70 protein-coding genes and 1 tRNA gene (1 of these 71 running past the window's edge) are annotated in these 55,928 nt (G+C 39.9%); 62 read left to right on the top strand and 9 right to left on the bottom strand.

What is annotated here, in order from left to right:
- The 4 genes from QM847_RS07155 to QM847_RS07140 all read right to left on the bottom strand — a co-directional run.
- Nucleotides 1–848: the 5' portion of an FtsK/SpoIIIE domain-containing protein gene (locus QM847_RS07155; RefSeq protein ID WP_000813488.1), read on the bottom strand. 538 nt of this gene lie to the left of the window's left edge; the window shows 848 of its 1,386 coding nt (coding positions 1–848); the start codon lies at nt 846–848; its stop codon lies off the left edge, out of view.
- Nucleotides 849–876: 28 nt separating this feature from the next.
- Nucleotides 877–1,263, bottom strand: coding sequence for a YdcP family protein (locus QM847_RS07150; RefSeq protein WP_000985015.1), 387 nt, complete (start codon nt 1,261–1,263; stop codon nt 877–879).
- A 15-nt stretch (nt 1,264–1,278) separates the two neighbouring features.
- Nucleotides 1,279–1,593, bottom strand: coding sequence for a YdcP family protein (locus QM847_RS07145; RefSeq protein WP_000420682.1), 315 nt, complete (start codon nt 1,591–1,593; stop codon nt 1,279–1,281).
- 369 nt (nt 1,594–1,962) lie between these two features.
- Nucleotides 1,963–3,129 carry a CynX/NimT family MFS transporter gene (locus QM847_RS07140; protein ID WP_414354741.1) on the bottom strand — a complete coding sequence of 389 codons (1,167 nt, stop codon included), beginning with the start codon at nt 3,127–3,129 and terminating at the stop codon, nt 1,963–1,965.
- Between the two features lie 218 nt (nt 3,130–3,347).
- On the opposite strand from QM847_RS07140, the gene QM847_RS07135 reads away from it, so the two are divergent.
- From QM847_RS07135 to QM847_RS07125, 3 genes are all read left to right on the top strand, one after another.
- On the top strand, nt 3,348–4,178 hold the full coding sequence (locus tag QM847_RS07135) for a glycosyltransferase (protein WP_414354739.1): 831 nt from the start codon (nt 3,348–3,350) through the stop codon (nt 4,176–4,178).
- 77 nt (nt 4,179–4,255) lie between these two features.
- Nucleotides 4,256–6,106 carry a polysaccharide biosynthesis protein gene (locus tag QM847_RS07130; protein WP_414354737.1) on the top strand — a complete coding sequence of 617 codons (1,851 nt, stop codon included), beginning with the start codon at nt 4,256–4,258 and terminating at the stop codon, nt 6,104–6,106.
- 152 nt (nt 6,107–6,258) lie between these two features.
- Nucleotides 6,259–6,699, top strand: a complete 441-nt coding sequence (locus tag QM847_RS07125) for a DUF805 domain-containing protein (protein ID WP_414354735.1) — start codon at nt 6,259–6,261, stop codon at nt 6,697–6,699.
- 98 nt (nt 6,700–6,797) lie between these two features.
- Here the strand turns inward: QM847_RS07125 and QM847_RS07120 are convergent, their stop codons facing one another.
- From QM847_RS07120 to sdaAB, 3 genes are read right to left on the bottom strand one after another with little or no spacing between them, the layout of a single operon-like run.
- Nucleotides 6,798–7,439 carry an HAD hydrolase-like protein gene (locus tag QM847_RS07120; protein ID WP_269797839.1) on the bottom strand — a complete coding sequence of 214 codons (642 nt, stop codon included), beginning with the start codon at nt 7,437–7,439 and terminating at the stop codon, nt 6,798–6,800.
- A gap of 23 nt (nt 7,440–7,462) precedes the next feature.
- Nucleotides 7,463–8,335: an L-serine ammonia-lyase, iron-sulfur-dependent, subunit alpha gene (gene sdaAA / locus QM847_RS07115; RefSeq protein WP_269797838.1), complete on the bottom strand. Its 873-nt coding sequence runs from the start codon at nt 8,333–8,335 to the stop codon at nt 7,463–7,465.
- A gap of 8 nt (nt 8,336–8,343) precedes the next feature.
- Nucleotides 8,344–9,015, bottom strand: coding sequence for an L-serine ammonia-lyase, iron-sulfur-dependent subunit beta (gene sdaAB, locus QM847_RS07110; protein ID WP_269797837.1), 672 nt, complete (start codon nt 9,013–9,015; stop codon nt 8,344–8,346).
- A gap of 242 nt (nt 9,016–9,257) precedes the next feature.
- Between sdaAB and QM847_RS07105 the strand changes: the two genes are divergently transcribed.
- Entirely contained in the window at nt 9,258–9,908 is a 651-nt protein-coding gene (locus QM847_RS07105) for a LysM peptidoglycan-binding domain-containing protein (RefSeq protein ID WP_414354732.1), read from the top strand.
- Nucleotides 9,909–10,070: 162 nt separating this feature from the next.
- On the opposite strand, the gene QM847_RS07100 is transcribed toward QM847_RS07105, so the two are convergent.
- Nucleotides 10,071–10,829 carry a hypothetical protein gene (locus QM847_RS07100; RefSeq protein ID WP_269797835.1) on the bottom strand — a complete coding sequence of 253 codons (759 nt, stop codon included), beginning with the start codon at nt 10,827–10,829 and terminating at the stop codon, nt 10,071–10,073.
- Nucleotides 10,830–11,133: 304 nt separating this feature from the next.
- On the opposite strand from QM847_RS07100, the gene mnmA reads away from it, so the two are divergent.
- From mnmA to gap, 55 genes are all read left to right on the top strand, one after another.
- Entirely contained in the window at nt 11,134–12,255 is a 1,122-nt protein-coding gene (mnmA, locus tag QM847_RS07095; RefSeq protein WP_269797834.1) for a tRNA 2-thiouridine(34) synthase MnmA, read from the top strand.
- 140 nt (nt 12,256–12,395) lie between these two features.
- A complete protein-coding gene (locus QM847_RS07090) occupies nt 12,396–12,851 on the top strand; it encodes an NUDIX hydrolase (RefSeq protein WP_269797833.1) in 456 nt (151 codons plus the stop codon).
- A gap of 8 nt (nt 12,852–12,859) precedes the next feature.
- Nucleotides 12,860–13,291: an NUDIX hydrolase gene (locus QM847_RS07085; RefSeq protein WP_269797832.1), complete on the top strand. Its 432-nt coding sequence runs from the start codon at nt 12,860–12,862 to the stop codon at nt 13,289–13,291.
- Nucleotides 13,281–15,197, top strand: coding sequence for a tRNA uridine-5-carboxymethylaminomethyl(34) synthesis enzyme MnmG (gene mnmG, locus QM847_RS07080; RefSeq protein WP_269797831.1), 1,917 nt, complete (start codon nt 13,281–13,283; stop codon nt 15,195–15,197). Before QM847_RS07085 ends, mnmG begins: the two co-directional genes overlap by 11 nt.
- An 87-nt stretch (nt 15,198–15,284) precedes the next feature.
- Complete coding sequence (locus tag QM847_RS07075) at nt 15,285–15,419, top strand: hypothetical protein (RefSeq protein ID WP_269797830.1); 135 nt, start codon at nt 15,285–15,287, stop codon at nt 15,417–15,419.
- Nucleotides 15,420–15,463: 44 nt separating this feature from the next.
- Entirely contained in the window at nt 15,464–17,017 is a 1,554-nt protein-coding gene (locus tag QM847_RS07070) for a damage-inducible protein CinA (RefSeq protein WP_269797829.1), read from the top strand.
- A 119-nt stretch (nt 17,018–17,136) separates the two neighbouring features.
- Nucleotides 17,137–19,344, top strand: a complete 2,208-nt coding sequence (gene nrdD, locus QM847_RS07065) for an anaerobic ribonucleoside-triphosphate reductase (protein ID WP_269797828.1) — start codon at nt 17,137–17,139, stop codon at nt 19,342–19,344.
- 11 nt (nt 19,345–19,355) lie between these two features.
- The gene (locus QM847_RS07060) at nt 19,356–19,496 is read left to right on the top strand and encodes a hypothetical protein (protein WP_000521611.1); all 141 of its coding nucleotides are present in this window, start codon (nt 19,356–19,358) and stop codon (nt 19,494–19,496) included.
- Nucleotides 19,497–19,533: 37 nt separating this feature from the next.
- A complete protein-coding gene (locus QM847_RS07055; RefSeq protein ID WP_269797827.1) occupies nt 19,534–20,034 on the top strand; it encodes a GNAT family N-acetyltransferase in 501 nt (166 codons plus the stop codon).
- Between the two features lie 5 nt (nt 20,035–20,039).
- On the top strand, nt 20,040–20,636 hold the full coding sequence (gene nrdG, locus QM847_RS07050) for an anaerobic ribonucleoside-triphosphate reductase activating protein (RefSeq protein ID WP_269797826.1): 597 nt from the start codon (nt 20,040–20,042) through the stop codon (nt 20,634–20,636).
- Nucleotides 20,633–21,265, top strand: coding sequence for a uridine kinase (locus QM847_RS07045; RefSeq protein ID WP_269797825.1), 633 nt, complete (start codon nt 20,633–20,635; stop codon nt 21,263–21,265). Before nrdG ends, QM847_RS07045 begins: the two co-directional genes overlap by 4 nt.
- A 265-nt stretch (nt 21,266–21,530) precedes the next feature.
- Nucleotides 21,531–21,839, top strand: a complete 309-nt coding sequence (gene rpsJ / locus QM847_RS07040; protein WP_003009585.1) for a 30S ribosomal protein S10 — start codon at nt 21,531–21,533, stop codon at nt 21,837–21,839.
- 83 nt (nt 21,840–21,922) lie between these two features.
- The gene (gene rplC / locus QM847_RS07035; RefSeq protein ID WP_004251088.1) at nt 21,923–22,549 is read left to right on the top strand and encodes a 50S ribosomal protein L3; all 627 of its coding nucleotides are present in this window, start codon (nt 21,923–21,925) and stop codon (nt 22,547–22,549) included.
- A 24-nt stretch (nt 22,550–22,573) separates the two neighbouring features.
- A complete protein-coding gene (rplD, locus tag QM847_RS07030) occupies nt 22,574–23,197 on the top strand; it encodes a 50S ribosomal protein L4 (RefSeq protein WP_000024549.1) in 624 nt (207 codons plus the stop codon).
- Nucleotides 23,197–23,493, top strand: a complete 297-nt coding sequence (locus tag QM847_RS07025; protein ID WP_269798442.1) for a 50S ribosomal protein L23 — start codon at nt 23,197–23,199, stop codon at nt 23,491–23,493. Before rplD ends, QM847_RS07025 begins: the two co-directional genes overlap by 1 nt.
- A 17-nt stretch (nt 23,494–23,510) precedes the next feature.
- Entirely contained in the window at nt 23,511–24,344 is an 834-nt protein-coding gene (gene rplB, locus QM847_RS07020; RefSeq protein WP_075228994.1) for a 50S ribosomal protein L2, read from the top strand.
- A 102-nt stretch (nt 24,345–24,446) separates the two neighbouring features.
- Complete coding sequence (rpsS, locus tag QM847_RS07015; protein WP_000533766.1) at nt 24,447–24,728, top strand: 30S ribosomal protein S19; 282 nt, start codon at nt 24,447–24,449, stop codon at nt 24,726–24,728.
- 11 nt (nt 24,729–24,739) lie between these two features.
- The gene (gene rplV / locus QM847_RS07010; protein ID WP_000818137.1) at nt 24,740–25,084 is read left to right on the top strand and encodes a 50S ribosomal protein L22; all 345 of its coding nucleotides are present in this window, start codon (nt 24,740–24,742) and stop codon (nt 25,082–25,084) included.
- Between the two features lie 12 nt (nt 25,085–25,096).
- Nucleotides 25,097–25,750, top strand: coding sequence for a 30S ribosomal protein S3 (gene rpsC / locus QM847_RS07005; protein ID WP_000529936.1), 654 nt, complete (start codon nt 25,097–25,099; stop codon nt 25,748–25,750).
- A gap of 3 nt (nt 25,751–25,753) precedes the next feature.
- Nucleotides 25,754–26,167: a 50S ribosomal protein L16 gene (gene rplP / locus QM847_RS07000; RefSeq protein WP_000960948.1), complete on the top strand. Its 414-nt coding sequence runs from the start codon at nt 25,754–25,756 to the stop codon at nt 26,165–26,167.
- Nucleotides 26,168–26,176: 9 nt separating this feature from the next.
- Nucleotides 26,177–26,383 (top strand): 50S ribosomal protein L29, encoded by a 207-nt coding sequence (gene rpmC / locus QM847_RS06995; RefSeq protein WP_000772918.1) that lies wholly within the window; start codon nt 26,177–26,179, stop codon nt 26,381–26,383.
- A 23-nt stretch (nt 26,384–26,406) separates the two neighbouring features.
- On the top strand, nt 26,407–26,667 hold the full coding sequence (gene rpsQ / locus QM847_RS06990; RefSeq protein ID WP_000440801.1) for a 30S ribosomal protein S17: 261 nt from the start codon (nt 26,407–26,409) through the stop codon (nt 26,665–26,667).
- 25 nt (nt 26,668–26,692) lie between these two features.
- Nucleotides 26,693–27,061, top strand: a complete 369-nt coding sequence (rplN, locus tag QM847_RS06985; protein ID WP_000616548.1) for a 50S ribosomal protein L14 — start codon at nt 26,693–26,695, stop codon at nt 27,059–27,061.
- A gap of 80 nt (nt 27,062–27,141) precedes the next feature.
- Entirely contained in the window at nt 27,142–27,447 is a 306-nt protein-coding gene (gene rplX / locus QM847_RS06980) for a 50S ribosomal protein L24 (protein ID WP_414354729.1), read from the top strand.
- A 23-nt stretch (nt 27,448–27,470) separates the two neighbouring features.
- Nucleotides 27,471–28,013: a 50S ribosomal protein L5 gene (rplE, locus tag QM847_RS06975; protein ID WP_000013542.1), complete on the top strand. Its 543-nt coding sequence runs from the start codon at nt 27,471–27,473 to the stop codon at nt 28,011–28,013.
- Nucleotides 28,014–28,030: 17 nt separating this feature from the next.
- Nucleotides 28,031–28,216 carry a type Z 30S ribosomal protein S14 gene (locus QM847_RS06970; RefSeq protein WP_001085699.1) on the top strand — a complete coding sequence of 62 codons (186 nt, stop codon included), beginning with the start codon at nt 28,031–28,033 and terminating at the stop codon, nt 28,214–28,216.
- Nucleotides 28,217–28,500: 284 nt separating this feature from the next.
- On the top strand, nt 28,501–28,899 hold the full coding sequence (gene rpsH, locus QM847_RS06965; RefSeq protein ID WP_000245504.1) for a 30S ribosomal protein S8: 399 nt from the start codon (nt 28,501–28,503) through the stop codon (nt 28,897–28,899).
- 300 nt (nt 28,900–29,199) lie between these two features.
- On the top strand, nt 29,200–29,736 hold the full coding sequence (gene rplF, locus QM847_RS06960; protein ID WP_075565061.1) for a 50S ribosomal protein L6: 537 nt from the start codon (nt 29,200–29,202) through the stop codon (nt 29,734–29,736).
- A gap of 83 nt (nt 29,737–29,819) precedes the next feature.
- A complete protein-coding gene (rplR, locus tag QM847_RS06955; RefSeq protein ID WP_004251098.1) occupies nt 29,820–30,176 on the top strand; it encodes a 50S ribosomal protein L18 in 357 nt (118 codons plus the stop codon).
- Between the two features lie 17 nt (nt 30,177–30,193).
- Complete coding sequence (gene rpsE, locus QM847_RS06950) at nt 30,194–30,688, top strand: 30S ribosomal protein S5 (protein WP_000874196.1); 495 nt, start codon at nt 30,194–30,196, stop codon at nt 30,686–30,688.
- 13 nt (nt 30,689–30,701) lie between these two features.
- Nucleotides 30,702–30,884: a 50S ribosomal protein L30 gene (rpmD, locus tag QM847_RS06945; protein WP_000057241.1), complete on the top strand. Its 183-nt coding sequence runs from the start codon at nt 30,702–30,704 to the stop codon at nt 30,882–30,884.
- 145 nt (nt 30,885–31,029) lie between these two features.
- Nucleotides 31,030–31,470: a 50S ribosomal protein L15 gene (gene rplO, locus QM847_RS06940; protein WP_250307901.1), complete on the top strand. Its 441-nt coding sequence runs from the start codon at nt 31,030–31,032 to the stop codon at nt 31,468–31,470.
- Nucleotides 31,471–31,482: 12 nt separating this feature from the next.
- On the top strand, nt 31,483–32,793 hold the full coding sequence (secY, locus tag QM847_RS06935; RefSeq protein ID WP_250307902.1) for a preprotein translocase subunit SecY: 1,311 nt from the start codon (nt 31,483–31,485) through the stop codon (nt 32,791–32,793).
- A 156-nt stretch (nt 32,794–32,949) separates the two neighbouring features.
- Nucleotides 32,950–33,588, top strand: a complete 639-nt coding sequence (locus QM847_RS06930; protein ID WP_269798350.1) for an adenylate kinase — start codon at nt 32,950–32,952, stop codon at nt 33,586–33,588.
- Between the two features lie 117 nt (nt 33,589–33,705).
- Nucleotides 33,706–33,924 (top strand): translation initiation factor IF-1, encoded by a 219-nt coding sequence (gene infA, locus QM847_RS06925; RefSeq protein ID WP_001029883.1) that lies wholly within the window; start codon nt 33,706–33,708, stop codon nt 33,922–33,924.
- Nucleotides 33,925–33,948: 24 nt separating this feature from the next.
- Nucleotides 33,949–34,065, top strand: coding sequence for a 50S ribosomal protein L36 (gene rpmJ / locus QM847_RS06920; protein ID WP_001808836.1), 117 nt, complete (start codon nt 33,949–33,951; stop codon nt 34,063–34,065).
- 17 nt (nt 34,066–34,082) lie between these two features.
- Nucleotides 34,083–34,448, top strand: a complete 366-nt coding sequence (gene rpsM, locus QM847_RS06915) for a 30S ribosomal protein S13 (RefSeq protein WP_004251117.1) — start codon at nt 34,083–34,085, stop codon at nt 34,446–34,448.
- Nucleotides 34,449–34,465: 17 nt separating this feature from the next.
- Complete coding sequence (rpsK, locus tag QM847_RS06910; RefSeq protein WP_001118386.1) at nt 34,466–34,849, top strand: 30S ribosomal protein S11; 384 nt, start codon at nt 34,466–34,468, stop codon at nt 34,847–34,849.
- Nucleotides 34,850–34,892: 43 nt separating this feature from the next.
- A complete protein-coding gene (locus QM847_RS06905; RefSeq protein WP_269798351.1) occupies nt 34,893–35,828 on the top strand; it encodes a DNA-directed RNA polymerase subunit alpha in 936 nt (311 codons plus the stop codon).
- Between the two features lie 11 nt (nt 35,829–35,839).
- Entirely contained in the window at nt 35,840–36,226 is a 387-nt protein-coding gene (rplQ, locus tag QM847_RS06900; RefSeq protein WP_261076466.1) for a 50S ribosomal protein L17, read from the top strand.
- A 262-nt stretch (nt 36,227–36,488) separates the two neighbouring features.
- Nucleotides 36,489–36,755, top strand: coding sequence for an ACT domain-containing protein (locus tag QM847_RS06895; protein ID WP_269798352.1), 267 nt, complete (start codon nt 36,489–36,491; stop codon nt 36,753–36,755).
- 9 nt (nt 36,756–36,764) lie between these two features.
- Entirely contained in the window at nt 36,765–38,102 is a 1,338-nt protein-coding gene (locus QM847_RS06890; RefSeq protein WP_414354725.1) for a PFL family protein, read from the top strand.
- A 305-nt stretch (nt 38,103–38,407) separates the two neighbouring features.
- Nucleotides 38,408–38,779 carry a ribonuclease P protein component gene (gene rnpA, locus QM847_RS06885; RefSeq protein ID WP_269798368.1) on the top strand — a complete coding sequence of 124 codons (372 nt, stop codon included), beginning with the start codon at nt 38,408–38,410 and terminating at the stop codon, nt 38,777–38,779.
- Nucleotides 38,754–39,569 (top strand): YidC/Oxa1 family membrane protein insertase, encoded by an 816-nt coding sequence (locus QM847_RS06880; RefSeq protein ID WP_185928464.1) that lies wholly within the window; start codon nt 38,754–38,756, stop codon nt 39,567–39,569. The genes rnpA and QM847_RS06880 overlap by 26 nt, the downstream gene beginning before the upstream one ends.
- Nucleotides 39,570–39,583: 14 nt before the next feature.
- Nucleotides 39,584–40,558 (top strand): RNA-binding cell elongation regulator Jag/EloR, encoded by a 975-nt coding sequence (gene jag / locus QM847_RS06875; protein ID WP_269798354.1) that lies wholly within the window; start codon nt 39,584–39,586, stop codon nt 40,556–40,558.
- A gap of 53 nt (nt 40,559–40,611) precedes the next feature.
- On the top strand, nt 40,612–41,232 hold the full coding sequence (locus QM847_RS06870; RefSeq protein ID WP_269798355.1) for a ribonuclease P: 621 nt from the start codon (nt 40,612–40,614) through the stop codon (nt 41,230–41,232).
- 118 nt (nt 41,233–41,350) lie between these two features.
- Nucleotides 41,351–43,327: a transketolase gene (gene tkt / locus QM847_RS06865; RefSeq protein ID WP_269798356.1), complete on the top strand. Its 1,977-nt coding sequence runs from the start codon at nt 41,351–41,353 to the stop codon at nt 43,325–43,327.
- A 115-nt stretch (nt 43,328–43,442) separates the two neighbouring features.
- Complete coding sequence (gene yajC / locus QM847_RS06860) at nt 43,443–43,763, top strand: preprotein translocase subunit YajC (RefSeq protein WP_269798357.1); 321 nt, start codon at nt 43,443–43,445, stop codon at nt 43,761–43,763.
- A gap of 48 nt (nt 43,764–43,811) precedes the next feature.
- Nucleotides 43,812–44,249: a low molecular weight protein-tyrosine-phosphatase gene (locus QM847_RS06855; RefSeq protein WP_269798358.1), complete on the top strand. Its 438-nt coding sequence runs from the start codon at nt 43,812–43,814 to the stop codon at nt 44,247–44,249.
- Complete coding sequence (locus tag QM847_RS06850; protein WP_414354722.1) at nt 44,242–44,655, top strand: hypothetical protein; 414 nt, start codon at nt 44,242–44,244, stop codon at nt 44,653–44,655. The genes QM847_RS06855 and QM847_RS06850 overlap by 8 nt, the downstream gene beginning before the upstream one ends.
- 193 nt (nt 44,656–44,848) lie before the next feature.
- Nucleotides 44,849–47,500: a bifunctional acetaldehyde-CoA/alcohol dehydrogenase gene (gene adhE, locus QM847_RS06845; protein WP_269798360.1), complete on the top strand. Its 2,652-nt coding sequence runs from the start codon at nt 44,849–44,851 to the stop codon at nt 47,498–47,500.
- A 124-nt stretch (nt 47,501–47,624) separates the two neighbouring features.
- Nucleotides 47,625–48,545, top strand: a complete 921-nt coding sequence (locus QM847_RS06840) for an XRE family transcriptional regulator (RefSeq protein ID WP_414354720.1) — start codon at nt 47,625–47,627, stop codon at nt 48,543–48,545.
- A 162-nt stretch (nt 48,546–48,707) separates the two neighbouring features.
- Nucleotides 48,708–49,391, top strand: a complete 684-nt coding sequence (locus QM847_RS06835; protein ID WP_269798362.1) for an ABC transporter ATP-binding protein — start codon at nt 48,708–48,710, stop codon at nt 49,389–49,391.
- Nucleotides 49,360–50,661, top strand: coding sequence for an ABC transporter permease (locus QM847_RS06830; protein WP_269798363.1), 1,302 nt, complete (start codon nt 49,360–49,362; stop codon nt 50,659–50,661). Before QM847_RS06835 ends, QM847_RS06830 begins: the two co-directional genes overlap by 32 nt.
- 163 nt (nt 50,662–50,824) lie before the next feature.
- Nucleotides 50,825–51,835: a type I glyceraldehyde-3-phosphate dehydrogenase gene (gap, locus tag QM847_RS06825; RefSeq protein ID WP_269798364.1), complete on the top strand. Its 1,011-nt coding sequence runs from the start codon at nt 50,825–50,827 to the stop codon at nt 51,833–51,835.
- A gap of 61 nt (nt 51,836–51,896) precedes the next feature.
- Here the strand turns inward: gap and QM847_RS06820 are convergent, their stop codons facing one another.
- Nucleotides 51,897–52,778: an RluA family pseudouridine synthase gene (locus tag QM847_RS06820; RefSeq protein WP_269798365.1), complete on the bottom strand. Its 882-nt coding sequence runs from the start codon at nt 52,776–52,778 to the stop codon at nt 51,897–51,899.
- A gap of 88 nt (nt 52,779–52,866) precedes the next feature.
- On the opposite strand from QM847_RS06820, the gene pbp2a reads away from it, so the two are divergent.
- The 3 genes from pbp2a to QM847_RS06805 all read left to right on the top strand — a co-directional run bounded on the left by pbp2a (nt 52,867) and on the right by QM847_RS06805 (nt 55,909).
- Nucleotides 52,867–55,104 carry a penicillin-binding protein PBP2A gene (pbp2a, locus tag QM847_RS06815; RefSeq protein WP_414354717.1) on the top strand — a complete coding sequence of 746 codons (2,238 nt, stop codon included), beginning with the start codon at nt 52,867–52,869 and terminating at the stop codon, nt 55,102–55,104.
- Nucleotides 55,105–55,293: 189 nt separating this feature from the next.
- Nucleotides 55,294–55,770: a sigma-70 family RNA polymerase sigma factor gene (locus QM847_RS06810; RefSeq protein ID WP_414354716.1), complete on the top strand. Its 477-nt coding sequence runs from the start codon at nt 55,294–55,296 to the stop codon at nt 55,768–55,770.
- A 67-nt stretch (nt 55,771–55,837) separates the two neighbouring features.
- Nucleotides 55,838–55,909 (top strand) — tRNA-Glu (locus QM847_RS06805).
- The last annotated feature ends 19 nt before the right edge of the window (nt 55,910–55,928 follow it).

The following is a 55,928-nucleotide window of genomic DNA, read 5'->3' as shown; positions in this document are numbered from 1 at the left end:
ATGCAAGAAAGCAAGTCTTCTTTTCTATAGTAGACATTTGCCATCACAGAACCTAAGTCCGCAAGGTCAGCATTTTTCGGGTCAAGAATATACAGTTTTGAATCTGTATGAAGCAAGGCTTCAATCAGTGTCAGTATAAAGTAAGTTTTACCGCCACCTGTACCACCAGCAATCAACATATGAGGGAGCTTATCATATTCCCACCATACGTTTTTCATTAAGCGAAGTTTACCATCTTTAGCTTCTACTTCATCAATAGAAATACGACTGGCTATGGTGTCATAGAGCAAAGTATATTCCACATAGGAATCCTTTAACTCTTTATCCGTCAGCTCACAGTACAAGCCACTCTCTAATTTCTTTTCCAAGTGTAAGAGTTGGTCTTGATATTTTCCCAGCGTGATTTCCACCCGTATCTGTATCAAGCCATTTTTAAGTCGATAATACATTTTAGGGAAGTAGGTTATCTTTTCCTTTGTACGACCAGCACTATCTTTAAAGAAACCCTCTGTTTTGACCTGTTCAGATTCATACCACTTGTTTTCAAGTATCATCTTTGCCAGTTTTTGACGGTGGTAAAGTTGTTTAACCGTATCATAGCGAACCCGTTTGAATACAAACGCTACCAGCAAGCAGATAAGAATTGCGACACTGAAACTGATAATTAAATAGGGAATGTCAATCTTATCTGCTTGTGATAGGTTAAAATCCTGCCAGTTGATCTGCTGGATTGTCTTCACATGAAACAGTCCGACAACCAGCAGGAAAACAGGCAGGAGTGACGCTATCGTAAAATGAAAGACTAAATCTTTACCAGATGGGCGAATCCTTTTACCACGCTGTTTCATGCGAAAAAGTCTCCTTTCTACCTAGCGACTATTTGTCTTGTGTCGGTTCTTTCTTTGCTTGTGGTTGAGCTTTGAATGAACTAGAATCCTTTGTCAGCACAATATCGTCTGCCTTGATATACCAGTCAACATCTGCTCCTTGATAGGTGGCAGTAGCAACGGTGTCCGCAATGGGATTGATAAGTTCCACCCGTGCGTTATAATCAAACTCTTTCAAAGGCACGCTGGCAGGAATACTTACTTGAATCATGCGTCCTTGTCCTTTGGATTTTAAGTCATAGGTACGTTCCTTGATTTCATCTGAAACCGACCCGTCTTCATTTTGGATTCTCACTTCACGACGTAGAGCAGAGAATTTCAATTCTCCAAAAGTCGTGTCTTTATCTAATACAATGCCATTTGCTAATCTCATCATTTTTCCTCTCTTTCTTTATTCTTTTATCATGTCGTCAGCATGTAAAAGGTAATTTGTAAAACCACGAGTGCCGATTTTGTAGCCCTCTGCGGTAATACGTGGATTGACTAACTTCACACGTTCCTCAAAGCCGAAATGTTTTTCGCCAGCTTCAGCAGGAAGCACCACCACAATATCATCTGCTCTTTGAACATCAGAATAGAGATTATAGCTTCTTGATAAGACAGTTAGCCGTCCGTTGATTCTTCGCTGAACGACTTTATCCTCGCCAGCAAATTCTAAATTGCCGAATGTTTTTTCCATGTTGGGAATCACAAATTTAAGTTCCATATTTTTACCTATCCTTTCTTTTTTATTGGCTGAATGAATGTTTGATGGTCTTAAAGAGTGGGGAACGACCTTTTGATTCTTGATTTTTTGTTTTCATAAGTTCACTTCCTTTCAAAATCGGGTAAAAAAATAGACACCTCATTTTTTGAAGTGTCTACCTATTAAATATTCAAATTTTATTGGAAGTATCTTTATATCTTCACTTTTCAAGGATAAATCGTCGTATCAAAGCTCATTCATAAGTAGTAAATTAGTAGTAAATTGAGTGGTTTTGACCTTGATAAAGTGTGATAAGTCCAGTTTTTATGCGGATAACTAGATTTTTATGCTATTTTTGAGTAAAAAAATCTTCTAGCAAAAACTAGAAGATTAGAGGATTTTATCCGATCTATCCACCATAAAGAGGGCGACCGTCATGATGATATCAATGACTAGGAGGGTAATAACAGCTGGAATCCAGGAATGGAACATGTCAAAGCTGTAACCAAAGAGGGCTGGGCCGATGGCTGCCAAAATGTAGCCGCCGGTCTGGGCAAGTCCAGACAATTGGGCCGTCTTTTCAGGCGAGCTTGTTTTGATGGAGAAGCAAACCATGAGGTAAGGAAAAAAAGCGCTACAGGCAGTACCAATTAAGAGATGAGCTACTAACCAGTAGAGGAAACTCTTGATTGGGTATAAAAGCATAGCAATTCCAAGCATTCCAGCGAGAGAGACGATTGTTAACATGATTTGACGGTGACGATTGGACAAACGAGTCGTTAAACTTGGAATAGTCATCGAGAAGGGGATACTAGTCAGAGAAAAGATCGAAGCTAAAAGACCGGCATCTGTGTGAGATAAGCCAGCACTGATTGCCATGGTAGGTAACCAGGTCATACTGGTATAGAAGAGTAAGGACTGAAGTCCACCGAATACAATAATAGCCCAAACTTCCTTGTTTTTTAAGATATTCTCTTTCTTTTGTTTTTTCTCACTTCCTTTTAGAAAATGATTGTGACGATGATTGGGGAACCAGACAACTAAAGTTAGTAGGCAGACCAAGGATAAACAGAGGATCAAGCCTTTCCAAGATGTCGCCTGAGTAATGGGGACAGAAAGATAGGAAGCAAGAGCCGTTGTAATCCCCATTGAGGTCACATAGATGGTTGTCAGAAAGCCAATCTTTTGTGGGTGATTGGCCTGAATGGCGCTAGGAAGGAGCACGTTAAAGATCGCAATACTTGCTCCGATGAGTAAAGTCCCTAGATAGAGTAGAGGAAGATTAAAGATACGAATCACTGAACCGATAGTCAATACGATAAGACTATAGGTGAAAAGGTGCTCGAGTCCAATCTTTTGAGCCAAACGAGTCGCAAAAGAGGAGAAGAGGGCAAACATCAAGAGAGGAAGGCTAGTCAAAACCCCAAGGGAACTGACTTCTACTCCCAAACCTTGAGCAATGTCACCTAAAATAGTCGGTAGGGCTGTAAAAGGAGCTCTTAAGACCGCTCCGATTAAGATAATTCCTAGAATAAAAAAGAGTGATCGTTTTTTCATGTGAACCTCAATAAGCTGATTTTGATAACAGCTTATTTTAATTTTTTTTCCTATAGATGTCAAGATAAGGGACAAAAAGCTATACTATGAAAGGATTCAGTTACTCCCAAAAACTAGGTTAGCTTTACTAGTTTTTTTCTGGGATTCAAATAAAAATAGGAAAGTCAGGGAAATTGTGATAAAATAGTGAAAGAAAATCTATAAATTGGAGAAAAACTGTGTCAGAAAATCGGAAATTTAGTGTCTTGATGTCAGTCTACGTAAAAGAAAACCCAGTCTTTTTGGAAGAGGCAGTAGAGAGCATCTTAAACCAGACGCTTAAACCTAGCGAAGTCGTTCTCGTAGAGGATGGTCCACTGACACCTGAACTGTATCAAGTTTTGGAAAAATTGACAGCACAGTCAACGATTCCAATCAAGCGTTGTCCGCTTGAACAAAATCGTGGTCTAGGCTTGGCCCTTCAATATGGTGTTTTACAGTGCCAGTATGATGTCATTGCTCGTATGGATACAGATGATATTGCTGTTAGAGATCGCTTTGAGCAGCAGTTCAATTTGATGGAAGAAGAAAACTTGGATCTGCTAGGTGGTCATATTGCAGAATTTATCGACCGACCTGATGAGATTGTGTCTTACCGCCGTGTGCCGATTAAGCATGAGGATATCATTGCCTACCAACGTATGAGAAGTGCCTTTAACCACATGACTGTTATGTTCAAAAAAGAGATGGTACTCAAGGCTGGTAACTATGAAGATGGTCTTTATATGGAAGACGATCTCCTCTGGCTCAATATGATTAGTGCTGGAGCTCGAACTGGAAATGTGGATCAAATCCTATGTAAGGTGCGCGTGGGAGCGGGAATGTTTGAACGCCGTGGAGGGCTTCGCTATCTCAAGCTCTATCGTCAGGCACGTCAAAGAATGCACGCGCGTGGACAGATTTCCTATGGAGAATATCTGAAAAGTGTCTTAATCCAGGTTGTCGTTGCCCTATGTCCAGGATTTGTGCGACAGTTTATATTTTTAAAACTTCTAAGAAAAAGCAAGTAATTGAAGCCAATTAGATTTTAAAAATTTATCTGAAGATTACTAGAAAATGTGATTTTGCGTAGGAGGATACCATTCACATGAATAAAAAAATGACAGATTATGTAATTGATCTGGTTGAAGTATTAAATAAACAACAAAAACAAGTATTCTGGGGATTTTTTGACATTACCAGTATGGTTTTATCAATCATTGTTTCCTATATCTTGTTCTATGGATTGATTAATCCCACACCAGCAGACTATGTAATTTACACAGCTCTAACCTTCCTTTTCTATCAGATTATGATTGGATTTTGGGGTCTAAATGCAAGTATTAGTCGTTATAGTAAAATTACAGATTTTATGAAGATTTTCTTTGGTGTGACGATTAGTAGTATTTTATCTTACATTATCTGCTATACCTTTCTTCCGCTCTTCTCTGTTCGTTTTATTGTACTCTTTATCTTACTTACAACATTCTTGATTCTACTTCCTCGTATTACTTGGCAGTCGATCTATTCTAGACGTAAGAAGGGGAACGGGGACGGTGAACATCGCCGAACTTTCTTAATTGGTGCAGGAGATGGTGGAGCTCTCTTTATGGATAGTTACCAACATCCTACCAGTGATTTAGAGTTGGTTGGTATTTTGGATGATGACGAAAAGAAAAAAGGCCAGAAACTTGGGAAGATTCCTGTATTAGGTTCTTACAATGAGCTTCCTGAACTAGCTAAACGATACAGGGTTGAAAAAGTAATCGTTGCGATTCCTTCCTTGGATCCATCTGAGTATGAACGCATTTTGCAGATGTGTAACCAGCTTAATATCAAATGTTTCAAGATGCCCAAAGTCGAATCTGTTGTACAGGGCCTTCATCCGTCTATTAGTAGTTTCCAAAAACTGGACCTTGCAGACTTGTTGGGAAGACAGGAGATTCGTTTAGATGAGTCACGTATCGGAGATGAGATACATGGCAAGACGATTTTAGTTACTGGCGCAGGGGGCTCAATCGGTTCAGAAATCTGCCGTCAGGTTAGTCGTTTCAGTCCGGAGCGAGTTGTCTTGCTTGGACATGGAGAAAACTCTATTTATCTGATTTACCATGAATTAATTCGTAAATTCCAGGGAATTGACTTTGTTCCTGTCATTGCCGATATTCAAGATTATGAGCGCTTGCTTCAAGTTTTTGAACAGTACGAACCAGCCATTGTTTACCATGCTGCAGCTCATAAACATGTTCCGATGATGGAGCGCAATCCAAAAGAAGCCTTTAAAAATAACATCCTTGGGACATACAATGTTGCTAGAGCAGTTGACGCCGCACGAGTTCCAAAAATGGTCATGATTTCGACAGATAAGGCCGTTAATCCACCAAACGTAATGGGAGCAACTAAACGTGTGGCTGAGTTGATTGTTACGGGATTTAACCAGCGTAGCCAGTCTACTTATTGTGCGGTGCGTTTCGGGAATGTACTTGGTAGTCGAGGTAGTGTGATTCCTGTCTTTGAACGTCAGATTGCTGAAGGTGGTCCTGTAACGGTGACAGATTTCCGAATGACTCGTTACTTCATGACCATTCCAGAAGCTAGTCGTTTGGTGATTCATGCGGGTGCTTATGCCAAGGATGGGGAAGTCTTTATCCTTGATATGGGTAAACCTGTACGCATTTACGACTTGGCTAAGAAAATGGTTCTACTCAGTGGTCATACTGAAAATGAAATTCCAATCGTAGAAGTAGGGATCCGTCCAGGTGAAAAACTATACGAGGAATTACTTGTCTCAACCGAACTAGTAGACAATCAAGTAATGGACAAAATCTTTGTTGGTAAGGTAAATGTAATGCCTCTTGAAATGATCAATCAAAAGATTGAAGAATTCCGTACTATGCAGGGTTCTGAATTGAAGAGAGCCATTATCAGTTTTGCAAACGAAACAACTCATGCTGACTAAAATAGATAAGATATTATCCGCGACTTCTTTGAGAGAAGAAGCAGATAGTATCTTTTTTTAACTTAGAGTGAGCTTCCGTGAATCAGGTACTTACTTGTCAGGTGTTTACACTTATGATAAAATATAATCATTAAAGTAATTAGGAGTCTATTATGATTAACGCTTATAAAAATTTCTTTAAAGGCTATGTAGATTTTGCAGGTCGTTCAACACGTTCCGACTATTGGTGGGTTTTTCTTGGAAATATGATTCTTTGTATTCCTTTCTACTTATCATACGGGAATGCTCTGGCTAACTCGCGAAACGAGGGTGCTCTTATAACTTTGGGCTTTATCGCTATTATCTATTTTATTTTTGGCCTAGCACTTTTCTTGCCGTCACTTGCTTTGATGGTCCGTCGCCTTCGTGATGCTGGTTTCCACTGGGCGCTCATCTTCGTTGGATTTGTTCCATTTGTTGGAAGTATCGCTCTTTTGGTACTTCTAGCTATGCCGACTAAGGAAGAAGCAACTCCTGCAATTAGTGAGGCTCAAGAAGTTCGAGTTGAAGAAGTTATCGAAGCTTCACCTTTTGAAGAGACAGACAATAAATAAAGGTAACTAAGCTCTATTGTCATATCTTATTTACTAGTCTCTTAATCCTGGTAAACAAGTCTAAAAGACTCCCAAATCTTCATTTGGGAGTCTTTTTATTAGTTTTTCTTCTGAAGATGAGATAAAAGGTCTGTTGACTGACGGGCAACCCAATCAGGTTGGTAGCTTATCAACTCTTCTTCTTCACCGAATCCCCAGGTTACGGCCAATGTTTTTATCCCTGTTTCCTGGGCTCCAATCATATCATATTTGGTATCTCCAATAATGACAACTCTATCTGGGGCTAGGTTATGAGTTTGCAGAGCTTGGCGAATGACATCCGCCTTGTGTAAAGCCTGAGGACTTGAACCATAGATGCCGTCAAAGAAGTGGTCAATACCAAAATTACGAACCATATTTTCTGCTATTGGAGTGTTTTTGGTAGTTGTTATATAGAGGGGATAATCCTTAGCTAATTCTGAGAGTACACTTTTGATGTTTGGGAAAAGCTTAGCTTCGTAAACTCCCTTATCCTTATAGTAGAAACGATAAAGCTGGACAGCTAGTTCGATCTGATTCTTTGGTAAACAACTAGCAAAACTTGTTTCAAGTGGAGGTCCCATAAAACCTCTGATAGTCTTGGCATCTGGACTAGGGACTCCCAGTTGTTCGAAAGTATAGGTGAACCCATTGTGAATACCGATTGAGCTGTCTACAAGGGTTCCATCTAGATCAAAAAAAATGGCTGATAGGGATGACATTGATTCTCCTAGTAATCTTGAAATTATTCACCGAAGATTTCTTTTTGAAGGCGACGACCTGTCGGTGTGGCAGCGAGCCCTCCCTCTGCAGTTTCACGGAAGGCAGTTGGAAGACTAGATCCTACTTGGTACATGGCATCAATGACTTCATCAACTGGGATTTTTGATTCGATACCAGCCAGAGCCATATCGGCTGCGATGAAGGCAAAGCTTGCTCCCATAGCGTTACGCTTGACACAAGGAACTTCAACCAAGCCTGCAACTGGGTCACAGATAAGACCCAGCATATTTTTAATAACAAAGGCCAAGGCTTGACTCGCTTGATAAGGGGTCCCTCCAGCAGCTAAGGTTAGAGCAGCAGCACTCATGGCAGAGGCAGAACCGACCTCGGCTTGACACCCTCCTTCAGCCCCTGAAATAGAGGCATTATTGGCAATGACGAGACCAAAAGCTCCTGCTGCAAATAGAAAATCTAGTTGTTGTTCATGCGTTAAATCTAACTTTTGAATTGCAGAAGTGAGAACTGCTGGGAGGCAACCTGCACTTCCTGCAGTAGGTGTTGCACAGACGAGGCCCATCTTGGCATTGTGTTCATTAACTGCAATAGCGTTACGAGCAGCAGATAAGACTGTTAGGTCCGATAGCGTATTTCCTTTTTGGATATAGTGATCAAGCTTAGCTGCGTCACCACCTGTCAAACCACTACGAGATTTCTTTTCACTGAGACCGAGCACGACAGAAGCTTTCATGACCTCGAGATTGCGTTCCATGAGGAGGAGAACTTCTTCGCGCTCTCTTCCCGTTAGCTCATACTCAGTCGTAATCATGAGTTCAGCAACATTTCCTTGGAAGTCAAGTTCGGCTTGTTCGACTAATTCTTTGATAGAGTAAAACATATTTTCTCCTATTGAAAGAAATTGACATTGTGCAGATGAGGAATTTTACGAATTTCTTCGATAGATTCTTCACAGTTACGACTATCAACTTCGATAATCATGATGGCTTTTTCACCGGCCTTTTCTCGGGTCACATTCATTTGGGCGATGTTAATGTCAAAGCGAGAAAGTGCTTCTGTCACATGAGCAATCATACCAGGAACATCCTGATGGACGATAATGATGGTAGGGGTGTTCATATTAAGGGATACTGCAAAACCATTAAGCTCTGTTACCTGGATATTTCCACCACCGATAGAAATACCAGTAACACTAATGCTCTTATGAGCATTTTTAACAGTAATTTTAGTGGTGTTAGGGTGAGGGGCGTTACTGTCCTTTTGAATCGTCCAAACAATCTTAATCCCACGCTTATGAGCAATTTCTAAGCTGTTTGGAATTTCCGGATCATCTGTATCCATTCCTAGGATCCCAGCTACGAGGGCAAGGTCAGTCCCGTGTCCACGATAGGTTTTTGCAAAAGAGTTAAAAAGCTGGAATTCGACTTCGGTTGGAGTATCATCAAAGATAGAAGAGACGATTTTACCGATACGAACAGCTCCGGCCGTGTGACTACTAGATGGCCCAATCATGACTGGTCCAATGATATCAAAGACAGATTGAAAACGAAGTGATTGCATCTGTTTCCCCTTAAAAAGATTCTTGCTTCTATTATATCAAAGATTGCTTTCCTTAGCTTGAATCCATCACGAAATATCTTTTCCTCACTTAAATGGTGTAAATTAGGGCCTTTTGTGACAAAAAATGTCTTTTAGGGGTAAATAAAACACAGTCTTGTAACATTTCTACACAAAAATGTTAAGAAATAGTAATATTTCTAGAGTATCATAGAATTATAAGAAAGAAGGAGAAACTTTTTTAAATGAAATCAAATATTAGAACAAAATTTGCTGGATTAGCAGTTGTACTTGCTTTCCTTGCACCATCACTAACTTTTGCACAAGAAACAAAAACTTATGTTGTTAAACCTGGAGATACTCTTTCAGAGATTGCTGAAACTCACAACACAACAGTTGAAAAATTGGCTAAATTGAACAACATTAAAAACATTCACCTCATCTATGTTGACCAAGTATTGGTTATTGACGGCGAAGCTCCAGTAGTTGCTGCAACACCAGCGACGACAAAACCAGCAGCACCTGTTACAACTGAGGCATCTGCTACTACTGAAGCTCCAGCCCCAACAACTGTAGAAGAAACTCCAGCTGTAGAAGAAACTTCTGCCCCAGCAGTTGCAACACCAGCTCCAGCAGCAGAGAGAACACCAGCCCCAGCTGCTACTGTGAGCGGATCAGAAGCAGAAGCTAAAGAGTGGATTGCTCAAAAAGAATCAGGCGGTAGCTACACAGCTACAAACGGACGTTACATCGGACGTTACCAATTGACAGATTCATACTTGAACGGTGACTACTCAGCTGAAAACCAAGAACGTGTAGCAGATGCTTATGTTGCTGGACGTTACGGTTCATGGACAGCTGCTAAGAACTTCTGGCTTAACAACGGTTGGTACTAAGAAATAAAAAAAGAGTCTTGAAAGACTCTTTTTTTTTTTAACTTTTATTTGATGACAGATACTTTTTAAAGATTAGTGATAGCAAATTTATTAAGGTTGATGATTTAAATGAATTGTTCCACCTAACTTAGTAAGATGAACTACTTGTATGCAAACTTCAACCTATTCACTATGGCTATTAGCCTCTGGCTGAGAACCTGAAGAATCAGCAACTTGATTGCCTGAACTGCCAGCACTATCAGATGAATGTTGCTCAGCTGCAGGTGCTTGGGAGTTATTTATGCTTTCATATGATTCAGTATAGGCTGGAATGTAGTTGCTATCTTCGGAATTGTAGGCTTCTACTCTCTGAACGCTAGTAGTTGTTTCTGTTTGGTTAGATTTTTGTTCCTCTTTTTTGGCCAAGTCTTCAACTTGTTTTTGGAATTTAGAGATTAGTTCTTGAATCGGTCTTATTTTTTCTTCGATAGAGATTTGTTGGTTAGCAGAGTTGATAGTTTCGATGATTCCTAGTATTTTTTGTAAGGAAGCGATGGCTGTTTCAAGTGCTTGTTTATCTTGAAACTGGCTATCAGAATCCTTTATATCTAATTTCAAAGCTTTTTCACTATAGTGGTTTGCGACTTTAGTAATAAAGTCTGCTAGTGTCTTTTTGCCCGCATCAGTGGTTGGTTTCAATTCCTGAATCTTTTTCCAATCGTCTAAAACGGTTTCAGAATCGATATTGAAATCTTTGATAGCGTTTTTTACTTGTTCAACATCTTGTTGATTTTGTTGTTGTTTGATGAGAGCGATACTTCCTCTCTCTGCTTGAACACGTTCTTGATGAATGACTAAGCCTGCCAAAAGTCCAAAACCTGCAACAATTATAATAGCAAAAATAGTATTTTTTGATTTTAGTATGTCTTTGTAGTTGTTCACAATAGTTCTACGCACATGGGTAATGGTATATGTAAGGAATCATGTGCGCATTCCTCCTTATTACAGTATATCATTTTTAGTTGATTTTAAAAATAAGTTTTTAAAGAGAATAGAGGTTTAGGGATGAATTAATTTCTTTTGTATTCTATCTTCATGTATTTATGGAAGATCTTGATAGATTATCAGCCTCTTTCTTGTCTTCTCTATTTAAGCATGTTATAATGAAAACTGCTCAAACGACCTTCAATCGTAGTAGCAAACACGACCTTCAATCGTGAATAAACGAATAGATGGGAGAACTACCATGAGTGATAACTCTAAAACACGTGTTGTCGTGGGGATGAGTGGTGGTGTTGATTCGTCGGTGACGGCTCTCTTGCTTAAAGAGCAGGGCTACGACGTAATTGGGATCTTCATGAAGAACTGGGATGATACAGATGAAAACGGCGTCTGTACGGCGACCGAAGATTACAAGGACGTGGCTGCAGTGGCAGACCAACTGGGCATTCCTTACTACTCTGTCAACTTTGAAAAAGAGTATTGGGACCGCGTTTTTGAGTATTTCCTAGCGGAATACCGTGCAGGACGTACACCAAATCCCGATGTTATGTGCAACAAGGAAATCAAGTTTAAGGCCTTTTTGGACTATGCTATGACCTTAGGCGCAGACTATGTAGCGACTGGGCACTATGCCCGTGTGGCGCGTGATGAGGATGGCATCGTTCATATGCTTCGTGGCGTGGACAATGGCAAGGACCAGACCTATTTCCTCAGTCAACTTTCGCAAGAACAACTTCAAAAAACCATGTTCCCATTGGGACATTTGGAAAAGCCTGAGGTTCGCCGTCTAGCTGAAGAAGCAGGTCTTGCGACTGCTAAGAAGAAAGACTCGACAGGGATTTGCTTTATCGGAGAAAAGAACTTTAAAGAATTTCTCAGCAACTACCTACCAGCCCAACCTGGTCGTATGATGACTGTAGATGGTCGCGATATGGGTGAGCATGCAGGTCTTATGTATTATACGATTGGTCAGCGTGGAGGACTCGGTATCGGTGGTCAACACGGTGGCGACAATGCACCTTGGTTCGTTGTTGGAAAAGATTTGAGCCAAAATATCCTCTATGTAGGACAAGGTTTCTATCATGAAGCGCTCATGTCAACAAGCTTGGAAGCTAGCCAGGTTCACTTTACTCGTGACATGCCAGAGGAATTTACGCTCGAATGTACGGCAAAATTCCGCTACCGTCAGCCTGATTCTAAGGTGGCAGTGCATGTCAAAGGAGACAAGGCGGAGGTCATTTTCGCGGAACCGCAACGCGCCATTACACCAGGACAGGCAGTTGTCTTTTATGATGGCGAAGAATGTCTCGGTGGTGGTTTGATTGACAATGCCTACCGTGATGGCAAGGTTTGTCAGTACATTTAGATTGACAAATGTTCTCAATTTGCTACAATAATAAAAGCAATAGAAATGATGGTCAAAGCTCATGGATGTTGCAGGCTTTTTTGTCCTGCACTTCTTTGGAGTTTTGACTGTTTTTGTGTCGTTTAAAGGAAAGGGCAAAAATGACTCAACAAGACTTTCGGACAAAAGTGGGAAATACTGTTTTTGGTGTTCGGGCGACAGCCTTGATTCTCCAAAATCGTAAGCTTCTAGTCACCAAAGATAAGGACAAGTATTACACCATCGGCGGTGCGATTCAAGTCAACGAAAGAACAGAAGATGCGGTAGTCCGTGAGGTGAGGGAAGAACTGGGTGTCAAAGCTCAAGTTGGACAGCTAGCTTTCGTGGTTGAAAATCGTTTTGAAGAAGACGGTGTTCACTATCACAATATCGAGTTTCATTATTTGGTGGACTTACTTGAGGATGCCCCATTGACCATGCAGGAAGACGAAAAAACGCAGCCCTGTGAGTGGATTGACTTGGACAAGCTTGGGGATATTCAGCTGGTTCCAGCCTTTTTAAAGACAGCCCTACCAGATTGGGACGGCCGACTAAGACACATTCATCTTGAGGAATAGGAGAGAAAATGATGGTTAAGCTTATTGCCCATGTGCTTGTTCATAGTGGTGGTGATTTTTTGCTTATTCAGCGTTCGGAAATTAAAAGAGGACAACCCAACGTTTATCCAACTTACTGGGATATTCCTGGTGGTGGGGTTGAAAAGGGTGAACTTCCGCGAGATGGAGCTCTTAGAGAATGTGTTGAAGAAGCGGGAGTTAGGCTAGATAGAGGTTCGCTCAAACTTCTTTACGAAGATAGTCAACTGGATACCTCTAAGGATACTGTCTTTACTCGCTTAGTTTATAAAGCAGAGTGGGTTGGAGAGAAGCCGATTATCATATTAGATTCTGAAGAGCATACGCACTTTAAATGGGTTACTATGGATCAAGCTCTAGAGGAGGAGAAGTTGGTTCCTTATTTGCAAGAAATTTTTGAAAGGTTAAGAAATGACTTATAATTTTACAGAAGAATACGATATTATTGTAATTGGTGCTGGGCATGCCGGGGTGGAAGCTTCCCTAGCTGCTAGCCGTATGGGTTGCAAGGTCTTGCTTGCGACTATTAACATTGAAATGTTGGCTTTCATGCCTTGTAATCCCTCTATCGGTGGTTCTGCCAAGGGGATTGTCGTGCGTGAAGTGGATGCCCTTGGTGGCGAAATGGCCAAGACCATTGATAAGACTTACATCCAGATGAAGATGCTTAACACTGGGAAAGGTCCAGCTGTTCGTGCCCTTCGTGCGCAAGCTGACAAGGATCTCTACTCTAAGGAAATGCGCAAGACAGTTGAAAATCAAGAAAATCTGACCCTTCGTCAAACCATGATTGATGAGATTCTGGTAGAAGATGACAAGGTAGTTGGTGTGCGTACTGCGACTCATCAAGAGTATGCTGCAAAGGCTGTTATTGTGACTACAGGAACGGCTCTCCGTGGGGAAATCATCATCGGAGACCTCAAGTACTCGTCAGGCCCTAACCACAGCCTAGCTTCGATTAACCTAGCTGATAATCTCAAAGAACTGGGCCTCGAAATCGGTCGTTTTAAGACAGGAACGCCTCCACGTGTTAAGGCTTCCTCTATCAACTATGATGTGACAGAGATTCAGCCAGGAGATGAAACACCAAATCACTTCTCTTACACTTCACGTGATGAGGACTATGTCAAGGATCAAGTGCCGTGCTGGTTGACCTACACAAATGGTACCAGTCATGAGATTATCCAAAACAACCTCCATCGTGCGCCTATGTTTACAGGTGTGGTTAAGGGAGTGGGACCTCGCTATTGTCCGTCAATTGAGGACAAGATTGTGCGTTTTGCAGACAAGGAACGTCACCAGCTTTTCCTTGAGCCAGAAGGACGAAACACAGAAGAAGTTTATGTCCAAGGACTTTCAACCAGTCTTCCTGAGGATGTCCAGCGTGATCTGGTTCATTCTATCAAAGGTTTGGAAAATGCAGAGATGATGCGTACAGGTTATGCTATTGAGTATGACATGATTTTGCCTCATCAGTTGCGTGCAACTCTGGAAACCAAGAAAATCTCAGGGCTTTTCACAGCTGGTCAGACAAATGGAACGTCAGGTTACGAAGAAGCTGCTGGTCAAGGGATTATTGCTGGTATCAATGCGGCTCTGAAAATCCAAGGTAAGCCTGAGTTGATTTTGAAACGAAGTGACGGTTATATCGGGGTGATGATTGACGACTTGGTGACCAAGGGAACCATTGAACCCTACCGTCTCTTGACCAGTCGTGCTGAATACCGCCTCATCCTTCGTCATGACAATGCTGATATGCGTTTGACTGAGATGGGACGTGAGATTGGTCTTGTGGATGATGAACGCTGGTCTCGTTTTGAAATCAAGAAAAATCAATTTGAAAATGAAATGAAGCGTTTAGACAGCATCAAACTTAAGCCAATCAAGGAAACAAATGCTAAGGTTGAGGAGATGGGGTTCAAGCCCTTGACAGATGCGGTGACAGCCAAGGAATTCCTTCGTCGCCCAGAAGTCTCTTACCAAGATGTGGTGGCTTTCATCGGACCTGCTGCTGAAGAGTTAGATGACAAGATTATCGAATTGATTGAAACAGAAATCAAGTACGAAGGCTACATTTCAAAAGCCATGGATCAGGTTGCCAAGATGAAACGCATGGAAGAAAAACGTATTCCAGCCAACATCGACTGGGATGACATTGACTCTATTGCGACAGAAGCTCGCCAGAAGTTCAAACTCATCAATCCAGAAACCATCGGCCAAGCCAGCCGTATCTCTGGGGTAAATCCAGCAGATATCTCCATTCTGATGGTGTATCTGGAAGGTAAAAATCGAAGCATTTCAAAAAATTTAGAAAAGAAAGCTGACTAAAAATAAAAAGCTGAATTCTCTATTGAGAGATTCAGCTTTTTTAGTTTTTTCTTCATTTTTCGAATTAAGAGAAAAGGGGAAATGACTATGCTAACAGTAGAAGAAAAAAATTTTTTAGACCGCTATAAAAGAGTTTCATATCATCGTTTTTATGAGATTGAACGCTTTGTCTATCTATGTGATAAGCTGAACAAGTGTCAACCACAAGCTGACAAGCACTAGAGTTTTTGATATACTAGAACAAATCAGATTGTAGGAGAGAGAAAATGAATGTACATGATAACTTAGAAGATACTCCGACACCGTCTTGGGCAGAAGTGGAGGATTATCAAGGAGAAGAAGTGGTGGGATTAGAGGGAAATTCACAACAATCATCTCCGATTCCATATTTAAGAATTATTATCTGGACTACCTTGATTACTCTTTTGTCAGCAATTGCTCCAGTGCTATTAGGGGTAACAAGCCTGCAGTATTCAGCTGACTCATACGTTGGCTGGGCTTTGCATCAAGGTGGGGATATTTACACAGACTTTTTTGGAACTGAAGGTTTGTTATATTACTTGCTCCAGTATATTGTTAAAGGCAGTATAGTATTTGCTGCCCTCTACTGGTTGGCTTTGCTGGGTTCGGGCATCTTCCTTTTCAGAGCAGCAACAGCTATATCTAAGAGAGATAAACAGGTCCATCAATTGTTAGTAGGATTCTACCTTCTTGCAGGAGGTTTGAGTTTTGGTGGGGGCTATGCAACTATTCTTGCCTTGCCATTCTTGTTTTTTGGGCTTGATTTGGCTCTAGCTTATATGGTAGATTCCGAAAATGACAAAGGTTTTTTACGAATTGGGATGAGCATGGCTCTAGCATTTTTCTTAGCTCCTTTGCCAACCGCTTTGTATTCTTTGGTCCTATTTTTGGCTTTATCAGCCTTCAATATTGTTCGCCGTCGCTTAAGTCACGGTATTTATCAATTTTTGGCTGCTGGGCTTGGATTTTCACTTTTCTTCTACCCAATTGGCTACTATACAGTTTACAAGGGAAGTTTTGGGAGTGCCATTAGTCAAATTCTCTATCCAATAGATAGTTTGAATATATTTTCAAACCTTGCTTTATTAGATAACCTTTTCTTTTATGGTTTACTAACACTTTCTCTCGGTACTTTAGTACTTATTTTTACAGGATTTTTCCAGTCTAAGCCGGTTGAAATAGAATATGTTGCTATCTTTTCAGGTATTGCGTTAATACTCCTGGTTGTTTTATTGATATTCTCTACAGAACCGATTCATGGGAGTCGTTTAGTAGTGTATCTGCCCTTTATGACAATCCTCCTATTAGCAAGAATCGGAGAGAAGGAATTAAAGGGAGCAGATCGCCGTAGAAGATATAGAAGAGAATCGACTCTGTTGGGAGACTTTCTTAGAATTAATGCCTATTTACCGATTTTTGCCCTCATTTATTTAGTGGTTGCCCCCCTTGTTGGTCGATATGTCCTCCATCAAGATCTTTATCAAGAACGTGGACGTATAGAATCAATAGTGAAAGAACAAACTAAGGTAAGTGATTCTATTTATATTTGGGACAATCAGATTGATATGTATCAGTCTAGTGAGCGTCTATCAGCCAGTCATTTGTTGGCCCCGAATCTACATACAAGTCTAGCTGAGAATCAGACCATACTTCTTAATGATCTGCGTGAAAATAAGCCGAAGATGATTGTAGTCAATACAAAACTGAATCTTTGGAAAGAAGTAGAGCAGTTGTTGACTCAAAATTATCAGCAGGTTCAAAGTGATTTTACAGACTTCAAACTTTATAAATTGAAATAAAATAATCAATATCTTGTGTAAAAAAATCATTTTTTCAAAAAAACACACAAGATATTGATTTTTATTTTTTAAGTGATATAATACTTCTTAGATATTACATTTTAGAAAAGAGTCTGGATATGATTGTATTGGAAGAAAAAACTGCTCCTAGTCCGACTTTATTTGTAGAAAAGCGTGACGGGAGACGAGTAGTCTTTGATGTAGAAAAAATAGATAAGGCACTTCGTAAGGCTGCAGAAAAGGTTATGGATGTGACTCCCTTGGTAGAAAAGCGTTTGAATAGCTTGGTTGAACGGATTGTTGCTGAGATTCATAGCCGTTTTCCCAAAGATGTTAAAATCTATGAAATTCAAAATATCGTAGAACATGAATTGCTTGAGGCTAGAGAGTATGCTCTGGCAGAGGAGTATATTACCTATCGGACCCAAAGGGATTTTGAGCGCTCAAAAGCGACAGATATCAACTTCAGCATTCATAAGCTTCTCAGTAAAGATCAGGCGGTTGTCAATGAAAATGCCAACAAGGATAGTAATGTTTTTAACACGCAACGTGACTTGACTGCGGGGATTGTTGGGAAGTCGATTGGACTCCAAATGCTTCCTAAACATGTGGCTAATGCCCATCAAAAAGGTGAGATTCATTATCATGATTTGGATTATAGCCCCTACACACCAATGACCAACTGTTGTTTGATTGATTTCAAGGGCATGTTGAAAAATGGCTTTAAGATTGGGAATGCGGAGGTAGAGAGTCCTAAGTCTATCCAAACAGCGACGGCGCAGATTTCGCAAATCATCGCCAATGTTGCATCGAGTCAGTATGGAGGCTGTTCAGCAGACCGTATTGATGAAGTTCTGGCTCCTTACGCAGAGAAAAATTACCAAAAGCACCTCAAAGATGCGGAGGAATGGGTTCTGCCTGATAAACGCGAAGAATATGCCTGGAAGAAAACCCAAAAAGATATCTACGATGCTATGCAATCCCTTGAGTATGAAATAAATACGCTCTTTACATCAAATGGGCAAACGCCATTTACCTCTCTTGGTTTCGGTCTAGGTACCAGTCGTTTTGAACGCGAAATTCAAAAGGCAATCCTGAACATTCGTATCAAGGGGCTTGGATCAGAACACCGTACAGCAATCTTTCCTAAACTCATTTTCACCCTTAAAAGAGGTCTTAACTTAGAGGAAGGCTCTCCTAACTACGACATTAAGCAATTGGCTCTCGAATGCGCAACTAAACGGATGTACCCAGATGTCTTGTCTTATGATAAGATTGTCGAGTTGACAGGTTCTTTCAAGGTACCGATGGGATGCCGTTCATTCCTTCAAGGATGGAAGGATGAAAATGGAGTAGAAGTCAATTCGGGCCGTATGAACCTAGGAGTTGTGACAGTCAATCTTCCTCGTATCGCTCTTGAATCTGAAGGCGACCTGAACAAGTTCTGGGAAATCTTCAATGAGCGTATGAATATCGCAGAAGATGCACTGGTTTACCGTGTGGAAAGAACCAAGGAAGCCACTCCAGCTAATGCACCAATTCTTTATCAATATGGAGCCTTCGGACGCCGTCTTGGAAAAGAAGAAAGTGTTGATCAACTCTTTAAGAATCGTCGTGCAACTATTTCTCTGGGCTATATCGGCTTGTATGAAGTGGCGACTGTCTTCTTTGGTAATCATTGGGAACGCAATCCAGAAGCCAAAGAGTTCACCCTTGATATTATTCGCGATATGAAACGTCGTGTAGAAGAGTGGTCTGACCAATATGGTTATCACTTTTCTATCTACTCTACACCGTCTGAAAGTTTGACAGACCGTTTCTGTCGTTTGGATACAGAGAAATTCGGTTCTATTCCAGACATCACAGATAAGGAATACTACACAAATTCCTTCCATTATGATGTCCGTAAAAATCCAACTCCTTTTGAAAAATTGGACTTCGAGAAGGTTTATCCAGAAGCGGGAGCATCAGGTGGATTTATCCACTACTGTGAGTATCCGGTTCTTCAACAAAATCCCAAGGCCTTGGAAGCTGTTTGGGATTATGCTTATGATCGTGTAGGTTATCTAGGGACTAATACTCCGATTGATCGTTGCTACAAGTGTGATTTCGAAGGAGACTTTGATCCAACTGAGAGAGGATTTGCGTGTCCTAACTGTGGCAATAGTGACCCTAAAACAGTCGATGTTGTTAAACGGACCTGTGGCTATCTTGGAAATCCGCAAGCGCGTCCGATGGTGAATGGTCGTCACAAGGAAATTGCTGCGCGTGTCAAACACATGAACGGTTCAACCATTAAAACAGCAGGGCATGAAGTAACAAATTAGAAAGAGATAGCATGGGAAAATATCAATTAGACGATAAGGGGAAGGCCTTGGTTCAACGATTCCACGAAAAGCATTCAAAGGGTGGAGTCAATAAAAAAGATCGAGTAGCCAGCCTTAGAGAACAATTTTTAAATAAGAACAAGAAAAAGTGAGAGTCCCCTCTCACTTTTCTCATAGCGGGAGGTAAAGATGATATTACGCAGACCAACATTGGCAGATAAAGAAACAGTTTTGGAGATGATGGCAGAGTTTGAACAGACTCAATCAGCCCACGATGGTGGCTTTTGGAATGCTGAGGGTTTTATTTACGAAGAGTGGTTGGAAAGTAACCAGAATCATGAAATGGGAATTAATTTGCCTGAAGGGTGGGTGCCTGATATTCAGTTAGTTGCTTTTGCAAAAGATGGTAAAGCAGTTGGATTCCTCAACCTTCGATTGCGTCTCAATGACTTCTTATTGGAAGAAGGTGGTCATATTGGCTATTCCATCCGACCGTCTGAAAGAGGCAAAGGTTATGCTAAGGAAGCTCTCCGTCAGGGCTTGCAAGTTGCTAAGGAAAAGAACATCCATCGTGCTCTGGTGACTTGTAGCACGGAAAATCCAGCCAGCCGAGCTGTTATCTTAGCTAATGGTGGGGAGTTGGAGGATGTTCGGAATGGAACGGAGCGCTATTGGATAGAGTTGGAGTAGAAAGCATGACATGGAATACACCAAAACCAGGCGAGTGGAAGAGCGAAGAGCTTAGTCAGGGACGTATCATTGACTACAAAGCTTTTAATTTTGTGGATGGAGAAGGGGTGCGCAACTCCCTTTACGTAGCAGGTTGTATGTTTCACTGTGAGGGCTGTTACAATGTAGCGACCTGGGCCTTTAATGCCGGGATTCCTTATACGCTAGAATTAGAAGAACAAATCATGGCAGACTTGGCTCAGCCTTATGTTCAAGGTTTGACTCTACTCGGTGGAGAGCCATTCCTCAATACAGGTATTCTTTTGCCCCTAGTCAAACGCATTCGAAAAGAATTGCCAGATAAAGATATCTGGTCTTGGACAGGATATACCTGGGAAGAAATGCTGTTAGAAACTCCAGATAAACTAGAACTTTTATCCATGATTGATATCTTAGTCGATGGTCGGTATGACAAAAGCAAGCGTAATCTCATGCTCCAGTTCCGCGGCTCTTCCAATCAACGAATTATCGATGTACAAAAATCCCTCAAAAGTGGGCAAGTGGTGATTTGGGACAAGCTTAATGACGGAAAAGAAAGCTATGAACAGGTCAAGAGAGAATGAAGAAAAAAGACTTAATAGAGCAACTGGTCTCAAAAATAGACTCAGGAAGAATTAGGACGCTAGGGATCTACGGTCATGGTGCTTCAGGTAAATCAACTTTTGCCCAAGACTTATACCAAGTACTGGATGCTGAAAAGGTAAATTTACTAGAAACAGATCCCTATATTACATCTGAACGTCATCTGGTAGTACCAAAGCAAGCGCCAGACCAAAAGGTAACAGCCTGTTTGCCAGTGGCGCATGAACTGGCAAGTTTACAGAGAGATATTCTGGCCCTGCAGGCAGGTATGGATGTCTTGACAATCGAAGAACCTTGGAAGGCTAGTGAGGTCTTATCGGGGGCAAAACCAATTCTGATAGTCGAAGGGATGTCTGTGGGTTTTCTTCCAAAGGAACTCTTTGACAAAACCATTTGTTTCTACACGGATGAAGAGACAGAATTAAAGAGGCGTCTAGCTCGAGATACGGCTGTGAGAAATGGCGATGCATCCTTTATATTGGCTAGTAAGCAAATGAGACGAGAGCAGTATCTGCAATACTATAAAGAAACCGAGTCAAAAGCGGATATCTTGATAAATCAATCAAATGATAAATTTCAGATCAAAACAAATATTATGAATATTATATAGAAGCAAAATCAAAAATTAATACTTTTGAATAGGTTTGCCTTAGTAATTGAATCGAGGAAAACAGTTTCATTCGAAAAATTTAAAAAATCCTGTCAAATCCCTTGCAATCGCAGGGGCTTTGTGTTATTCTATTATGGTGCTGTAAATTACAGCCTTAGCTTTGATGCAAGAGGTTGCGACACGCTCGGTTGCATTGCCACGCAACGCGCGTCGGTTTTCTTGTGGAGCTAGCCTATTATCTTAAATAGACGAAAAGGAGAAAAAGATGGCAAACAAAAAAATCCGTATCCGTTTGAAAGCTTACGAACACCGTACGCTTGACACAGCGGCTGCAAAAATCGTAGAATCAGCTACTCGTACAGGTGCACAAGTTGCGGGTCCAATCCCACTTCCAACTGAGCGTAGCCTCTACACAATCATTCGTGCGACTCACAAATATAAAGATTCTCGCGAACAATTCGAAATGCGTACACACAAACGTTTGATCGATATCATCAATCCAACTCAAAAAACAGTTGACGCTTTGATGAAATTGGATCTTCCAAGTGGTGTAAACGTAGAAATCAAACTTTAATCTAAAGTTTGAAACCTTGAGCATAAAAAACGCTCGTTAAAAACTTTTTGAATAAAAAAATATAGAAAAGGAACTATTTTCTCATGACAAAAGGAATCTTAGGGAAAAAAGTGGGAATGACTCAAATCTTCACTGAAGCTGGCGAATTGATCCCTGTAACAGTTATCGAAGCAACTCCAAACGTTGTTCTTCAAGTTAAAACTGTTGAAACAGATGGTTACAACGCTATTCAAGTTGGTTTCGATGACAAACGCGAAGTATTGAGCAACAAACCTGCTAAAGGACATGTAGCAAAAGCTAACACGGCTCCTAAGCGCTTCATTCGTGAATTCAAAAACGTTGAAGGCTTGGAAGTTGGTGCTGAAATCACAGTTGAAACTTTCGCAGCTGGAGACATTGTTGATGTAACTGGTACATCTAAAGGTAAAGGCTTCCAAGGTGTTATCAAACGCCACGGACAATCACGTGGACCTATGGCTCACGGTTCTCGTTACCACCGTCGTCCAGGTTCTATGGGACCTGTTGCACCTAACCGCGTATTCAAAGGTAAAAACCTTGCAGGACGTATGGGTGGTGACCGCGTAACAATTCAAAACCTTGAAGTTGTACAAGTTGTTCCAGAAAAGAATGTTATCCTTATCAAAGGTAACGTACCAGGTGCTAAGAAATCTCTTATCACTATCAAGTCAGCAGTTAAAGCTGGTAAATAATAAGGAAAGGGGAACACAGTCAAAATGGCAAATGTAACATTATTCGACCAAACTGGTAAACAAGCGGGCGAAGTTGTTCTTAACGATGCAATCTTTGGTATCGAACCAAACCAATCTGTTGTGTTTGATGTGATCATCAGCCAACGCGCTAGCCTTCGTCAAGGAACTCACGCAGTTAAGAACCGCTCAGCTGTTTCAGGTGGCGGACGCAAACCATGGCGTCAAAAAGGAACTGGACGTGCTCGTCAAGGTTCTATCCGCTCTCCACAATGGCGTGGTGGTGGAATCGTCTTCGGACCAACTCCACGTAGCTATGCGTACAAACTTCCTCAAAAAGTTCGTCGCCTTGCACTTAAATCTGTTTACTCAGAAAAAGTTGCTGAAAACAAATTTGTAGCCGTTGATTCTCTTGAATTTACAGCTCCAAAAACTGCTGAATTTGCAAAAGTTCTTGCAGCTTTGAGCATCGATTCTAAAGTCCTTGTTATTCTTGAAGAAGGAAACGAATTCGCAGCTCTTTCAGCTCGTAACCTTCCAAACGTGAAAGTTGCGACTGCTACAACTGCAAGTGTTCTTGACATCGCAAATAGTGACAAACTCCTTGTTACTCAAGCAGCTATCTCTAAAATCGAGGAGGTTCTTGCATAATGAATTTGTATGATGTTATCAAAAAACCTGTTATCACTGAAAGCTCAATGGCTCAACTTGAAGCAGGCAAATATGTATTTGAAGTTGACACTCGTGCACACAAACTTTTGATCAAGCAAGCTGTTGAAGCTGCTTTCGAAGGTGTTAAAGTTGCAAATGTTAACACAATCAACGTAAAACCAAAAGCAAAACGTGTTGGACGTTACGCTGGTTTCACTAACAAAACTAAAAAAGCTATCATCACGCTTGCAGCTGATTCTAAAGCAATCGAGTTGTTCGCAGCTGAAGCTGAATAATCTAAGGAGGAAATATCGTGGGAATTCGTGTTTATAAACCAACAACAAACGGTCGCCGTAATATGACTTCTTTGGATTTCGCTGAAATCACAACAAGCACACCGGAAAAATCATTGCTTGTTGCTTTGAAGAAACAGGCTGGTCGTAACAACAACGGTCGAATCACTGTTCGTCACCACGGTGGGGGACACAAACGTTTCTACCGTTTGGTTGACTTCAAACGTAACAAAGATAACGTTGAAGCAGTTGTTAAAACTATCGAGTACGATCCAAACCGTTCTGCAAACATCGCTCTTGTACATTACACTGACGGTGTAAAAGCTTACATTATCGCTCCAAAAGGTCTTGAAGTTGGTCAACGTATCGTTTCAGGTCCAGAAGCTGATATTAAAGTAGGTAACGCTCTTCCACTTGCTAACATCCCAGTTGGTACTTTGGTTCACAACATTGAGTTGAAACCTGGCCGCGGTGGTGAATTGGTTCGTGCTGCTGGAGCTTCAGCTCAAGTATTGGGTCAAGAAGGTAAATACGTGCTTGTTCGTCTTCAATCAGGTGAAGTTCGTATGATTCTTGGAACTTGTCGTGCTACAGTTGGTGTTGTCGGAAACGAACAACATGGACTTGTAAACCTTGGTAAAGCAGGACGAAGCCGTTGGAAAGGTATCCGCCCAACAGTTCGTGGTTCTGTAATGAACCCTAACGATCACCCACACGGTGGTGGTGAAGGTAAAGCACCAGTTGGTCGTAAAGCACCATCAACTCCATGGGGCAAACCTGCTCTTGGTCTTAAAACTCGTAACAAGAAAGCGAAATCTGACAAACTTATCGTTCGTCGTCGCAACGAGAAATAATTTTAAACTAGTCGCTTAAGTGCTAGATAATCCGCCAGCTCGGTAGTGCTCCATGAGAGCACAAGCCGCTGTGGTACAACATTTAAAGGAGAAAAAATAAAAATGGGACGCAGTCTTAAAAAAGGACCTTTCGTCGATGAGCATTTGATGAAAAAAGTTGAAGCTCAAGCTAATGACGAAAAGAAAAAAGTTATTAAAACTTGGTCACGTCGTTCAACGATTTTCCCAAGTTTCATTGGTTACACAATTGCAGTATACGATGGACGTAAACACGTACCTGTTTACATCCAAGAAGACATGGTAGGTCACAAACTTGGTGAATTTGCACCAACTCGTACTTACAAAGGTCACGCTGCAGACGACAAGAAAACACGTAGAAAATAAGGAGAACATAAATGGCAGAAATTACTTCAGCTAAAGCAATGGCTCGTACAGTACGTGTTTCACCTCGTAAATCACGTCTTGTTCTTGACAACATTCGTGGTAAAAGCGTAGCCGATGCTATTGCAATCTTGACATTCACTCCAAACAAAGCTGCTGAAATCATCTTGAAAGTTTTGAACTCAGCTGTAGCTAACGCTGAAAACAACTTTGGTTTGGATAAAGCTAACTTGGTAGTATCTGAAGCATTCGCAAATGAAGGACCAACTATGAAACGTTTCCGTCCACGTGCGAAAGGTTCAGCTTCACCAATTAACAAACGTACAGCTCACATCACTGTGGCTGTTGCAGAAAAATAAGGAGGTAAAATCGTGGGTCAAAAAGTACATCCAATTGGTATGCGTGTCGGCATCATCCGTGATTGGGATGCCAAATGGTATGCTGAAAAAGAATACGCGGATTACCTTCATGAAGATCTTGCAATCCGTAAATTCGTTCAAAAAGAACTAGCTGACGCAGCAGTTTCAACTATTGAAATCGAACGCGCAGTAAACAAAGTTAACGTTTCACTTCACACTGCTAAACCAGGTATGGTTATCGGTAAAGGTGGTGCTAACGTTGATGCACTCCGTGCAAAACTTAACAAATTGACTGGAAAACAAGTACACATTAACATCATCGAAATCAAACAACCTGATTTGGATGCTCACCTTGTTGGTGAAGGAATTGCTCGTCAATTGGAGCAACGTGTTGCTTTCCGTCGTGCACAAAAACAAGCAATCCAACGTGCTATGCGTGCTGGAGCTAAAGGAATCAAAACTCAAGTATCAGGTCGTTTGAACGGTGCAGATATTGCCCGTGCTGAAGGATACTCTGAAGGAACAGTTCCACTTCACACACTTCGCGCAGATATCGATTACGCTTGGGAAGAAGCAGATACTACATACGGTAAACTTGGTGTTAAAGTATGGATCTACCGTGGTGAAGTTCTTCCAGCTCGTAAAAACACTAAAGGAGGTAAATAACCAATGTTAGTACCTAAACGTGTTAAACACCGTCGTGAATTCCGTGGTAAAATGCGCGGTGAAGCTAAAGGTGGAAAAGAAGTAGCATTCGGTGAATACGGTCTTCAAGCTACAACTAGCCACTGGATCACTAACCGCCAAATCGAGGCTGCTCGTATCGCCATGACTCGTTACATGAAACGTGGTGGTAAAGTTTGGATTAAAATCTTCCCACACAAATCATACACAGCTAAAGCTATCGGGGTTCGTATGGGATCTGGTAAAGGGGCACCTGAAGGTTGGGTAGCACCAGTTAAACGTGGTAAAGTAATGTTTGAAGTTGCTGGTGTATCTGAAGAGATCGCTCGCGAAGCGCTTCGTCTTGCAAGCCACAAATTGCCAGTTAAATGTAAATTCGTAAAACGTGAAGCAGAATAAGGAGAAGGCATGAAACTTAATGAAGTAAAAGAATTTGTTAAAGAACTTCGTGGTCTTTCTCAAGAAGAACTCGCGAAGCGCGAAAACGAATTGAAAAAAGAATTGTTCGAACTTCGTTTCCAAGCTGCTACTGGTCAATTAGAACAAACAGCTCGCTTGAAAGAAGTTAAAAAACAAATCGCTCGTATCAAAACAGTTCAATCTGAAGCGAAATAATAGACTAGGGAAGGAGAATTTCAATGGAACGCAATAATCGTAAAGTTCTTGTTGGACGTGTTGTATCTGACAAAATGGACAAGACAATCACAGTTGTAGTTGAAACAAAACGTAACCACCCAGTCTATGGTAAACGTATTAACTACTCTAAAAAATACAAAGCACATGATGAAAACAATGTTGCCAAAGAAGGCGATATCGTACGTATCATGGAAACTCGCCCGCTTTCAGCTACAAAACGTTTCCGTCTTGTAGAAGTTGTTGAAGAAGCGGTTATCATCTAATCAAGCCTGAAAGGAGAAAACTGAAATGATTCAAACAGAAACTCGTTTGAAAGTCGCAGACAACAGCGGTGCACGCGAAATCTTGACTATCAAAGTTCTTGGTGGTTCTAAACGTAAATTTGCGAACATCGGTGATGTTATTGTGGCATCTGTAAAACAAGCTACTCCTGGTGGTGCGGTTAAAAAAGGTGACGTTGTTAAAGCAGTTATCGTTCGTACTAAATCAGGTGCTCGTCGTGCTGATGGTTCATACATCAAGTTTGACGAAAATGCAGCAGTTATCATCCGTGAAGACAAAACTCCTCGCGGAACACGTATCTTTGGACCAGTTGCACGTGAATTGCGTGAAGGTGGTTTCATGAAGATCGTATCACTTGCTCCAGAAGTACTTTAATTTTTAAAAAAACAAACTAGTCCCCTGGATTACTTTCCAGGGTGCCCTTATGGGCGTAAGAAAAATCAAGGAGAAATCTAATGTTTGTAAAAAAAGGCGACAAAGTTCGCGTAATCGCTGGTAAAGATAAGGGAACAGAAGCTGTTGTCCTTACTGCCCTTCCAAAAGTAAACAAAGTTATCGTTGAAGGTGTTAACATCGTTAAGAAACACCAACGTCCAACTAACGAGCTTCCTCAAGGTGGTATCATCGAGAAAGAAGCAGCTATCCATGTATCAAACGTTCAAGTCTTGGACAAGAACGGTGTAGCTGGACGCGTTGGTTATAAACTTGTAGACGGCAAAAAAGTTCGCTACAACAAAAAATCAGGCGAAGTGCTTGATTAATCACGAAGGAAAGGAGAAGTATAATGGCAAATCGTTTAAAAGAAAAATATCTTAATGAAGTAGTTCCTGCTTTGACAGAACAATTCAACTACTCATCAGTGATGGCTGTGCCTAAAGTAGATAAAATCGTTTTGAACATGGGTGTTGGTGAAGCTGTATCAAACGCTAAAAGTCTTGAAAAAGCTGCTGAAGAATTGGCGCTTATCTCAGGTCAAAAACCACTTATCACTAAAGCTAAAAAATCAATCGCCGGCTTCCGTCTTCGTGAAGGTGTTGCGATCGGTGCAAAAGTTACCCTTCGTGGTGAACGTATGTACGAATTCTTGGACAAATTGGTATCTGTTTCACTTCCACGTGTTCGTGACTTCCACGGTGTTCCTACAAAATCTTTTGATGGACGCGGAAACTACACACTTGGTGTGAAAGAACAATTGATCTTCCCAGAAATCAACTTTGATGACGTTGACAAAACTCGTGGTCTTGACATCGTTATCGTAACTACTGCTAACACTGACGAAGAGTCACGTGCATTGCTTACAGGCCTTGGAATGCCTTTTGCAAAATAATATAGGAGGTATAACTAATGGCTAAAAAATCTATGATTGCTAAGAACAAACGCCCAGCGAAGTTCTCTACTCAAGCATACACTCGCTGTGAACGTTGTGGACGTCCACACTCAGTTTACCGCAAGTTTAAACTTTGCCGTGTTTGCTTCCGTGAATTGGCATATAAAGGTCAAATCCCTGGTGTAACAAAAGCATCTTGGTAATTTAAGATATCAAGGGCGTCAAAACTCAAAGTGAAAATAGGAAACTTGGCGAAGAAACTTTAGTTTCTAGAAAAGTTTATCTTTTTCACACAGAGTTTAGCCCGAGTTCAGTTTGGCTAGCCAATTTGAACACGAGCTACAGCTTTGGCAAAAAAGACCAATTCGTTTTGGAGCATGGCTCCTGCATCAAATTGCCTATTTTTGCTCTTGCTGTTACGCTCTCTGTATCATGTATTAACTAGCAAGTGCAACTTGCAAACTACTAGTAAGAGGAGAAAAATAAAATGGTTATGACTGACCCAATTGCAGACTTCTTAACTCGTATTCGTAACGCTAACCAAGCAAAACACGAAGTACTTGAAGTACCTGCATCAAACATCAAAAAAGGGATTGCTGAAATCCTTAAACGCGAAGGTTTTGTTAAGAACGTAGAAATCATCGAAGATGACAAACAAGGCATCATCCGTGTATTCCTTAAATACGGACCAAACGGTGAAAAAGTTATCACTAACTTGAAACGTGTTTCTAAACCAGGACTTCGTGTCTACAAAAAACGTGAAGATCTTCCAAAAGTACTTAACGGTCTTGGAATTGCTATCCTTTCAACTTCAGAAGGTTTGCTTACTGATAAAGAAGCTCGCCAAAAGAATGTTGGTGGGGAAGTTATCGCTTACGTTTGGTAATTGATGATGTGAGAGCGTTAAAAGAATGCAGTGAAAATAGGAAGTTTGTAGCAGGAGCGATGCTCCAAGACAAACTTATCTTTTTCACCAAATTCTTAGCTCGAACTCAAATCAAGATACAGAGCTCGTAAAGAACAAAGCAAAATTAGGAAGTTGGAGCAGTTTGTTTATAAACAAGCCAACTTATCTATTTTGCACAGTTCTTAGAGCGTGTTCAGTTCAGCTCTTGAACTAAATAAGTATCTAAACCCCGTGAAAACTGGCCTTTATGGCCTGACAATTTAACAGGAGAATAAAAACATGTCACGTATTGGTAATAAAGTTATCGTGTTGCCTGCTGGTGTTGAACTCACTAACAATGACAACGTTGTAACTGTAAAAGGACCTAAAGGAGAACTTACTCGTGAGTTCTCAAAAGATATTGAAATCCGTGTGGAAGGTACTGAAGTAACTCTTCACCGTCCAAACGATTCAAAAGAAATGAAAACTATCCACGGAACTACTCGTGCACTTTTGAACAACATGGTTATTGGTGTTTCAGAAGGATTCAAGAAAGAACTTGAAATGCGTGGGGTTGGTTACCGTGCTCAACTTCAAGGAAACAAACTTGTTTTGGCTGTTGGTAAATCACATCCAGATGAAGTTGAAGCTCCAGCAGGAATTACTTTTGAACTTCCAAACCCAACGACTATCGTTATCAGCGGAATTTCAAAAGAAGTAGTTGGTCAAACAGCTGCTTACGTTCGTAGCCTTCGTTCACCAGAACCATACAAAGGTAAAGGTATCCGTTACGTTGGCGAATATGTTCGTCTTAAAGAAGGTAAAACTGGTAAATAGTGTTGAGTGGTTGATTTTCAACCACCAACCTCATTACCAACTTTGTGCATAGCACACGATTTAAAATTAAAGAGGTGAAAACTGTGATTTCTAAACCAGATAAAAACAAACTCCGCCAAAAACGCCACCGTCGCGTTCGCGGAAAACTCTCTGGAACTGCTGATCGCCCACGTTTGAACGTATTCCGTTCTAATACAGGCATCTACGCTCAAGTTATTGATGACGTAGCGGGTGTAACGCTCGCAAGTGCTTCAACTCTTGACAAAGAAGTTTCAAAAGGAACTAAAACTGAACAAGCCGTTGCTGTCGGTAAACTCGTTGCAGAACGTGCAAGTGCTAAAGGTATTTCAGAAGTGGTGTTCGACCGCGGTGGATATCTATATCACGGACGTGTGAAAGCTTTGGCTGATGCAGCTCGTGAAAACGGATTGAAATTCTAATAGGAGGACACTAGAAAATGGCATTTAAAGACAATGCAGTTGAATTTGAAGAACGCGTAGTTGCTGTTAACCGTGTTACAAAAGTTGTTAAAGGTGGACGCCGTCTACGTTTTGCAGCTCTTGTAGTTGTTGGTGACCACAATGGTCGCGTAGGATTTGGTACTGGTAAAGCTCAAGAAGTTCCAGAAGCAATCCGTAAAGCAGTAGACGATGCTAAGAAAAACTTGATCGAAGTTCCTATGGTTGGAACAACAATCCCACACGAAGTTCTTTCAGAATTCGGTGGAGCTAAAGTATTGTTGAAACCAGCTGTAGAAGGTTCTGGAGTTGCCGCTGGTGGTGCGGTTCGTGCCGTTGTGGAATTGGCGGGTGTTGCTGATATTACATCTAAATCACTTGGCTCTAACACTCCAATCAACATTGTTCGTGCAACTGTTGAAGGTTTGAAACAATTGAAACGCGCTGAAGAAGTTGCTGCCCTTCGTGGTATTTCAGTTTCTGATTTGGCATAAGAAAGGGGATAAAATGGCTCAAATTAAAATTACTTTGACTAAGTCTCCAATCGGACGCATTCCATCACAACGTAAAACTGTTGTAGCACTTGGACTTGGCAAATTGAACAGCTCTGTTATTAAAGAAGATAACGCTGCTATCCGTGGTATGATCACTGCAGTATCTCACTTGGTAACAGTTGAAGAAGTAAACTAATAAAATTTTAGGGGATGTGCATAAGACCATCCCCTAAAACTAGATATAGTCATCTTAAATGACTCAGTATAGGCGAGTTGATAGTTGAGACAACCTTTTCTCTCTTATCGGCGCTAGCATTTTACAAAAGAGGAGAAAATATATAATGAAACTTCATGAATTGAAACCTGCAGAAGGTTCTCGTAAAAATCGTAACCGTGTAGGTCGTGGTACTTCATCAGGTAACGGTAAAACATCTGGTCGTGGTCAAAAAGGTCAAAAAGCTCGTAGCGGTGGCGGAGTACGCCTTGGTTTTGAAGGTGGACAAACTCCATTGTTCCGTCGTCTTCCAAAACGTGGATTTACAAACATCAACGCTAAAGAATATGCTATTGTAAACCTTGATCAATTGAACGCCTTTGATGACGGTGCTGAAGTAACTCCAGTGGTACTTGTAGAATCAGGAATTGTTAAAGCTGAAAAATCAGGTATTAAGATTCTTGGTAACGGTGAGTTGACTAAGAAGTTGACTGTTAAAGCTGCTAAATTCTCTAAATCAGCTGAAGAAGCTATCACTGCTAAAGGTGGTTCAGTTGAAGTCATCTAAGAGAGGTGACCTATGTTTTTTAAATTACTGAGAGAAGCACTCAAAGTTAAACAAGTGCGATCAAAAATTTTATTTACAATTTTTATTGTCCTTGTATTTCGTATCGGAACTAGTATCACTGTTCCTTGGGTAAATGCCAATAGCTTAAACGCTTTGAGCGGTTTATCCTTCTTAAATATGTTAAGCTTGGTGTCAGGTAATGCCATGAAAAACTTCTCAGTTTTTGCGCTTGGTGTTAGTCCTTACATTACCGCTTCAATCGTTGTTCAACTTCTACAAATGGATTTATTGCCAAAGTTTGTAGAGTGGGGGAAACAAGGGGAAGTTGGTCGAAGAAAGTTAAATCAAGCAACTCGATATATTGCGCTTGTACTTGCATTTGTTCAATCTATCGGAATTACTGCTGGATTTAACGCTCTTTCAGGAGCTAAACTTTTAACTACTGACTTGACTCCGCAAGTTTTTATTATGATTGGTATCATTTTAACTGCGGGAAGTATGATAGTAACTTGGTTGGGAGAGCAGATTACAGATAAAGGATACGGTAACGGTGTGTCAATGATCATCTTTGCCGGAATTGTTGCTTCAATTCCTGACATGATTAAAGGCATCTATGTTGATTACTTTGTCAATGTACCGAGTGATCGCTTCACTTCGTCACTAATCTTTGTTGGTATTTTAATTGTTGCAGTTTTGTTGATTATCTATTTCACAACGTACGTGCAACAAGCTGAATACAAAATCCCAATCCAATATACAAAGGTAGCACAGGGTGCACCATCTAGTTCATATCTTCCATTGAAGATAAATCCAGCTGGAGTTATTCCTGTTATCTTTGCTAGTTCCATTACAGCAGCGCCAGCAGCAATACTTCAGTTTGTAAGTGCAACTGGACTAAACTGGGAATGGGTTCGTACTGCTCAAGAGATGTTATCTACATCAGCGCCTACAGGAATTGCTTTGTATGCTCTGCTAATTATTCTCTTCACTTTCTTCTATACATTCGTACAGATTAATCCAGAGAAAGCTGCAGAAAACTTACAAAAGAGTGGGGCCTATATCCACGGTGTCCGTCCTGGTAAAGGAACAGAAGAGTATATGTCAAAACTTCTTCGTCGCCTTGCAACAGTAGGTTCACTTTTCCTTGGTGTGATTTCTATCTTACCAATCGTAGCTAAAGATTTATTTGGTCTCTCAGAAGTTGTCGCTTTTGGGGGAACAAGTTTGCTAATCATTATCTCTACAGGTATTGAAGGAATTAAGCAGTTAGAAGGATATCTATTGAAACGTAAATATGTTGGCTTCATGGATAGAACAGAATAAATGTAATAGAAATATTCATTCACTATTACTTAGAGAGTGGAGTGTAAAAATCAAAGACCTTGTCAGATTTTTTACTCCTCTCTTCTATTTTGTTTTTAAGTAAGAGTAGAAAAATATTTGTACTTCTACTTAAAAATAAAATAAGGAGATTAAATCATGAATCTTTTGATTATGGGATTACCTGGAGCAGGTAAAGGCACACAAGCAGCAAAGATTGTAGAACAATTTAACGTTGCCCATATCTCTACAGGGGATATGTTCCGTGCAGCTATGGCCAACCAAACCGAAATGGGTGTTCTTGCTAAATCTTATATCGATAAAGGAGAGCTAGTTCCAGATGAAGTTACAAATGGCATCGTCAAAGAACGTTTGGCTCAAGATGATATTAAGGAAAGAGGATTCCTTTTGGATGGTTTCCCACGTACTATTGAACAAGCGCATGCTTTGGATCAAATTTTAGCAGATCTTGGTATTGAACTCGAAGGGGTTATTAATATCGAAGTGAACCCGGATTCACTCTTGGAACGATTGAGCGGTCGTATTATCCACCGTGTCACTGGAGAAACTTTCCATAAGGTATTTAATCCACCAGTTAATTATAAAGAGGAAGATTATTACCAACGAGAAGACGATAAACCAGAGACTGTCAAGCGTCGTTTAGATGTGAATATCGCTCAAGGTGAACCTATTATTGCTTACTATCGCAACAAAGGTTTGGTGCACGATATCCAAGGAAACAAGGATATTAATGAAGTCTTTGCAGATATCGAAAAAGTATTGACAAATTTGAAATAAAAGCGTTTTTCATGCTTGCAAAATGTCTCTACAAATGTTATACTGAGTTAGTCTGACTTATAATTGTTGTCTCTGTGTCTAGAGGCATCAAATCGAAATTTATGGAGGTACTTTTGCGTGGCAAAAGACGATGTGATTGAAGTTGAAGGTAAAGTAGTTGATACTATGCCTAATGCAATGTTTACGGTTGAACTTGAAAATGGACATCAGATTTTAGCAACAGTTTCTGGTAAAATTCGTAAAAACTATATTCGTATTTTAGCGGGAGATCGTGTTACTGTTGAAATGAGTCCATACGACTTGACACGTGGACGTATCACTTACCGCTTTAAATAATCGAAAAACTTGGAGGGATAAGAAATGAAAGTAAGACCATCGGTCAAACCAATTTGCGAATACTGTAAAGTAATTCGTCGTAATGGTCGTGTTATGGTAATTTGCCCAGCGAATCCAAAACACAAACAACGTCAAGGATAAGATAGAAAGGAGAAAACATGGCTCGTATTGCTGGAGTTGATATTCCAAATGACAAACGCGTAGTTATCTCATTGACTTATGTCTATGGTATCGGACTTGCAACATCTCAAAAGATTTTGGCAGCTGCTGGAGTTTCAGAAGATATTCGTGTTCGTGATCTTACATCTGATCAAGAAGATGCTATCCGTCGTGAAGTGGATGCAATCAAAGTTGAAGGTGACCTTCGTCGTGAAGTGAACTTGAACATCAAACGTTTGATGGAAATCGGTTCATACCGTGGAATCCGTCACCGTCGTGGACTTCCTGTCCGTGGACAAAACACTAAAAACAACGCTCGCACTCGTAAAGGTAAAGCTGTTGCGATTGCTGGTAAGAAAAAATAATATAGGAGGTAAAAGTCTTGGCTAAACCAACACGTAAACGTCGTGTGAAGAAGAATATCGAATCTGGTATTGCTCATATTCACGCTACATTTAATAACACTATTGTTATGATTACTGATGTGCATGGTAATGCAATTTCTTGGTCATCAGCTGGTGCTCTTGGTTTTAAAGGTTCTCGTAAATCTACACCATTTGCTGCTCAAATGGCTTCAGAAGCTGCTGCTAAATCTGCACAAGAACACGGTCTTAAATCAGTTGAAGTTACTGTAAAAGGTCCAGGTTCTGGTCGTGAGTCAGCTATTCGTGCTCTTGCTGCCGCTGGTCTTGAAGTAACAGCAATTCGTGATGTGACTCCAGTGCCACACAATGGTGCTCGTCCTCCAAAACGTCGCCGTGTATAATCATTACCTTTACACTGCTTTTCGTTTAAGAGGGAGTAACTAAATGATCGAGTTTGAAAAACCAAATATAACAAAAATTGATGAAAATAAAGATTATGGCAAGTTTGTAATCGAACCACTTGAACGTGGTTATGGTACAACACTTGGTAACTCTCTTCGTCGTGTACTTCTTGCTTCTCTTCCAGGAGCGGCTGTTACCTCTATCGATATCGATGGTGTACTACATGAATTTGATACGATTCCAGGTGTTCGTGAAGACGTGATGCAAATCATTCTGAACATTAAAGGAATTGCGGTTAAATCTTATGTAAAAGACGAAAAGATCATTGAACTTGATGTTGAAGGACCTGCTGAAGTAACAGCTGGAGACATTTTAACTGATAGTGACATTGAAATCGTAAATCCAGATCATTATCTTTTCACAATCGGTGAGGGTTCATCATTTAAAGCGACTATGACTGTTAACAGTGGTCGTGGATATGTACCTGCTGATGAAAACAAGAGAGATAATGCACCTGTTGGAACACTTGCTGTAGATTCTATTTATACACCAGTTACAAAAGTCAACTATCAAGTTGAACCTGCTCGTGTAGGAAGCAATGATGGTTTCGACAAATTAACCCTTGAAATCTTAACAAATGGAACAATTATTCCAGAAGATGCTTTAGGGCTTTCAGCACGTATTTTGACTGAACACCTTGATTTGTTTACAAATCTTACAGAAATTGCCAAGTCAGCAGAAGTGATGAAAGAAGCAGATACTGAATCGGACGACCGTATTTTGGAACGTACGATTGAGGAACTTGATTTGTCTGTGCGTTCATATAACTGTTTAAAACGTGCTGGTATCAATACTGTGCATGATTTGACAGAAAAATCTGAAGCAGAGATGATGAAAGTAAGAAATCTTGGACGCAAGAGTTTGGAAGAAGTGAAACTCAAACTCATTGATTTGGGTCTTGGATTAAAAGATAAATAAAGGAGGAATACATGGCTTACCGTAAACTAGGACGCACTAGCTCACAACGTAAAGCAATGCTTCGCGATTTGACAACTGACCTTTTGATCAACGAATCAATCGTGACAACTGAAGCTCGTGCTAAAGAAATCCGTAAAACTGTTGAAAAAATGATTACTCTAGGTAAACGTGGTGATTTGCATGCACGTCGTCAAGCTGCTGCTTTTGTACGTAATGAAATCGCATCTGAAAACTATGATGAATCAACTGATAAGTATACTTCTACTACAGCACTTCAAAAATTGTTCTCAGAAATCGCACCTCGTTATGCTGAACGTAACGGTGGATACACTCGTATCCTTAAGACTGAACCACGTCGTGGTGATGCAGCGCCAATGGCGATTATCGAATTAGTATAAAATCATCAATTTTGTTGAGTGTTATGATGATGGAGTCTTGTGGCTCTTAGTCTAGCTCTGGTCTACCGCTAGGATTTATATCCTAGCGGGAACACTCATCATAAGATGATAGGGTAGACGCTTGTTTACGAAATTGTTTTTAGCTTAAGAACAATTTCGTAAGCAGGCGTTTTTGCGTATTTTTATCTGAAATATGCTATACTAGTGAAATAGAAAACCAAAATACTTCAGTTTGTCTAAATTTAATGAGTAGAGGGTAAGTATGAAAGCTATTATTACAGTAATTGGTAAAGATAAATCTGGGATTGTTGCTGGTGTAGCAACAAAGATTGCAGAGTTAGGATTGAATATTGATGATATTTCACAGACTGTTTTGGATGAGTATTTTACGATGATGGCTGTTGTTTCTAGTGCTAATAAACAGGATTTCACCTATCTTCGTAATGAATTTGAAGCCTTTGGTCAGACCTTGAATGTTAAGATTAATATTCAAAGTGCAGCGATTTTTGATGCTATGTATAATATCTAGGAGGTAATGATGGATATTAGACAAGTTACAGAAACTATTGCAATGATTGAAGAGCAAAATTTCGATATTCGTACCATCACCATGGGGATTTCGCTTTTGGATTGTATCGATCCAGATATTAATCGTGCTGCTGAGAAAATTTACAAAAAAATAACTACTAAGGCGGCAAATTTAGTCATTGTCGGTGATGAAATCGCTGCTGAGTTAGGTATACCCATTGTCAATAAACGTGTATCAGTAACACCAATCTCCCTAATTGGTGCTGCTACAGATGCAACAGACTATGTACCGTTAGCCAAAGCTTTGGATAGAGCAGCAAAAGAAATTGGTGTTGATTTTATTGGTGGTTTTTCTGCCTTGGTTCAAAAAGGCTACCAAAAAGGAGATGAAATACTGATCAACTCGATTCCACGTGCCTTAGCTGAAACTGATAAAGTTTGTTCTTCAGTAAATATTGGATCAACTAAGTCTGGAATCAATATGACAGCAGTTGCAGATATGGGACGAATCATTAAGGAAACTGCTAGTCTTTCTGATATGGGAGCTGCTAAACTAGTCGTTTTTGCCAATGCAGTTGAAGACAATCCTTTTATGGCAGGAGCCTTTCATGGTGTTGGCGAAGCTGATGTTATTATTAATGTTGGTGTTTCAGGTCCTGGTGTAGTCAAACGTGCCTTAGAAAAAGTTCGTGGGCAAAGCTTTGATGTAGTGGCAGAGACTGTTAAAAAGACAGCCTTCAAGATTACTCGGATTGGTCAATTAGTTGGCCAGATGGCTAGTGAAAGACTAGGAGTTGATTTTGGGATTGTTGATTTGAGTTTAGCACCTACTCCTGCAGTGGGGGATTCTGTAGCTCGGGTCCTCGAGGAAATGGGACTTGAAACAGTTGGGACTCATGGGACCACTGCCGCTTTAGCTCTTTTAAACGACCAAGTAAAAAAAGGCGGAGTAATGGCTTGCAACCAAGTCGGTGGTCTGTCAGGTGCTTTTATCCCAGTTTCAGAGGATGAGGGTATGATAGCTGCGGTGCAGAATGGTTCCCTAAATCTTGAGAAATTAGAAGCCATGACAGCTATCTGTTCAGTTGGTTTGGATATGATTGCTATCCCTGAAGATACACCTGCCGAAACCATTGCGGCCATGATCGCGGATGAGGCAGCAATTGGTGTCATTAATATGAAAACAACGGCTGTTCGTATCATTCCAAAGGGTAAAGAAGGCGATATGATTGAGTTTGGAGGCCTATTGGGGACGGCGCCAGTAATGAAGGTCAACGGGGCTTCATCAGTCGACTTTATTGCTCGTGGAGGTCAAATTCCGGCTCCAATCCATAGTTTTAAAAATTAATAAAAAAATAAAATGGTTTAAGGTCAATTTAAGGATAAGTGTGTATACTATAATCATTAAATAAAGACCTCCTAACTTTATTTAATAGAAATCCTAAACTTTTTCATAATAATCTCCTACAAAAGCCACTCGTAAGAGTGGCTTTTGTTTTATAGTCTCAAAAAGTAGTAAAATCTCATTTATTCTAATTAATTTTTTAAAATGGTTACTTTTTTGTAGTCAAATCAGTCTAAAACCTTGCCATGATTGGCTTTTTGAAAAATTATGGTATAATAGTAGTAGTTTTATTAGATGGAGTAGGATTTTTGAGAAAAAGCTTTCGTGTAAAAAAAGAGAAAGATTTTAATGCAATATTTCAAGAAGGGAAAAGTGTAGCTAATCGTAAATTTGTTGTTTACCGATTAGAAAACAGTGAGCAACATTTTAGAGTTGGTTTATCCGTCAGTAAAAAATTAGGAAATGCTGTGACGAGAAACCAAATTAAAAGAAGAATTCGCCATGTTCTGATTGCGCATAAGGATCAGATAATCGAGAATCTCGATTTTGTTGTAATTGCCCGCAAAGGTGTAGAAGAAATGAACTACGCCGAGATAGAGAAAAACCTACTACATGTACTGAGATTAGCAAATATATACCAGGAAGGAAATGAGAGTGAAGAAGAAATTACAATTGACTAGTTTGTTAGGTTTGTCCTTGTTGGTAATGACTGCTTGTACAACTAGTGAAGTGTCTGCTGATTCGACCGATTTTTGGAGTAGACTTGTTTATTTTTTTGCTGAAACCATTCGTTTTTTGTCATTTGATGTAAGCATTGGTCTAGGGATTATTCTGTTCACAGTCTTGATCAGAACAATACTATTACCAGTCTTTCAAACACAAATGGTGGCATCCAGAAAAATGCAAGAGGCGCAACCTCTTATCAAAGAATTACGCGAGCGGTATCCGGGGCGCGATATGGAAAGTCGTACCAAGCTGGATCAGGAAACACGTAAACTATTTAAAGAATTAGGCATAAAGCAATCTGCATCATTTTGGCCACTCTTGATTCAGATGCCAATTCTGTTGGCTCTTTTCCAAGCTTTATCAAACGTAGATTTTTTGAAGACTGGGCATTTCTTGTGGTTCAATTTAGGTGGAGCTGATACAACTTTCGTATTACCTATTTTGGCCGCCCTATTTACCTTCCTCAGTAGCTGGCTTTCAAATAAAGCCTTGCCTGAGAAAAATGGTGCTATGACGGGTATGATGTATGGGATGCCTGTCATAATCTTCTTTTTTGCAATATCTGCTCCAAGTGGTGTCGCTCTGTACTGGGCGGTTTCAAATGCTTATCAAGTATTGCAAACCTATATTTTGAACAATCCTTTCAAGATTATTGCTGAACGCGAAGCTGGAGTTCAAGCTAAGAAAGATTTAGAAGTTAAGAAAAGAAAAGCTTTGAAAAAAGCACAGAAAAAGAAAAAGTAAGGAGGAATCTAGTAATGGTATTATTTACAGGTTCAACTGTTGAAGAAGCAATCCAGAATGGATTAAAAGAATTAGAAATTCCTAGAATGAAAGCTCATATCAAAGTTATTTCTAGAGAGAAAAATGGATTTTTGGGTCTTTTTGGTAAAAAACCAGCCCAGGTTGATATTGAGCCAATCAGCGAGACGACAGTCGTAAAAGCTAATCAGCAAGCTATCAAAGGCGTTCCAAAAGAAATCAATGAACAAAATGAGCCCGTTAAGACAGTGAGTGAAGCAACAGTTGACTTAGGTCATGTGGTTGAAGCTATTAAGAAAATTGAAGAAGAGGGTCAAGGGGTATCTGACGAAGTTAAGGCTGAAATTTTGAAAAACGATAAAGAAGCTAGCACTATTTTGGAAGAAACTGGACATATCGAAATTTTGAAAGACTTGCAACCTGAAGAAGTTGAAGAACAATCAGAAGCTAACCAAGTTACGGAAGCTGATGAGAGCTCTAATCTTGAGGACCTTGGCATTCAGGTAGAGGCAACCTATGATATAGATCAAGTCGTTGAAGATGTGACTGGTTATGTTCAAGGAATCATTGATGATATGGATGTAGAAGGGGCCATTTCAAGCACTTCTAATCGTCGTTCAATCAATATGCAGATTGATACAAATGAGCCAGGGCGTATCATTGGATACCATGGTAAAGTTTTGAAATCTCTTCAACTTTTGGCACAAAATTATCTTTATAACCGTTATTCAAAAACTTTCTACATCACTATCAATGTTAATGATTATGTAGAGCATCGTGCAGAAGTTTTACAGAGTTATGCTCAAAAACTAGCGACACGAGCTCTTGAAGAAGGGCGTAGTCAAATGACAGATCCGATGTCAAGTAGTGAACGAAAAATTATCCACCGTATTATTTCACGTATGGAGGGACTCACTAGTTATTCAGAAGGTGACGAACCGAACCGTTACGTAGTTGTCGATACAGAGTAAAATAGAAATAAAAATCAGGGTTTCCCTGATTTTTCTAATATAGAAGGAAGCAAATGAGAGAAATAAAGGATTATCTTATTCACGAAGGAGAACAGTATCGGAGTCCCGAGAAGGCTGGGGATGCCAAAGATAGAATGCTATCTCTAAGAAAAAAAGGCCAGGTGGCACGAAAAACATTTACTCAAATAGCCAAACTTTTTCAAGAAATGTATTCTGATTGGGACTTGCATCCGACTAGTCAGTGGATGAATCAAGCTCAACGTCTTCGTCCTCATTTTTGGGCCTATTTACAGTCAGATGGATCAGTTGCAGATCCAATGCTGGCCCTCCGTTTATACGGAAATACGAATAATTTTGGGATTTCCCTTGAAGTCAGCTTTATTGAAAGGAAGAGGGATGAGAATTCATTGATGAAACAAGCAAAGGTATTGACTATTCCAGTGACCCAAAGGGTATATTATTGGGTTCAGGAAAATGGTGAGAGCTATAGAATAGAAGCTACAGAAGAAAATAGAAACTTCTTACAGAATCAGCTGGATAGTCGTAGGATTCGTAAAGTATTAGTTAAGACCAATGTTCCTATTAGTTCTGAAACTAGCATTGAAGTGTTACTAGTAGATTTAGAAAAAGCTTATCAGAGGTTATTGCCCTACTATCAAGCTACTAGGAGTTAAGCTCTTCGGGCTAGCCATTTTATAGTAAATTGTATTATTGCTATTCTATCTGTTTTTTCATATAATAGTAGAATAGGGTATGTGATAAACTTATCACCTTAAATAGAAAGGAAATTCTATGTCAAATCTATCTGTTAATGCTATTCGTTTCTTAGGTATTGACGCTATTAACAAAGCTAATTCAGGTCACCCAGGGGTGGTTATGGGTGCAGCTCCGATGGCTTACAATCTTTTTACAAAAAATCTTCGTATCAATCCAGCACAGCCAAACTGGATTAACCGTGACCGTTTTATTCTTTCAGCAGGTCATGGATCAATGCTCCTCTATGCTCTTCTTCACCTATCTGGATTTGAAGATGTAAGCATGGATGAAGTGAAGAACTTCCGTCAATGGGGCTCAAAAACCCCAGGGCATCCAGAGTTCGGTCATACAGCAGGAGTTGATGCGACTACAGGTCCTCTTGGACAAGGAATTGCGACTGCGACAGGTTTTGCTCAAGCAGAACGTTTCCTTGCAGCTAAATATAATCGTGAAGGCTACAATATCTTTGATCACTATACTTATGTCATCTGTGGAGATGGGGATTTGATGGAAGGTGTATCCAGTGAAGCAGCTTCATACGCAGGTTTGCAAAAACTAGACAAGTTGATTGTTCTCTACGATTCAAATGACATTAACTTAGATGGTGAAACAAAAGATTCATTTACAGAAAATGTTCGCGCTCGTTACGATGCTTATGGTTGGCATACAGTTTTAGTAGAAGATGGGACAGACTTAGAAGCTATTCAAGCAGCTATCGAAGAAGCTAAGGCTTCAGGGAAACCATCCTTGATTGAAGTTAAAACAATCATTGGTTATGGTTCTCCTAATAAGCAAGGGACAAATGGAGTGCACGGTGCTCCTCTTGGTGCTGATGAAACTGCAGCAACCCGTCAAGCGCTTGGTTGGGACTATGAGCCTTTTGAAATCCCAGCGGAAGTTTATGCAGACTTCAAAGAAAATGTGGCGGACCGAGGTGCATCAGCATATGAAGCATGGACAAAACTAGTTGCAGATTATAAAGAAACTTACCCAGAACTGGCATCAGAAGTGGAAGCAATCATTGATGGACGTGATCCAGTTGACTTGAAGCCAGAAGATTTCCCAGTGCTAGAAAATGGTTTCTCTCAAGCAACTCGTAATTCTAGCCAAGATGCTTTGAATGTTATAGCAGAAAAAATGCCAAACTTTTTAGGTGGTTCTGCCGATCTTGCTCATTCAAATATGACTTACATCAAAACTGACGGACTTCAGGACGATGCAAATCGCCTGAACCGTAATATCCAATTTGGTGTTCGTGAATTTGCAATGGGTACTGTTTTGAACGGAATGGCTCTTCATGGCGGACTTCGTGTTTATGGTGGAACATTCTTCGTATTCTCAGACTACTTGAAAGCGGCTGTACGTTTGTCAGCCTTGCAAGGTCTTCCTGTAACTTATGTCTTTACCCATGATTCAATCGCTGTTGGTGAGGATGGACCAACTCATGAACCGATTGAACATTTGGCAGGTCTTCGTGCTATTCCAAACTTGAATGTTTTCCGTCCAGCAGATGCGCGTGAAACTCAAGCAGCTTGGTACCTAGCAGTGAAGAGTGAAAAGACACCAACTGCCCTCGTCTTGACTCGTCAAAACTTGACTGTTGAGGAAGGAACAGACTTTGATAAGGTTGCGAAAGGTGCTTATGTTGTCTATGAAAATGCAGCAGACTTTGACACGATTTTGATTGCAACAGGTTCAGAAGTGAACCTAGCTGTTGCAGCTGCTAAGGAATTGGCAAGTCAAGGTGGAAAAGTTCGCGTAGTCAGCATGCCATCTACGGATGTCTTTGATGCACAAGATGCCGCATACAAAGAAGAAATCCTACCAAATGCGATTCGTCGCCGTGTGGCGGTTGAAATGGGAGCGACTCAAAACTGGTACAAATACGTTGGTCTTGATGGAGCAGTTCTCGGTATTGATACATTTGGAGCATCTGCCCCAGCTTCAAAAGTGTTGGCAGAGTATGGATTTACAGTTGAAAACTTAGTAGAACTTGTAAACAACTTGAAATAAGAAAAATCAGAGCTTTGCTCTGGTTTTTTATTGACCTAAAACTAAGGTGCAATCTTGTAAAAAATAGTGAAATTTGATATAGTAGTTTTATCTGAATTACAAAGGAGAAAAAATAATGGGTGGGAATTTAACATTCTTGATTATGCTTGTTTTGATGTTTGCCTTGATGTTCTTTATGCAACGTTCTCAAAAGAAACAAGCTGAAAAACGCATGGAGAGTCTCAATAAACTTCAAAAAGGCTATGAAGTCATTACTATCGGTGGTTTATACGGTACAGTTGATGAAGTTGATACCGAAAACAGAACGATCGTACTTGATGTAGACGGAGTTTACTTGACTTTTGAACTTGGAGCTATTAAAACTGTGTTACCAATCAAAGAAGCTATTACTCCTGAGGGAGCAGTGATCGAAGAGGGTAGTGCAATTGAAGACTAAAACGGGGTGGAATCATTCCCGTTTTTATATAAATATAAAGGAAAAATAATGAAAAAAATTGTCTTTGTGTGTTTGGGCAATATTTGTCGTAGCCCTATGGCAGAATTTGTCATGAAATCCTTAACAGATCATTACCAGATTGAAAGCAGGGCTACGTCATCTTGGGAACATGGAAATCCTATTCACAAGGGGACTCAAGGCATTTTCAAGACACATGGTGTCGACTATGATAGCATCAAGTCCTCGCAACAAATCTCAAAAGATGATTTTGAACATTTTGACTATATTCTTGGCATGGATGAGTCTAATGTTTCTGATTTACTTAAGATGTGTCCTAGCGCTTATCGACACAAGATATATCCTTTTGCTGAGGAAAGTGTTCCAGATCCTTGGTACACAGGTGATTTTGAAGAAACTTACAATCGAGTATTAACTGGCTGCCAAGCTTGGTTAGTTCGTTTAGAAAATGAGACTAAAAATGGATAATATAAAAAAACTCTATGAAAAATATCGTGTTTACCTAACACGCCCTCGTTTAGAGATTGCAACAATGGTGGTTATAGGCTTGTGTGCCATCTTTGTAATATACAGCAGTCTACCTAAAAAGGCTGTTCTCAAACTTGACGGAGATACAATCGTATACGATGGCAGTCTGGTCCGTGGCAAAATGAATGGACAAGGGACCCTTACTTTTTCTAATGGAGATACCTATACTGGAGATTTTAGCAATGGCGCTTTCAATGGAAAGGGAACTTACCAAGCCAAAGATGGTTGGGTTTATGAGGGTGACTTTGTGAATGGGCAGGCAGAGGGAAAAGGAAAATTAACGACTGAACAACAATTGGTCTATGAAGGTGACTTCAAGCAAGGCCTATTTCAACAATCAAAATAGCTTCTTTCTAAAGGAGCTTTTTTGATTGCCCAAATAGTTTTAGAGAAGCTCAATCCCCCGTAATAAAACTAGTTCCTAAAAAAATTTATGAAAATCTATGTGAAACTATTTACAAAATTTTAAAAAAGAGTTATAATAAACTTGTGAAAAAATTAACAAAGGGATAAATTCCTTTAAAGCTATGGAGGAAAATATGGCTGATAAAAAAACTGTAACACCTGAACAAAGACAACTTGCTGCAGAGAAGCACGTAGATGGTTTGGTACAAAAAGGTTTAGTTGCACTTGAGGAAATGCGTAAATTAAATCAAGAGCAAGTGGACTACATTGTGGCTAAAGCATCAGTTGCAGCACTTGATGCACACGGAATTTTGGCTCAACATGCAATCGAAGAAACAGAACGTGGTGTATTTGAAGACAAGGCTACAAAAAACTTGTTTGCTTGTGAACACGTTGTAAACAACATGCGTGGTGTGAAAACTGTTGGAGTTATCGAAGATGACCCAATTACTGGCTTGACTAAAATTGCAGAGCCTGTTGGGGTTATCTGTGGAGTTACACCTACAACAAACCCAACATCTACAGCGATTTTTAAAGCTTTAATCTCATTGAAGACGCGTAATCCAATTGTCTTTGCTTTCCACCCGTCTGCTCAAGAATCTTCTGCGCATGCTGCTCAAATTGTTCGTGATGCTGCGATTGCTGCTGGAGCTCCTGAAAACTGTGTACAATGGATTACAGAACCATCTATGGAAGCAACAGCTGCTCTTATGAATCATGATGGTATTGCAACTATCCTTGCTACTGGTGGGAATGCCATGGTTAAGGCAGCTTACTCATGTGGTAAACCAGCTCTTGGGGTAGGTGCCGGAAACGTTCCTGCCTACATCGAAAAATCAGCTGACCTTCGTCAAGCAGCTCATGACATCGTTATGTCTAAATCATTTGACAATGGTATGGTTTGTGCGTCTGAGCAAGCAGTTATCATCGATAAAGAAGTTTACGACGAATTTGTTGCAGAATTCAAATCTTACCACACTTACTTTGTTAATAAAAAAGAAAAAGCCCTCTTGGAACAATTCTGCTTTGGCGCTAAAGCAAACAGCAAGAACTGTGCTGGAGCAAAATTGAATGCTGACATCGTTGGTAAACCAGCAACATGGATTGCAGAACAAGCAGGTTTCAAAGTGCCAGCAGAAACTAATATCCTTGCTGCAGAATGTGCAGAAGTTGGAGAAAATGAGCCTTTGACTCGTGAAAAATTGTCACCAGTCATTGCAGTATTGAAAGCTGAAGATACTGAAGATGGACTTAAAAAAGCTCGTCAAATGGTTGAGTTCAATGGACTTGGTCACTCAGCAGCTATCCATACAAAAGACGAAGAGCTAGCTAAACGCTTTGGTACAGAAATCAAAGCAATGCGTATTATCTGGAACTCTCCATCTACTTTTGGTGGTATCGGTGACGTTTACAATGCCTTCATTCCATCATTGACACTTGGATGTGGTTCATACGGACGCAACTCAGTTGGTGATAACGTGAGTGCTATTAACCTTCTAAACATCAAGAAAGTAGGGAAACGTAGAAATAATATGCAATGGTTTAAAGTTCCTTCAAAAATTTACTTCGAACGCAATTCTATCCAATACCTTCAAACATGTGAAGATATTGAACGCGTTATGATCGTTACTGACAAATCGATCGAAAAACTTGGCTTTGTTCAACGAGTTATCGATCAATTGAACGCACGTAGCAACCGTGTAACTGTCCAAGTCTTCTCAGATGTTGAACCAGATCCAGATATCACAACTGTAGAACGTGGTACTGAAGTGATGAGAGCATTTGAACCAGACACAATCATCGCTCTTGGTGGTGGTTCACCGATGGATGCTGCTAAAGTAATGTGGCTCTTCTACGAGCAACCAGAAATCGACTTCCGTGACTTGGTTCAAAAATTCATGGATATCCGTAAACGTGCCTTCCGCTTCCCATCACTTGGTAAGAAAGCGAAGTACATCGGTATCCCAACAACTTCAGGTACAGGTTCAGAAGTAACACCATTTGCCGTTATCTCTGATAAGAAAAACAACCGTAAATATCCATTGGCTGACTACTCATTGACACCAACGATTGCGATTGTTGACCCTGCTTTGGTTGAATCAGTTCCAGATTTCATCACTGCTGATACAGGTATGGACGTCTTGACTCACGCAACTGAAGCTTACACTTCAAACTTCGCTAACGACTACACAGATGGTATCGCCCTTCAATCAATCAAACTTGTCTTTGAATGGTTGGAAAAATCAGTTAAAACAGCTGATCCAGAAGCTCGTGAGAAAATGCATAATGCGTCTACAATGGCAGGTATGGCCTTCGCCAATGCCTTCCTTGGTATGAGCCACTCAATGGCCCACAAGATCGGTGCGGTTCACCACACTGTTCATGGACGTACAAATGCTATCTTGCTTCCATACGTAATCCGTTACAACGGAACTCGTCCATCTAAGACTACTACATGGCCTAAATACAACTACTGGAAAGCTGATGAGAAATTCCAAGACATCGCGAAAATGCTTGGTTTGCCTCACTCAACTCCTGAAGAAGCAGTTGAAGCATACGCTAAAGCTGTTTACGAACTTGGTGTTGCAGTAGGTATCAAGATGAACTTCAAGGATCAAGGAATTGATGAAAAAGCTTGGAAAGACAGCTTGCATGAAATTGCCTTGCTTGCATACGAAGACCAATGTTCACCTGCTAACCCACGCTTACCAATGGTATCTCACATGGAAGAAATCATGGCAGATGCTTACTATGGTTATGCAGAACGTCCAGGACGTCGTAAATAATAGATTATCAGCCTAGAGGCGGGAGAAATCCTGTCTCTATTTTTTGTAAAATTAATTGAAAAATGTTAGAATGAGCATGTAAGTTTGTTTGAATTTCAAAGTTTTTATAATGATGCGAGGGTAAGTGCGAGCAGTGAATGAATTAGGTGATAAGGTAAGACTTCTTAGAGAAGAGAAAGGACTTAGTCGTCCAGTTTTTTGTGGAGATGAGTCAGAATTATCAGTCCGTCAGTTGGTCCGCATCGAAAAAGGAGAATTTCGTCCTACGATAAAAACACTAGAATATATAGCGAATAGGCTAGATATTCCATCCTATGTCTTGATGCCAGACTATAAGGAATTACCTAAACGTTACCAAGAATTAAAATACTTTCTTCTTCATCATCCTGACTATGGAGACAAAGAGTTGCAGGAACAGAAGGAAGAATATTTTGATGAGATTTTCGAATATTTTTATGATGATTTGCCACGTGATGAGAAAGTGCTAGTGGATTGTCTTCAAGCCATAGATGCAGTAAGAGCAACTAGTAATTCCTTGTATGGTGAAAGTGTGCTTGAAAATGGACTGCAGGACTTACTATCCAGAGATGTATATAAAGCGGAGGATCTATTAAGACTGAGGTTGTATCTTGTATGTAACTTAATGGATGGTTTGAAAGCGGGTGAAATAAAAGAATTTGAGTATGAGAATATTCTTTATTTTCATGAGAAACTAAGTTCGCAGATTGATAAGATAGAGTTCGATTGTTTAGACTTACTTAGAGATTCCTTACTGGCTTCTTTAACTTGTATAGAGATTATGGGGCTGTTTCATTATTTTAAGAGGGCAGTTGAAACGTTAAATAAAATAGGGCAAAAAACACGAGATTTTCAAAAACAACCGATTGTCTTGATGCTTGAGTGGAAATATTATATTCAGACGGATTATGAAACAGCCAAACAAAAGTATGAAGAAGCAAAAATGATGGCAAGGATGTTTGGTAATGAGCAGTTACTCGTTAGTTTAGATAATGAATGGACCGAGGATTTAGAAAGATATCTTTAAATGCTTTATATGAGTGACATTTCTGTCATTGGAGGAATGTCGCTTTTTTGTTACAATGAATTCGTAAAAAAGAGAGAGGAATTCTTTGATTCCTTTTGAATCTGATAGATAAATATAGTTTGTATCGGTACACGGTATCACAAGTAATTAAAGGAGATTATAATGTCCTTTTTATCCATGAAAAATATTTCAAAATTTTACGCTTTGGACGACAAACATAAAGAGCAAGCTCTAAGAAATATTAACCTGCAGATTGCTGAAGGGAAAATTACTGCGATTTATGGTCCGTCAGGCTGTGGAAAAACCAGTCTACTGAATATCATCAGTGGTCTTGATAGGGAGTACGAGGGAGTTTTAGATTTTAAAGGGGAGTCTCTCAGAGAACTATCGGAGATTGAATTGACTCAATTTCGCAAAGACAACATTGGGTTTGTCTTTCAAAACTTCAATCTCATCCCCCATCAATCTGTTCTAGATAATGTCAAGTTGCCTCTCTATGTCAAAGATTTATCGGATAAAGAAATGACAAGAATCGCTCAGGAGCAACTTCTTAGTCTAGGCATGGAACCTTTTATGGCTAAAAATGTCAAGCAACTTTCTGGAGGTCAAAAACAACGTGTAGCGATTGCGCGTGCTCTGGTCAATCAACCGGATATGATTGTAGCTGATGAACCAACTGGATCGCTCGATTCGCAATCTCAGGAGATGGTTTTGGAAGTGTTCAAAAGTTTGGCCAAATCTGGGAAAACAGTACTGATTGTGACTCATAACCCAGAAGTAGCTGAATATGCAGATGTGATTATCAAAATGAAGGATGGTGAAGTCGTTGAAGAAGTCAAAAAATAAAGGATTGTCCTTTAAAAATAAATTCAAACTTTCTTTGAGTAACTTTATGGAAAGAAAGTGGCGTAACTTGTTGATTGCAGTAGCAACCTCGATTGGTTTTGTAGGCGTGTTGATTTCTTTTGGTCTAGGGAATGCCTTGATTTCGATGATTGATGAAAATACCAACGGAGGTAAGCTCCCTTCCCAAGTTCAGATTGCACTGAATTCAAGCGTTGCTGGAAGAGGTTTTCTAAACCAAGAAGATAAGAACTATATCACAGATACGATTGGGAAAGAAAATATTAAATATCTAGAGAGCCCTTTTGGTATGACCATGTCAAAGATTAGCATAGACGGACACGAAGTGGATTTTAGCCAAGCCCTGCCTTCTTACGCTCAGGTCGTGAGTTTGTATGAAGATACAAGTATTTCTGTTACTAGCAATGAAAAAGAAAAAGTGCTAGCAGGCTCTCTTTATACGGATGTTAACGAACAGGGATTAACGATTCCGATGAGTCTACTGAAAAATTGGAATGAACAAACAGGGAAAAATCTTACAGCTAGTGATGTTATAGGCAAAAAAGTATTAGCAAGCATTGTAGAAAATGCTGCTGAAGGTAGCAAGACTTCTCAATTTCAAACTCATATTGTGCGTGTAATCAATGATGAAGATGATGCAGAAGATAGTAACAGTTTTATGCCAGCCTATCAAATGGAAACGATTTTAAAAGAAGCTGAATTCACAAAGGCCGTATCCTATTTTATTTTAGAACTTAAAGACCCATCTCGTACGAAAACAGTAACAGAAGAATTGCAGAAAAATAAGAAGTATACAGTTCTTTCTCAACAGGCTGTTCTTGATATTGTGATTACCTTTATTCGTGTCATCCAGGGATTACTGATTGTTCTTTCTTCACAAGCGATTGTGGTGGCAGCAGTTATGATAGGCATCATCATTTATATCAATATCATGCAACGTTCTAAGGAAATCGGTGTCATGAAGGCCGTTGGCTATCAAAATAGGGATGTGAAAGGAATTTTTATCTACGAAGCTCTTTGGATTGTAGGAATTGCCTTGTTTATAGCTTTCATCATTGCTCAAGGGATAGGCAGTCTAGCGAATGTTACTGTTCATCATTTTTATCCGTCTATCTCTAAAGTTTTTGAATTGAATCTTCTCTCAATTTTTGGAACTCTAATTTTTGCTTTACTACTTGGGTATATTTCAGCCTACTTCCCAGCTCGTAAAATTAGCAAAATGGATCCAGTGGAATCTTTACGCTATGAATAGGGGAGCACGGTATTAAAAAGAAAGTAGTTTGAAAATCAAGGCCGGCGCTTGCAATTTAACTCAAATAGTTATATAATAAGAACGTTGAAAGGTGATTTGTAGTGATTCAAGTTACTCTTTTCACAATAAAAATTTCATGATTTTCATAAGGAGGAAATCACTAATGGTAGTTAAAGTTGGTATTAACGGTTTCGGACGTATTGGTCGTCTTGCTTTCCGCCGTATCCAAAACGTAGAAGGTGTTGAAGTTACTCGCATCAACGACCTTACAGACCCAGTTATGCTTGCACACTTGTTGAAATACGACACAACTCAAGGTCGTTTCGATGGAACTGTGGAAGTTAAAGAAGGTGGATTTGAAGTTAACGGTAAATTCGTTCGTGTTTCTGCAGAACGTGATCCAGAACAAATCGATTGGGCTAACGACGGTGTAGAAATCGTTCTTGAAGCAACTGGATTCTTCGCTAAGAAAGATGCAGCTGAAAAACACTTGCACCCAGGCGGAGCTAAAAAAGTTGTTATCACTGCTCCTGGTGGAAATGACGTTAAAACAGTTGTATTTAACACTAACCACGACATTCTTGATGGTACTGAAACAGTTATCTCAGGTGCTTCATGTACTACAAACTGCTTGGCTCCAATGGCTAAAGCTCTTCAAGATAACTTCGGTGTTGTAGAAGGATTGATGACTACTATCCACGCTTACACTGGTGACCAAATGATCCTTGACGGGCCACACCGTGGTGGTGACCTTCGTCGTGCTCGCGCTGGTGCTGCAAACATCGTTCCTAACTCAACTGGTGCTGCTAAAGCTATCGGTCTTGTAATCCCAGAATTGAACGGTAAATTGGACGGGTCTGCACAACGCGTTCCAACTCCAACTGGATCAGTTACTGAATTGGTTGCAGTTCTTGAAAAGAACGTTACTGTTGATGAAGTGAACGCAGCTATGAAAGCAGCAGCTAACGAATCATACGGTTACACTGAAGATCAAATCGTTTCTTCAGATATCGTAGGTATGGCTTACGGTTCATTGTTTGACGCAACTCAAACTAAAGTTCTTGACGTTGACGGTAAACAATTGGTTAAAGTTGTTTCATGGTATGACAACGAAATGTCTTACACTGCACAACTTGTTCGTACTCTTGAATACTTCGCTAAAATTGCTAAATAATTCTTGAGACATAAAAAGCAAGGTTTCATACCTTGCCTTTTTAATTTAGAAAAAGGATGACTTAACGGTCATCCTTTGCTTTTAATATTGCCTCGAAGGAGTCGGATAAAGCACTTAATTTTATTTTCTCCATAGTTAAAGGATGAGTAAAAGATAGCCTATATGCATGTAACATTAGTCGAGGTGTTTTAGATTTTGGATGATATAGAGGGTCACCTAGGATAGGATGATTGTGGTGGGAAAGATGTACACGAATTTGATGTGTCCGTCCAGTTTTTAGCCTACAACGAATGAGTGAAGAACCGTCTTCAAACTTCTTTAATCGAGTAACAATCGTTTCAGCGAATTGACCGTTTTTAGGATCAACAAGTCGTTTTCTACGATCATGGCGACTGCGACCAATTTTATCTCGAAAAACAAGTTCCTTATTTCTAAATGCCCCTTCAACTAGAGCCCAATACTCACGAGAAATTTCTTTTTTTTCTAGTAAACGGTTGAGAATAGGAAGGATAAAAGGATTTTTAGCAAAGAGAACGAGGCCACTGGTTTCCATATCAAGACGATGAACAACATAGCATGTTTGACCGACATAAGCTGATACATGATTGAGAAGGGCTATTTCATTAGGTTGATTGCCATGAGTTTTCATGCCCTCAGGTTTGTTAACGACAATTAAATGCTGATCTTGATAAACTTCTTGTACGAGATCAGAGTTTCCCAGTGAGATTTCCTTTGTTGGATAATCTTCTTCATCGAAAGTTAATTGGCATTTATCCCCTGATTTGATGATTTGTTGCCAGTGAACTTCTTTTTGGTTGATAAGAATGTTCTTTTTTGTCCTTAGGAAATGGCGGATTTTTCTAGGAATAAGTAACTGTTCTTCTAAGAAAGTTTTAACCGTCATTTCAGGTAAAGAATCGGGAATTATAAAGGTAAATTTCATACAGTTATTGTAACAAAAAATAGGCACTTTGGATAGCGGAACTAGCTTAATTCTTGTCTTCCTAAGGTGAAGATGATAAAATAAACGCATGAAATTAGATAATTTATTTGAAAGATTTCTTTCCTTATTTAAAAAGGATGAAACTGAAATTCAAGAAAATGAAACTCAAGACATTGAGATTAATGATGTTGAAATAGAAGAAAGTGAGCAGAGTGACTTGCGTCGTTCGAGAGGTAATCGTAAGAAAGCTGGGCAAATTGGGCCCATTCGCAAGTTTTGGCGTCGCTACCATCTGACAAAAATCATTCTTATTCTGGGCCTTAGTGCAAGTTTACTTGTTGGAGTCTATCTTTTCGCCTTGGCGAAATCAACAAATGTAACAGATTTGCAAAATGCATTGAAAACTCGAACGGTAATTTTGGATCGAGAGGAGAATGAAGCAGGAGCCTTATCTGGCCAAAAAGGAACCTATGTTGAACTTACGGATATTAGCGAAGATTTGCAAAAGGCAGTTATTGCGACGGAAGACCGCAGTTTTTACAAAAATGATGGGATAAATTACGCTCGTTTCTTCATGGCAATACTAACTGCTGGTCGCTCAGGTGGGGGTTCTACCATCACTCAGCAGTTGGCTAAAAATGCTTATTTATCACAAGATCAGACTATTCAAAGAAAGGCGAAAGAATTCTTCTTAGCTTTGGAATTAACCAAAAAATATAGCAAGAACGAAATTCTAACCATGTATTTGAATAATGCTTATTTTGGTAATGGAGTTTGGGGGGTTGAAGATGCAAGTAAAAAATACTTCGGCGTTTCAGCATCACAATTAACTCTAGATCAAGCAGCAACTTTGGCAGGAATGCTAAAGGGGCCGGAAATATATAATCCATTGAATTCAATTGAGGATTCGACTAATCGTAGGGATACAGTCTTACAAAATATGGTTGCTGCTGGCTATATTGATGAAGACAGGGAAGCAGAAGCGGCTGGGGTTGATATGGCCTCTCAGTTGCATGATGCATACGAAGGGAAAATTTCAGACTACCGTTATCCTTCTTACTTTGATGCAGTTGTTAATGAAGCAGTTGAAAAATATCATTTAACAGAAGAAGAAATTGTTAATAACGGCTATCGAATTTATACAGAACTAGATCAAAATTACCAAGCTAATATGCAGGTTATCTATGAAGATACCTCCTTGTTTCCGACGGCTGAAGATGGAACCCATGCTGAATCAGGAAGTGTTGCATTAGAGCCAAAAACAGGCGGAGTTCGAGGCGTTATTGGTCGTGTTGCTGGAAGCGATAAGCCGGGTTTCCGAAATTTTAACTATGCAACTCAATCAAAAAGGAGCCCAGGGTCAACTATTAAACCACTGGTAGTCTATACTCCAGCAGTTGAAGCCGGATGGTCAATCAACAAAGAGTTAGACAATCATACCATGCAGTACGGTGATTATAAGGTAGACAACTATGCAGGCATTAAGACGGCTCCAGAAATTCCAATGTATCAAGCCTTGGCTGAATCTTTAAATCTCCCAGCAGTGGCAACTGTGAAAGAACTTGGAATTGATAAGGCCTTCGAGGCTGGTGAAAAGTTTGGCCTTAACATGAGCAGTGTCGATAGAGTATTAGGCGTAGCACTGGGTGGTGGAGTAGAAACCAATCCACTTCAGATGGCTCAGGCTTATGCAGCATTTGCAAATGAAGGTTTGATGCCAGAAGCTCACTTTATCACTCGTATTGAGAATGCCAGTGGGCAAGTCATCGCTACACATAAGAATTCCCAAAAACGAGTTATGGAAAAATATACAGCTGATAAGATGACTAGCATGATGCTTGGGACCTTCACAAATGGGACGGGTATTAGTTCTTCTCCAGAAAATTATGTCATGGCTGGGAAAACAGGAACAACAGAAACTGTTTTTAATCCAGAGTATACAAGTGATCAATGGGTTATTGGATATACACCTGATATCGTCATTAGCCATTGGCTTGGATTCCCGACCACGGATGAGAGTCACTACCTAGCTGGTTCAACTTCAAATGGTGCCGCCCATATATTTAGGAATATATCCGAAACGATTCTTCCTTATACACCAGGAAGCACATTTACAGTTCAAAACGCTTATGAAATAAATGGTATTGCACCAGCAAACATAAAAAATGAGACTACGAATACAGAGTCACAAACAAATGACTTGTTAACTGATATACGCAGTAAAGCTCAAAATATAGTTGATGAAGCTGGCCGTGCGATTTCAGAAGCTAAAATTAAAGAAAAAGCTCAAACAGTATGGGATACGATTGTAGATTTATTCCGGTAATTTATAGAATTTTAAAAATGACAGGAAATCATATCCTGTCATTTTGTTTTGGTTTTTAAACATTTTAGAGCACAAAAAAAGAAATTTTAATAAAAAAAGACACAAGAGGCGGAAAAATCAACAAGAGGAAGAAAATAGGATTATTTCTTATAAAGCTTTGATATACTCATTGGAGAAAAAGGAGGAAATATGCTAGAAAAAAAGTATCAAGAAGTAAAAGCAATTGTTCATAAATGTCGAAAAGAATACTATCTACACTTGTGGGAAGTTGAAGATTGGGATCAAGAAGGCATGATTTGTCTGTATGAATTGTTACAAGAACATCCTGAATTGATAGAAAGGAAAGATAAAAAAATATATACTTATTTTAAAACAAAATTTAGAAATAGAATTTTGGATGCAATACGTAGACAAGAAAGCCAAAAAAGAAAATTGGATCGACAAGTATATGAAGAAGTCAGTGAGATAAGTCACCGTATTACAGATGGAGGACTCTCGTTAGATGAGTACTATGCACTACACGATATGATTAAAAAATATAAAAAGGGTTTAAATAAAAATGATTTAGAGCTGTTTGAAAAATTAGTTGCTGATGAAAGATTTAAAGGAAGAAGGAAGCTGTTAAAGGAACTACGAATTCTCTTAAAAGATTTTTCACCATATTAAAAAAATTTGTTCAAACTAGTTGACAAGGGAGAAAAAGTAGGTATAATAGAAAGAGTCAAAAAGCTCGGGTCCGTTGGTCAAGGGGTTAAGACACCGCCTTTTCACGGCGGTAACACGGGTTCGAATCCCGTACGGACTATGAGTGTGTTGCAGTAGAA

The organism is Streptococcus timonensis (assembly GCF_047463455.1).
In the GTDB taxonomy this organism is placed as follows: Bacteria; Bacillota; Bacilli; order Lactobacillales; family Streptococcaceae; genus Streptococcus; species Streptococcus timonensis_B.
The sequence above is the reverse complement of the archived record's forward strand: the minus strand, read 5'-3'. Positions and strand labels throughout refer to the sequence as shown.

Excerpts from the sequence above, each read along its gene's own strand:
- QM847_RS07150 (WP_000985015.1), bottom strand. The coding sequence starts at position 1,263 with ATGATGAGATTAGCAAATGGCATTGTATTAGATAAAGACACGACTTTT.
- QM847_RS07145 (WP_000420682.1), bottom strand. The coding sequence starts at position 1,593 with ATGGAACTTAAATTTGTGATTCCCAACATGGAAAAAACATTCGGCAAT.
- QM847_RS07140 (WP_414354741.1), bottom strand. The coding sequence starts at position 3,129 with ATGAAAAAACGATCACTCTTTTTTATTCTAGGAATTATCTTAATCGGA.
- QM847_RS07130 (WP_414354737.1), top strand. The coding sequence starts at position 4,256 with ATGAATAAAAAAATGACAGATTATGTAATTGATCTGGTTGAAGTATTA.
- QM847_RS07125 (WP_414354735.1), top strand. The coding sequence starts at position 6,259 with ATGATTAACGCTTATAAAAATTTCTTTAAAGGCTATGTAGATTTTGCA.
- QM847_RS07120 (WP_269797839.1), bottom strand. The coding sequence starts at position 7,439 with ATGTCATCCCTATCAGCCATTTTTTTTGATCTAGATGGAACCCTTGTA.
- sdaAA (WP_269797838.1), bottom strand. The coding sequence starts at position 8,335 with ATGTTTTACTCTATCAAAGAATTAGTCGAACAAGCCGAACTTGACTTC.
- sdaAB (WP_269797837.1), bottom strand. The coding sequence starts at position 9,015 with ATGCAATCACTTCGTTTTCAATCTGTCTTTGATATCATTGGACCAGTC.
- QM847_RS07105 (WP_414354732.1), top strand. The coding sequence starts at position 9,258 with ATGAAATCAAATATTAGAACAAAATTTGCTGGATTAGCAGTTGTACTT.
- mnmA (WP_269797834.1), top strand. The coding sequence starts at position 11,134 with ATGAGTGATAACTCTAAAACACGTGTTGTCGTGGGGATGAGTGGTGGT.
- QM847_RS07090 (WP_269797833.1), top strand. The coding sequence starts at position 12,396 with ATGACTCAACAAGACTTTCGGACAAAAGTGGGAAATACTGTTTTTGGT.
- QM847_RS07085 (WP_269797832.1), top strand. The coding sequence starts at position 12,860 with ATGATGGTTAAGCTTATTGCCCATGTGCTTGTTCATAGTGGTGGTGAT.
- mnmG (WP_269797831.1), top strand. The coding sequence starts at position 13,281 with ATGACTTATAATTTTACAGAAGAATACGATATTATTGTAATTGGTGCT.
- QM847_RS07075 (WP_269797830.1), top strand. The coding sequence starts at position 15,285 with ATGCTAACAGTAGAAGAAAAAAATTTTTTAGACCGCTATAAAAGAGTT.
- QM847_RS07070 (WP_269797829.1), top strand. The coding sequence starts at position 15,464 with ATGAATGTACATGATAACTTAGAAGATACTCCGACACCGTCTTGGGCA.
- nrdD (WP_269797828.1), top strand. The coding sequence starts at position 17,137 with ATGATTGTATTGGAAGAAAAAACTGCTCCTAGTCCGACTTTATTTGTA.
- QM847_RS07060 (WP_000521611.1), top strand. The coding sequence starts at position 19,356 with ATGGGAAAATATCAATTAGACGATAAGGGGAAGGCCTTGGTTCAACGA.
- QM847_RS07055 (WP_269797827.1), top strand. The coding sequence starts at position 19,534 with ATGATATTACGCAGACCAACATTGGCAGATAAAGAAACAGTTTTGGAG.
- nrdG (WP_269797826.1), top strand. The coding sequence starts at position 20,040 with ATGACATGGAATACACCAAAACCAGGCGAGTGGAAGAGCGAAGAGCTT.
- QM847_RS07045 (WP_269797825.1), top strand. The coding sequence starts at position 20,633 with ATGAAGAAAAAAGACTTAATAGAGCAACTGGTCTCAAAAATAGACTCA.
- rpsJ (WP_003009585.1), top strand. The coding sequence starts at position 21,531 with ATGGCAAACAAAAAAATCCGTATCCGTTTGAAAGCTTACGAACACCGT.
- rplC (WP_004251088.1), top strand. The coding sequence starts at position 21,923 with ATGACAAAAGGAATCTTAGGGAAAAAAGTGGGAATGACTCAAATCTTC.
- rplD (WP_000024549.1), top strand. The coding sequence starts at position 22,574 with ATGGCAAATGTAACATTATTCGACCAAACTGGTAAACAAGCGGGCGAA.
- QM847_RS07025 (WP_269798442.1), top strand. The coding sequence starts at position 23,197 with ATGAATTTGTATGATGTTATCAAAAAACCTGTTATCACTGAAAGCTCA.
- rpsS (WP_000533766.1), top strand. The coding sequence starts at position 24,447 with ATGGGACGCAGTCTTAAAAAAGGACCTTTCGTCGATGAGCATTTGATG.
- rplV (WP_000818137.1), top strand. The coding sequence starts at position 24,740 with ATGGCAGAAATTACTTCAGCTAAAGCAATGGCTCGTACAGTACGTGTT.
- rplP (WP_000960948.1), top strand. The coding sequence starts at position 25,754 with ATGTTAGTACCTAAACGTGTTAAACACCGTCGTGAATTCCGTGGTAAA.
- rpmC (WP_000772918.1), top strand. The coding sequence starts at position 26,177 with ATGAAACTTAATGAAGTAAAAGAATTTGTTAAAGAACTTCGTGGTCTT.
- rpsQ (WP_000440801.1), top strand. The coding sequence starts at position 26,407 with ATGGAACGCAATAATCGTAAAGTTCTTGTTGGACGTGTTGTATCTGAC.
- rplN (WP_000616548.1), top strand. The coding sequence starts at position 26,693 with ATGATTCAAACAGAAACTCGTTTGAAAGTCGCAGACAACAGCGGTGCA.
- rplX (WP_414354729.1), top strand. The coding sequence starts at position 27,142 with ATGTTTGTAAAAAAAGGCGACAAAGTTCGCGTAATCGCTGGTAAAGAT.
- rplE (WP_000013542.1), top strand. The coding sequence starts at position 27,471 with ATGGCAAATCGTTTAAAAGAAAAATATCTTAATGAAGTAGTTCCTGCT.
- QM847_RS06970 (WP_001085699.1), top strand. The coding sequence starts at position 28,031 with ATGGCTAAAAAATCTATGATTGCTAAGAACAAACGCCCAGCGAAGTTC.
- rpsH (WP_000245504.1), top strand. The coding sequence starts at position 28,501 with ATGGTTATGACTGACCCAATTGCAGACTTCTTAACTCGTATTCGTAAC.
- rplF (WP_075565061.1), top strand. The coding sequence starts at position 29,200 with ATGTCACGTATTGGTAATAAAGTTATCGTGTTGCCTGCTGGTGTTGAA.
- rpsE (WP_000874196.1), top strand. The coding sequence starts at position 30,194 with ATGGCATTTAAAGACAATGCAGTTGAATTTGAAGAACGCGTAGTTGCT.
- rpmD (WP_000057241.1), top strand. The coding sequence starts at position 30,702 with ATGGCTCAAATTAAAATTACTTTGACTAAGTCTCCAATCGGACGCATT.
- rplO (WP_250307901.1), top strand. The coding sequence starts at position 31,030 with ATGAAACTTCATGAATTGAAACCTGCAGAAGGTTCTCGTAAAAATCGT.
- secY (WP_250307902.1), top strand. The coding sequence starts at position 31,483 with ATGTTTTTTAAATTACTGAGAGAAGCACTCAAAGTTAAACAAGTGCGA.
- QM847_RS06930 (WP_269798350.1), top strand. The coding sequence starts at position 32,950 with ATGAATCTTTTGATTATGGGATTACCTGGAGCAGGTAAAGGCACACAA.
- rpmJ (WP_001808836.1), top strand. The coding sequence starts at position 33,949 with ATGAAAGTAAGACCATCGGTCAAACCAATTTGCGAATACTGTAAAGTA.
- rpsM (WP_004251117.1), top strand. The coding sequence starts at position 34,083 with ATGGCTCGTATTGCTGGAGTTGATATTCCAAATGACAAACGCGTAGTT.
- QM847_RS06905 (WP_269798351.1), top strand. The coding sequence starts at position 34,893 with ATGATCGAGTTTGAAAAACCAAATATAACAAAAATTGATGAAAATAAA.
- rplQ (WP_261076466.1), top strand. The coding sequence starts at position 35,840 with ATGGCTTACCGTAAACTAGGACGCACTAGCTCACAACGTAAAGCAATG.
- QM847_RS06895 (WP_269798352.1), top strand. The coding sequence starts at position 36,489 with ATGAAAGCTATTATTACAGTAATTGGTAAAGATAAATCTGGGATTGTT.
- QM847_RS06890 (WP_414354725.1), top strand. The coding sequence starts at position 36,765 with ATGGATATTAGACAAGTTACAGAAACTATTGCAATGATTGAAGAGCAA.
- jag (WP_269798354.1), top strand. The coding sequence starts at position 39,584 with ATGGTATTATTTACAGGTTCAACTGTTGAAGAAGCAATCCAGAATGGA.
- QM847_RS06870 (WP_269798355.1), top strand. The coding sequence starts at position 40,612 with ATGAGAGAAATAAAGGATTATCTTATTCACGAAGGAGAACAGTATCGG.
- tkt (WP_269798356.1), top strand. The coding sequence starts at position 41,351 with ATGTCAAATCTATCTGTTAATGCTATTCGTTTCTTAGGTATTGACGCT.
- yajC (WP_269798357.1), top strand. The coding sequence starts at position 43,443 with ATGGGTGGGAATTTAACATTCTTGATTATGCTTGTTTTGATGTTTGCC.
- QM847_RS06855 (WP_269798358.1), top strand. The coding sequence starts at position 43,812 with ATGAAAAAAATTGTCTTTGTGTGTTTGGGCAATATTTGTCGTAGCCCT.
- QM847_RS06850 (WP_414354722.1), top strand. The coding sequence starts at position 44,242 with ATGGATAATATAAAAAAACTCTATGAAAAATATCGTGTTTACCTAACA.
- adhE (WP_269798360.1), top strand. The coding sequence starts at position 44,849 with ATGGCTGATAAAAAAACTGTAACACCTGAACAAAGACAACTTGCTGCA.
- QM847_RS06835 (WP_269798362.1), top strand. The coding sequence starts at position 48,708 with ATGTCCTTTTTATCCATGAAAAATATTTCAAAATTTTACGCTTTGGAC.
- QM847_RS06830 (WP_269798363.1), top strand. The coding sequence starts at position 49,360 with ATGGTGAAGTCGTTGAAGAAGTCAAAAAATAAAGGATTGTCCTTTAAA.
- gap (WP_269798364.1), top strand. The coding sequence starts at position 50,825 with ATGGTAGTTAAAGTTGGTATTAACGGTTTCGGACGTATTGGTCGTCTT.
- QM847_RS06820 (WP_269798365.1), bottom strand. The coding sequence starts at position 52,778 with ATGAAATTTACCTTTATAATTCCCGATTCTTTACCTGAAATGACGGTT.
- pbp2a (WP_414354717.1), top strand. The coding sequence starts at position 52,867 with ATGAAATTAGATAATTTATTTGAAAGATTTCTTTCCTTATTTAAAAAG.
- QM847_RS06810 (WP_414354716.1), top strand. The coding sequence starts at position 55,294 with ATGCTAGAAAAAAAGTATCAAGAAGTAAAAGCAATTGTTCATAAATGT.